Source organism: Nocardia rhamnosiphila NBRC 108938, assembly GCF_000720425.1.
GTDB classification, from domain to species: Bacteria; Actinomycetota; Actinomycetes; order Mycobacteriales; family Mycobacteriaceae; genus Nocardia; species Nocardia rhamnosiphila.
On record NZ_JOAJ01000002.1, the window covers coordinates 284,573 to 342,243 of the forward strand.

At 68.8% G+C, this 57,671-nt stretch carries 49 protein-coding genes (2 of these 49 running past the window's edge); 18 read left to right on the forward strand and 31 right to left on the reverse strand.

The features are described from left to right. A protein-coding gene (locus IG75_RS0110150; protein WP_030520947.1) for an acyl-CoA dehydrogenase family protein crosses the window boundary here: on the reverse strand, positions 1 to 103 show its start. Its footprint begins 1,031 nt before the window's first position; the window shows 103 of its 1,134 coding nt (coding positions 1-103); it begins with the start codon at positions 101 to 103; the stop codon falls past the left edge of the window. A 279-nt stretch (positions 104 to 382) separates the two neighbouring features. Between IG75_RS0110150 and IG75_RS0110155 the strand changes: the two genes are divergently transcribed. Continuing rightward, the gene (locus IG75_RS0110155; RefSeq protein ID WP_030520948.1) at positions 383 to 1,534 is read left to right on the forward strand and encodes a nuclease-related domain-containing protein; all 1,152 of its coding nucleotides are present in this window, start codon (positions 383 to 385) and stop codon (positions 1,532 to 1,534) included. A 142-nt stretch (positions 1,535 to 1,676) separates the two neighbouring features. Here IG75_RS0110155 and IG75_RS0110160 read toward each other — a convergent pair whose 3' ends face one another. Beyond that, the gene (locus tag IG75_RS0110160; protein WP_051714459.1) at positions 1,677 to 2,192 is read right to left on the reverse strand and encodes an MmpS family transport accessory protein; all 516 of its coding nucleotides are present in this window, start codon (positions 2,190 to 2,192) and stop codon (positions 1,677 to 1,679) included. Between the two features lie 266 nt (positions 2,193 to 2,458). On the opposite strand from IG75_RS0110160, the gene IG75_RS0110165 reads away from it, so the two are divergent. Then, positions 2,459 to 4,627 carry an elongation factor G-like protein EF-G2 gene (locus IG75_RS0110165; RefSeq protein WP_030520950.1) on the forward strand — a complete coding sequence of 723 codons (2,169 nt, stop codon included), beginning with the start codon at positions 2,459 to 2,461 and terminating at the stop codon, positions 4,625 to 4,627. 110 nt (positions 4,628 to 4,737) lie between these two features. Here IG75_RS0110165 and IG75_RS0110170 read toward each other — a convergent pair whose 3' ends face one another. The 3 genes from IG75_RS0110170 to IG75_RS0110180 form a co-directional block, all read right to left on the reverse strand. Further along, the gene (locus IG75_RS0110170; protein WP_051714513.1) at positions 4,738 to 5,406 is read right to left on the reverse strand and encodes a lysophospholipid acyltransferase family protein; all 669 of its coding nucleotides are present in this window, start codon (positions 5,404 to 5,406) and stop codon (positions 4,738 to 4,740) included. A gap of 88 nt (positions 5,407 to 5,494) precedes the next feature. Further along, complete coding sequence (locus IG75_RS0110175) at positions 5,495 to 6,790, reverse strand: RNA polymerase sigma factor (RefSeq protein WP_030520952.1); 1,296 nt, start codon at positions 6,788 to 6,790, stop codon at positions 5,495 to 5,497. Between the two features lie 9 nt (positions 6,791 to 6,799). Continuing rightward, positions 6,800 to 7,219 carry a YciI family protein gene (locus IG75_RS0110180; protein ID WP_030520953.1) on the reverse strand — a complete coding sequence of 140 codons (420 nt, stop codon included), beginning with the start codon at positions 7,217 to 7,219 and terminating at the stop codon, positions 6,800 to 6,802. 375 nt (positions 7,220 to 7,594) lie between these two features. Between IG75_RS0110180 and IG75_RS0110185 the strand changes: the two genes are divergently transcribed. After that, on the forward strand, positions 7,595 to 7,945 hold the full coding sequence (locus IG75_RS0110185) for a DUF7144 family membrane protein (protein WP_156058856.1): 351 nt from the start codon (positions 7,595 to 7,597) through the stop codon (positions 7,943 to 7,945). A gap of 90 nt (positions 7,946 to 8,035) precedes the next feature. Continuing rightward, entirely contained in the window at positions 8,036 to 8,962 is a 927-nt protein-coding gene (locus tag IG75_RS0110190) for an LLM class flavin-dependent oxidoreductase (protein WP_030520955.1), read from the forward strand. A gap of 20 nt (positions 8,963 to 8,982) precedes the next feature. On the opposite strand, the gene IG75_RS0110195 is transcribed toward IG75_RS0110190, so the two are convergent. Beyond that, the gene (locus IG75_RS0110195) at positions 8,983 to 9,834 is read right to left on the reverse strand and encodes an alpha/beta fold hydrolase (RefSeq protein WP_030520956.1); all 852 of its coding nucleotides are present in this window, start codon (positions 9,832 to 9,834) and stop codon (positions 8,983 to 8,985) included. A gap of 65 nt (positions 9,835 to 9,899) precedes the next feature. Here IG75_RS0110195 and IG75_RS0110200 point away from each other — a divergent pair, with 65 nt between their 5' ends. Continuing rightward, positions 9,900 to 10,523: a TetR/AcrR family transcriptional regulator gene (locus IG75_RS0110200; RefSeq protein WP_036513446.1), complete on the forward strand. Its 624-nt coding sequence runs from the start codon at positions 9,900 to 9,902 to the stop codon at positions 10,521 to 10,523. Positions 10,524 to 10,574: 51 nt separating this feature from the next. Here IG75_RS0110200 and IG75_RS0110205 read toward each other — a convergent pair whose 3' ends face one another. From IG75_RS0110205 to aztA, 5 genes are all read right to left on the reverse strand, one after another. Then, positions 10,575 to 13,916: an acetyl-CoA carboxylase family protein gene (locus IG75_RS0110205; RefSeq protein WP_030520958.1), complete on the reverse strand. Its 3,342-nt coding sequence runs from the start codon at positions 13,914 to 13,916 to the stop codon at positions 10,575 to 10,577. 96 nt (positions 13,917 to 14,012) lie between these two features. Further along, positions 14,013 to 15,299, reverse strand: a complete 1,287-nt coding sequence (locus IG75_RS0110210; protein WP_030520959.1) for an acyl-CoA dehydrogenase family protein — start codon at positions 15,297 to 15,299, stop codon at positions 14,013 to 14,015. Between the two features lie 8 nt (positions 15,300 to 15,307). Beyond that, entirely contained in the window at positions 15,308 to 16,309 is a 1,002-nt protein-coding gene (locus tag IG75_RS0110215; protein ID WP_030520960.1) for a phosphotransferase family protein, read from the reverse strand. Then, positions 16,306 to 16,602 carry a DUF6285 domain-containing protein gene (locus IG75_RS0110220; RefSeq protein ID WP_030520961.1) on the reverse strand — a complete coding sequence of 99 codons (297 nt, stop codon included), beginning with the start codon at positions 16,600 to 16,602 and terminating at the stop codon, positions 16,306 to 16,308. The genes IG75_RS0110215 and IG75_RS0110220 overlap by 4 nt, the downstream gene beginning before the upstream one ends. 151 nt (positions 16,603 to 16,753) lie before the next feature. After that, the gene (gene aztA, locus IG75_RS0110225; RefSeq protein ID WP_036513273.1) at positions 16,754 to 17,425 is read right to left on the reverse strand and encodes a zinc ABC transporter ATP-binding protein AztA; all 672 of its coding nucleotides are present in this window, start codon (positions 17,423 to 17,425) and stop codon (positions 16,754 to 16,756) included. Between the two features lie 60 nt (positions 17,426 to 17,485). Between aztA and aztB the strand changes: the two genes are divergently transcribed. Genes aztB through aztD form a run of 3 tightly spaced genes read left to right on the forward strand, consistent with a single transcriptional unit; the run spans position 17,486 to position 21,651 of the window. Beyond that, positions 17,486 to 19,525: a zinc ABC transporter permease AztB gene (gene aztB, locus IG75_RS39035; RefSeq protein WP_030520963.1), complete on the forward strand. Its 2,040-nt coding sequence runs from the start codon at positions 17,486 to 17,488 to the stop codon at positions 19,523 to 19,525. Then, positions 19,522 to 20,439 carry a zinc ABC transporter substrate-binding protein AztC gene (gene aztC / locus IG75_RS0110235; protein ID WP_030520964.1) on the forward strand — a complete coding sequence of 306 codons (918 nt, stop codon included), beginning with the start codon at positions 19,522 to 19,524 and terminating at the stop codon, positions 20,437 to 20,439. The genes aztB and aztC overlap by 4 nt, the downstream gene beginning before the upstream one ends. A 57-nt stretch (positions 20,440 to 20,496) precedes the next feature. Next, a complete protein-coding gene (gene aztD, locus IG75_RS0110240; RefSeq protein WP_030520965.1) occupies positions 20,497 to 21,651 on the forward strand; it encodes a zinc metallochaperone AztD in 1,155 nt (384 codons plus the stop codon). Positions 21,652 to 21,750: 99 nt separating this feature from the next. On the opposite strand, the gene IG75_RS0110245 is transcribed toward aztD, so the two are convergent. After that, a complete protein-coding gene (locus IG75_RS0110245; protein ID WP_156060984.1) occupies positions 21,751 to 23,847 on the reverse strand; it encodes a hypothetical protein in 2,097 nt (698 codons plus the stop codon). Positions 23,848 to 24,192: 345 nt separating this feature from the next. Here IG75_RS0110245 and IG75_RS37295 point away from each other — a divergent pair, with 345 nt between their 5' ends. Continuing rightward, positions 24,193 to 25,503 (forward strand): TerD family protein, encoded by a 1,311-nt coding sequence (locus tag IG75_RS37295; RefSeq protein WP_081876777.1) that lies wholly within the window; start codon positions 24,193 to 24,195, stop codon positions 25,501 to 25,503. Positions 25,504 to 25,599: 96 nt separating this feature from the next. Continuing rightward, positions 25,600 to 26,403, forward strand: a complete 804-nt coding sequence (locus IG75_RS0110255) for a FadR/GntR family transcriptional regulator (protein WP_030520968.1) — start codon at positions 25,600 to 25,602, stop codon at positions 26,401 to 26,403. On the opposite strand, the gene IG75_RS0110260 is transcribed toward IG75_RS0110255, so the two are convergent. From IG75_RS0110260 to IG75_RS0110305, 9 genes are all read right to left on the reverse strand, one after another. After that, a complete protein-coding gene (locus IG75_RS0110260; RefSeq protein ID WP_030520969.1) occupies positions 26,404 to 27,309 on the reverse strand; it encodes an acyl-CoA thioesterase in 906 nt (301 codons plus the stop codon). It lies immediately after the preceding gene. After that, on the reverse strand, positions 27,306 to 27,701 hold the full coding sequence (locus IG75_RS0110265) for a DUF427 domain-containing protein (protein ID WP_030520970.1): 396 nt from the start codon (positions 27,699 to 27,701) through the stop codon (positions 27,306 to 27,308). Before IG75_RS0110265 ends, IG75_RS0110260 begins: the two co-directional genes overlap by 4 nt. A 295-nt stretch (positions 27,702 to 27,996) precedes the next feature. Continuing rightward, positions 27,997 to 29,433, reverse strand: coding sequence for an aldehyde dehydrogenase family protein (locus IG75_RS0110275; RefSeq protein ID WP_030520971.1), 1,437 nt, complete (start codon positions 29,431 to 29,433; stop codon positions 27,997 to 27,999). Then, complete coding sequence (locus IG75_RS0110280; protein WP_030520972.1) at positions 29,433 to 31,139, reverse strand: thiamine pyrophosphate-binding protein; 1,707 nt, start codon at positions 31,137 to 31,139, stop codon at positions 29,433 to 29,435. The genes IG75_RS0110275 and IG75_RS0110280 overlap by 1 nt, the downstream gene beginning before the upstream one ends. 2 nt (positions 31,140 to 31,141) lie before the next feature. Next, positions 31,142 to 32,056, reverse strand: coding sequence for an SDR family NAD(P)-dependent oxidoreductase (locus IG75_RS0110285; protein WP_030520973.1), 915 nt, complete (start codon positions 32,054 to 32,056; stop codon positions 31,142 to 31,144). A 29-nt stretch (positions 32,057 to 32,085) separates the two neighbouring features. Continuing rightward, entirely contained in the window at positions 32,086 to 33,909 is a 1,824-nt protein-coding gene (locus IG75_RS0110290) for a flavin-containing monooxygenase (RefSeq protein WP_030520974.1), read from the reverse strand. 42 nt (positions 33,910 to 33,951) lie between these two features. Next, positions 33,952 to 35,361, reverse strand: a complete 1,410-nt coding sequence (locus IG75_RS0110295; protein ID WP_081876778.1) for an aromatic ring-hydroxylating oxygenase subunit alpha — start codon at positions 35,359 to 35,361, stop codon at positions 33,952 to 33,954. Between the two features lie 83 nt (positions 35,362 to 35,444). After that, positions 35,445 to 36,290: an SDR family NAD(P)-dependent oxidoreductase gene (locus IG75_RS0110300; protein ID WP_030520976.1), complete on the reverse strand. Its 846-nt coding sequence runs from the start codon at positions 36,288 to 36,290 to the stop codon at positions 35,445 to 35,447. A 7-nt stretch (positions 36,291 to 36,297) separates the two neighbouring features. Next, on the reverse strand, positions 36,298 to 37,905 hold the full coding sequence (locus IG75_RS0110305) for an SMP-30/gluconolactonase/LRE family protein (RefSeq protein WP_030520977.1): 1,608 nt from the start codon (positions 37,903 to 37,905) through the stop codon (positions 36,298 to 36,300). Between the two features lie 374 nt (positions 37,906 to 38,279). On the opposite strand from IG75_RS0110305, the gene IG75_RS0110310 reads away from it, so the two are divergent. Next, positions 38,280 to 38,924 carry a pentapeptide repeat-containing protein gene (locus IG75_RS0110310; RefSeq protein WP_030520978.1) on the forward strand — a complete coding sequence of 215 codons (645 nt, stop codon included), beginning with the start codon at positions 38,280 to 38,282 and terminating at the stop codon, positions 38,922 to 38,924. An 11-nt stretch (positions 38,925 to 38,935) separates the two neighbouring features. Here IG75_RS0110310 and IG75_RS0110315 read toward each other — a convergent pair whose 3' ends face one another. After that, complete coding sequence (locus tag IG75_RS0110315; protein ID WP_030520979.1) at positions 38,936 to 39,505, reverse strand: TetR/AcrR family transcriptional regulator; 570 nt, start codon at positions 39,503 to 39,505, stop codon at positions 38,936 to 38,938. Positions 39,506 to 39,636: 131 nt separating this feature from the next. Between IG75_RS0110315 and IG75_RS37300 the strand changes: the two genes are divergently transcribed. Continuing rightward, a complete protein-coding gene (locus IG75_RS37300; protein ID WP_162183785.1) occupies positions 39,637 to 42,141 on the forward strand; it encodes a 2Fe-2S iron-sulfur cluster-binding protein in 2,505 nt (834 codons plus the stop codon). A gap of 281 nt (positions 42,142 to 42,422) precedes the next feature. On the opposite strand, the gene IG75_RS0110325 is transcribed toward IG75_RS37300, so the two are convergent. From IG75_RS0110325 to bla, 5 genes are all read right to left on the reverse strand, one after another. After that, complete coding sequence (locus IG75_RS0110325; protein WP_030520981.1) at positions 42,423 to 43,391, reverse strand: ROK family protein; 969 nt, start codon at positions 43,389 to 43,391, stop codon at positions 42,423 to 42,425. Between the two features lie 56 nt (positions 43,392 to 43,447). Beyond that, complete coding sequence (locus tag IG75_RS0110330; RefSeq protein ID WP_081876780.1) at positions 43,448 to 44,818, reverse strand: ROK family transcriptional regulator; 1,371 nt, start codon at positions 44,816 to 44,818, stop codon at positions 43,448 to 43,450. Further along, the gene (locus tag IG75_RS0110335) at positions 44,757 to 45,575 is read right to left on the reverse strand and encodes a hypothetical protein (protein WP_030520983.1); all 819 of its coding nucleotides are present in this window, start codon (positions 45,573 to 45,575) and stop codon (positions 44,757 to 44,759) included. The genes IG75_RS0110330 and IG75_RS0110335 overlap by 62 nt, the downstream gene beginning before the upstream one ends. Positions 45,576 to 45,702: 127 nt before the next feature. Further along, positions 45,703 to 45,957 (reverse strand): hypothetical protein, encoded by a 255-nt coding sequence (locus tag IG75_RS0110340; RefSeq protein WP_030520984.1) that lies wholly within the window; start codon positions 45,955 to 45,957, stop codon positions 45,703 to 45,705. Between the two features lie 735 nt (positions 45,958 to 46,692). Continuing rightward, positions 46,693 to 47,634: a class A beta-lactamase gene (gene bla / locus IG75_RS0110350; protein WP_051714463.1), complete on the reverse strand. Its 942-nt coding sequence runs from the start codon at positions 47,632 to 47,634 to the stop codon at positions 46,693 to 46,695. Positions 47,635 to 47,797: 163 nt separating this feature from the next. Here bla and IG75_RS0110355 point away from each other — a divergent pair, with 163 nt between their 5' ends. Together IG75_RS0110355 and IG75_RS0110360 are read left to right on the forward strand one after the other, a co-directional pair. Next, a complete protein-coding gene (locus IG75_RS0110355; protein WP_030520986.1) occupies positions 47,798 to 48,673 on the forward strand; it encodes a LysR family transcriptional regulator in 876 nt (291 codons plus the stop codon). Further along, on the forward strand, positions 48,670 to 49,566 hold the full coding sequence (locus IG75_RS0110360) for a serine hydrolase (protein ID WP_030520987.1): 897 nt from the start codon (positions 48,670 to 48,672) through the stop codon (positions 49,564 to 49,566). The genes IG75_RS0110355 and IG75_RS0110360 overlap by 4 nt, the downstream gene beginning before the upstream one ends. A gap of 22 nt (positions 49,567 to 49,588) precedes the next feature. Here IG75_RS0110360 and IG75_RS0110365 read toward each other — a convergent pair whose 3' ends face one another. From IG75_RS0110365 to IG75_RS0110375, 3 genes are all read right to left on the reverse strand, one after another. Next, entirely contained in the window at positions 49,589 to 50,017 is a 429-nt protein-coding gene (locus tag IG75_RS0110365) for a hypothetical protein (RefSeq protein ID WP_156058814.1), read from the reverse strand. Between the two features lie 280 nt (positions 50,018 to 50,297). Further along, positions 50,298 to 51,134 carry a mycofactocin-coupled SDR family oxidoreductase gene (locus IG75_RS0110370; RefSeq protein ID WP_030520989.1) on the reverse strand — a complete coding sequence of 279 codons (837 nt, stop codon included), beginning with the start codon at positions 51,132 to 51,134 and terminating at the stop codon, positions 50,298 to 50,300. Between the two features lie 64 nt (positions 51,135 to 51,198). Then, positions 51,199 to 52,467 (reverse strand): cytochrome P450, encoded by a 1,269-nt coding sequence (locus IG75_RS0110375; RefSeq protein WP_030520990.1) that lies wholly within the window; start codon positions 52,465 to 52,467, stop codon positions 51,199 to 51,201. Positions 52,468 to 52,821: 354 nt separating this feature from the next. Between IG75_RS0110375 and IG75_RS0110380 the strand changes: the two genes are divergently transcribed. After that, positions 52,822 to 53,406, forward strand: coding sequence for a TetR/AcrR family transcriptional regulator (locus IG75_RS0110380; protein ID WP_030520991.1), 585 nt, complete (start codon positions 52,822 to 52,824; stop codon positions 53,404 to 53,406). A gap of 19 nt (positions 53,407 to 53,425) precedes the next feature. On the opposite strand, the gene IG75_RS0110385 is transcribed toward IG75_RS0110380, so the two are convergent. Further along, complete coding sequence (locus IG75_RS0110385; protein ID WP_030520992.1) at positions 53,426 to 54,142, reverse strand: enoyl-CoA hydratase/isomerase family protein; 717 nt, start codon at positions 54,140 to 54,142, stop codon at positions 53,426 to 53,428. 90 nt (positions 54,143 to 54,232) lie between these two features. Between IG75_RS0110385 and IG75_RS0110390 the strand changes: the two genes are divergently transcribed. The 3 genes in view from IG75_RS0110390 to IG75_RS0110400 are tightly spaced (at most 35 nt apart) and all read left to right on the forward strand, a layout consistent with a single transcriptional unit that may run on beyond the window. After that, positions 54,233 to 55,870 carry an AMP-binding protein gene (locus IG75_RS0110390; protein ID WP_081876781.1) on the forward strand — a complete coding sequence of 546 codons (1,638 nt, stop codon included), beginning with the start codon at positions 54,233 to 54,235 and terminating at the stop codon, positions 55,868 to 55,870. A gap of 35 nt (positions 55,871 to 55,905) precedes the next feature. After that, positions 55,906 to 57,102 carry an amidohydrolase family protein gene (locus IG75_RS0110395; RefSeq protein ID WP_030520994.1) on the forward strand — a complete coding sequence of 399 codons (1,197 nt, stop codon included), beginning with the start codon at positions 55,906 to 55,908 and terminating at the stop codon, positions 57,100 to 57,102. Further along, on the forward strand, positions 57,099 to 57,671 hold the start of the coding sequence (locus tag IG75_RS0110400) for a FadD3 family acyl-CoA ligase (protein ID WP_030520995.1). It continues 855 nt past the right edge of the window; only the first 573 of its 1,428 coding nucleotides appear in the window; its start codon is at positions 57,099 to 57,101; its stop codon lies beyond the right edge, outside the window. Before IG75_RS0110395 ends, IG75_RS0110400 begins: the two co-directional genes overlap by 4 nt.

Below are 57,671 nucleotides of genomic sequence, written 5' to 3' on the forward strand. Positions count from 1 at the left end.
CGCCGCGGAACCGGCGGAGTTGATCCACCGGTGCCCGGGTGGTCAGGAACTTCGCCGTGGTGGAACGGAAGAACTCCTGTTCAGTGGTTGTTTCGAACAGCATGCGGTCCTCCGTGCGGCCTCGTGCCGGCTGCGGTGCAGCGCGGGCGAACGCCACCACGACGGACGGCCGAATCGGTGCCGCCACCGTCGGCGCTCCCTGAAGTCGAATACCGTACGTCGGGCCGCCCCCGCAATACCCGGCGCTGATGATGCAGGTAGGAGGCCCGGCCGGACGGGTGCACCGGGGATGAAGACTCACTGTGGCAAAGGGTTTCGCGTCCGGGCGGCGCGACTACCGATATCGTGTCCACATCACCGGCGACAGGGAGGGGGATTCGGGATGCTCGTCATCACCGACAAACTCAGATCGGGCGCGGAGAGACGGGTTGTCGGCTGGCTCCGGAAATGGGAAGGGGACTACCGGGTTCCCGGAGTCGCGATCACGAACTGCTTCATCTCCGGACAGGAGGTGGACCTGGTTATCATCACCCCGTACACGACCGTGGTCGGGGAGATCAAAGGTGTCGACCCCGAGGTCACCGGCAGCGTCCTGCAGTGCACCACCAACAGCCGCTGGCGCGTTCCGGGCTCCGCGGGCGACCCGGTCAGCGTGCGGGACAACGACACCACGCCCTACGACCAGGTTCGCGACGGGGTGTTCAAACTGAAGGCCGCCGCCGGGCAGGTGGGCGGGAGCGCCTTCGTCACCGGTCTCGTGGTGGTGCTCCCGCCGCGCGGATCGACCATGCGGCTCGAGAAGAAGTCGGCACCGCCACCGGGTTGCGATGTGCTGCTGTGCAATACCCAGAATCCGCTGCGCGCCTGGTTCCATCGCGCCCATCACCGCAGCGCCGTCGTCTGGACCGCGGAACAGGCCTACGCGGTGATCGAAGCGCTCGAATACGGTGACCGCACCACCATCGCCGAACTGGCCGAGGAGGGTTTCCCGCTGGATTCGGCCCTTCCCGCGATCGAACCGCTTCCGCTTCCGCCTTCCGCACCGGATCCGGTACCGGCCCCTCCCCGTGCCGTCCCGCCGCCGCTGTCCGCGCCGGCCCGCGAAACGGTTCCGCCGCCCGCGGTCGAGGCGGACAGCCCGTCCACGGCGGCCCCGGCCGACCCCGCCCGCCCGCCGGAACCACCGGCTGCCCCACCACCGCCGCCCCTCGAACCGCAACCGCAACCGCAACCGCAGCCCCGGCCGGTGACCGAACCGCTCCCGGAGCCGGAAACCACCGAACGGCGCCGGGCGCACTGGCAGACCGCGGCGGCATTCGCGGTGATCGCCGTTCTCGGTGGCGGCTTGTGGCTGGTGGCCCGCGGCGGTGGCGACGCGCCCGCACCCCGGGAAACCGGGAATCAGCAACAGACCAGCTCCGTCGCGGAGGTCCCGGCTCCCGCGCCGCAGCCCGCGGCGGGGGTCCCGCAACCGCCGCCGCGCCCCGCGCCACCGGCGACGCCGGTCTGCTACCCGTTCCAGCCGCGCTGCTGACCTGTCGATCCGCGCCGGACCCGGGTCGGTCTGTACCCGATCCGCCGTTCGTCGACCGAAAGCACTGTCGCGCAGGCTTCGGAGATGGGGTCCTCGCGGTCCGAGCGCGATGATCGACCGTGCGGCACCGGAGACCCGCGGCCTACTCCCCGCCCGCGGCCCCCGAACACCCCGCCGACGCGTAGGGACCGGTGGAGGTCTGTTCGGAGACGAGCCGGCCGCCGATGAGGATCCGGCAGGTCACTTCCCCGCCGTCGCCGTCGTTGACCGCGATCAGCGAGACCATCGTGCCGAAACTCTCGATGAGCACATCCCGCCGCCACGGCAGTCCGGCCGCTGTTTCCCGGGCCATGCCGAGGTCGTGACCGAGGTAGGTGATCGAGACCTCGCCGGCCGTGCCCTCGACCTCGTAGCTCACCGCGACCTCGCGGTCGGCGTCCTCGCCGCCCTCGTTCGCGATCCCCGCCACCACCGCGACACACCCTCCGACCAGACAGAGGGCCGTCAGGACGAGCCCCGCGACGACCCACGGCCATCGAGAGCGCCCGTGCCGGGACCGGCGACCGGCAGGCGCGGGGCCGGCGTACGGATCCTGCCGGTACGCGGGGGCCGGGGGTTTCCCGGAGCGGCGCCGGTGCTCGCCGGGCGGTTCGATCAATGTGAACTCCTCGGGTCGGGGGACGGCCGGCGCACCACTAGGAGGTGGATCACATTTGGACAAATTGATGTTACATAGCTATTTATGCTGCTCAAAATCCTATTTTAGGGCCGTTGCGGGCGGGCTGTCGCAGCCCCCTGCCGACCTCCCCGGGGTTCGTGCGGGCACCGCGGGAGGGGAGCCGGTCGGAAGAGACCGTGGACCACGGGCAGCACCGGTGGGAAGCTCATAGATGACCGCATGCCGATTGCCGAGGACGGTGAGTCATGGGTGTCAGAGCGAACGGGGTGACGAGCCCGGAGAACATACGGAACGTGGCGCTCGTCGGAAGTAGCGGATCGGGTAAAACCACTCTGGTGGAGGCGCTGGCGCTGGCCACCGGCGCGGTGAACCGGGCGGGCCGGGTCGAGGACGGGACCTCGCTGTCGGACTACGACGAGATCGAGCAGCGAAAACACCGGTCCGTGCAGTTGTCGGTGGTGCCGGTCCGGTGGAACGGAGTGAAGATCAATCTTCTCGACACGCCGGGCTACGCGGATTTCGTCGGCGAACTGCGCGCCGGACTGCGGGCGGCCGACGCCGCACTGTTCGTGGTGTCGGCGGCCGACGGCGTAGAAGGCGTCGGCGGGGCGACCCGGGCTCTGTGGGAGGAATGCGCGAGCGTCGGAATGCCACGGGCGATCGTGCTGACCCATCTGGACACCGCGCGCGCGGATTTCGAGGAACTGCGCCGCACCTGCCAAGCGCTGCTCGGCGGCAGGTCGGCGGACAACGTACTGGCACTCCATCTGCCCGTGTACGGACCGGCGGGCGCGGACGGGCACCGCCCGGCCACCGGCCTGATGGAACTTCTCGAACAGCGGGTGGCCGACTACTCGGGTGGCGAGCGGACCTGGGTCGATCCGGCGCCCGCCGATCGGGCCCTCACCGAACAGGCCCGGGAGCGACTCATCGAGGGCATCATCGCCGAGAGCGAGGACGAGACCCTCATGGACCGCTATCTGGGCGGGGAGCCGATCGAGCTGGCCACCCTGGTCACGGACCTGGAGCGCGCGGTGGCACGGGGTGGCTTCCATCCGGTGCTGTTCGCGGCGCCGGCCGCCGCCGATGGACGGCACGGCCTGGGCACCCTCGAACTGCTCGACCTGATCACCGCGGGGTTTCCCGGCCCGGCCGAGCACGCGGTACCGGCCCGGCGGCTCGCCGACGGGTCCACAGCGATCACCCTGCGCTGTGATCCCACGGCCGATCTGGCCGCCGAAGTGGTCCGGACCTCGTCGGACCCGTATGTCGGCCGGGTCTCGATGGTCCGCGTTTTCTCCGGCACGCTGCGCGCCGACGACACCGTCCACATCTGCGGGCACGGCTCGGGCGCCGAGCACGACGACGACGAACGGATCGGCGGACTCACTGCCCCGTTCGGCCGGGAACAGCGGCCGATGAACGAGGCAGTGGCCGGTGATATCGCCTACGTGACCAAACTCGGCCACGCCCGGACCGGCGATACTCTCTCCGCTACCGGCGACCCGCTGCTCATCGATCCCTGGCCGATGCCGGAACCACTCCTGCCCACGGCGATCCGGGCCCACGGTAAGACCGACGAGGACAAGCTGCCGCAGGGGCTGGCGCGGCTGGTCGCCGAGGATCCCGCCCTGCGGGTGGAGAACAACGAACGGACGCATCAGCTGGTGCTGTGGTCGCTGGGGGAAGCACAACGCGATGTCGCACTGGAACGGTTACGCAGCCGATTCGGCGTCGACGTCGACGTCGAGGAGACCCGCGTCCCGCTGCGAGAAACATTCGCGGAGCAGGCCGAGGGGCGCGGGCGACATGTGAAACAGTCCGGCGGGCACGGCCAGTACGCGGTCTGTGAGATCCGGGTGGAACCGCTCACCGAGGGATCCGGGATCGAGTTCGTGGACAAGGTCATCGGCGGCGCCGTGCCGCGGCAGTTCATCACCTCGGTGGAGAAGGGCGTGCGCGCCCAGGCCGAACGCGGGGTGAGCAGCGATAGGCCGCTGGTCGATGTGCGGGTCACCCTGCTCGACGGTAAAGCGCATTCGGTCGACTCCTCCGACGCCGCCTTCCAGACCGCCGGAGCCCTGGCCCTGCGGGACGCGGCGGCGGGCAGCCGGATGGCGCTGCTCGAACCCATCGCGCTGGTGGAGGTCCGGGTTCCCGACGAGCACCTGGGCGCGGCCCTGACCGATCTGTCGGTGCGCCGCGCCCGGATACTGGGCACCGAACCGGCCGATCGGGGTCGCACGCTGATCCGCGCCCAGGTACCGGAATCCGAGCTCGTCCGCTACGCCACCGAACTGCGCTCGCTCACCCACGGGGTCGCCCAGTTCACCCGCGAATATCTCCGGCACGACCCGATGCCCGCTCAGCTGGCGGAGAAGGTCCGCGACCGGTCACCCGCGGCCCGCGCCTGAACCCGGCCGGTCCCCCGCCGGGCCTTGACGCGCTGCCCGGCCACTCGACCGGGAGCCGCCGCTGCTGTGCCCGCACCTGTCACGGCCCCCACGCGACAACGCCGACACCCTTACGCCGGTGCCGCGCGCAACTCCTCGATCCGCTGCCGCAGCTGTTCGAGGAACTGCTCCGGGTCCGTGAATCCCGCGGGATCGAGTGGGGTGCCGAAACGGACTGTCACCCGGCGCCGCCGGTCGAAGGCCGGACGGTCACCGCGCAACCGCCGCATGGGCATGACCTCATCCGTGCCGGCGGTCCCCACCGGCACGACCGGAACTCCGGTCGCCAGAGCCAATTTCGCCACTCCCGGCTTGTACGGTTCCACCTCGTCGGGCGCGACCAGCCGGCCCTCCGGGTAGATGAGGAGAACTCCCCCGTGGCGCAGGATCTGCTCACCCTGGGCCAGCGCGGACTGTCCGGACGCGCTGTCGCGGCGCACCACCGGAATCTGCCCCAGTCGCCGTACCAGCCACCCCACGACCGGCCACGACCAGAGTTCGGCCATGGCGATGGCCACCGCCCGCCGGCGCAGCGCGCCCCACAGGAAGACCGCGTCCAGCATGGAGATGTGGTTGCTCGCCACGATCACCGGACCGGTGCGAGGTACCAGTTCCCGTCCGATCACGGTGACGTGCACGAACTTCGACCACGCCAGTGCCCGCAGGACCCGCCGGACCAGTTGCGTGGTCACCCACGCCCGCTTACCGAGACCGCTGGGCCGCCCGGCTCTCTTCTCCATATCCACCCCGTCGCTCGCTGCCGCCGCGCCCCGCGCACCGGTCGGGGTCCATCATCGTCGCGCAGTGCGGGGCAGCGGAACCGGGAAACTACTCACCGCATCGGTCGAGCGACTCGATCTTGCGTTCCAGCACGATGCGTTCGCCCGCATTGGCGCAGCGCGCCACCGCCCGCTCCAGTTCCGCGCGCGCCTCGGTGTTCCGGCCCAGCCGGATGAGCAATTCGCCGCGCACGCTGGGCAGCAGATGGGTGTTCACGAGTTCGCCCGCCGCCTCCAACTCGTCCACGATCGGGAGGGCGGCCGCCGGCCCACGCGCCATGGCGACCGCCACCGCGCGGTTCACCGCGACGATCGGCGAAGGCGCCAGGCGGCCCAGTGCTTCGTAGAGCAGGACGATCCGATCCCAATCGGTGTCCCCGACCGACAGCGCCACCGCGTGGCACTCGGCGATCGCGGCCTGCAACCCGTAGAAGCCCAGCCCGCGCCGGGCCCGTTCGGCGCGGGCCAGGGCGGCCCGCCCGCGGCGGATCGCCGACCGGTCCCAGCGCAGGCGATCCTGATCCTCCAGCAGGACAGGCTCCCCGCCCGGGCCGGTGCGCGCCGGGAAACGGGCCGCGGTCAGCTCCAGCAGCGCCAGCAGGCTGTGCGCCTCGGGCTCGTCCGGGACCAACCGGCTCAGCACGCGGGCCAGCCGCTGGGCCTCGGCGGCCAGGTCGAACCGGATGAGATCGGTACCGGAACTGGCCGACGACCCCTCGGTGAAAATCACATAGATCACCCGCAGCACCGAGGCCAGGCGGGCCGAGCGGTCCGCGGCCGGCGGAATCTCGAACGGGACCCGCGCCGCGGACAGGGTTTTCTTGGCCCGGGTGATCCGCGCCTGGACCGTGGCCGTCGGGACCAGGAAGGCGCGGGCGATCTCGTCGCTGGTGAGACCACCGATCACCCGGAGGGTGAGCGCCACCCGCGCCTCCGGGGAGAGCACCGGATGGCAGGCGACGAACATCAGGGCGAGCACATCGTCGTCGATGCGGTCCGGATCCCACAGGATCTGCTCACCTCGCGCCGGGTCCGCGGGATCGCTGCCCGCGGCGACGCCGCCCTCACCCAGGTCCCGGGCGAGAGCGGCGTACCGATCGTCGAGGGCGGCGCGCCGCCGGAATCCGTCGACCGCGCGCCGGCGGCCGACGGTGAGGAGCCAGCCCGCGGGATTGCGGGGCACCCCGTCACGTGGCCAGGTCACCAGGGCCTCGGCCAGGGCTTCCTGGGCGAGATCCTCGGCGAGGCCGAAATCCCCGGTGTAGCGGGCGAGCGCACCGACGATCCGCGCCGATTCGATCCGCCACACCGCGGCCACCGCGGCCCGGCCCTCGTGCACTGTCACGACCGCCGGTCAGAGCTGGCCGGTGGCTTCGCGCCAGGCCCGCTCCTTCTGGATCCAGATATTGTCCTGGGGAAATTCGTCGATGGTGGGGACCCGGCGGATCTCGGTCTTGAAACCCGCGCCCGTCATCGGCATCCGTTTGGCCCATTCCACGGCCTCTTCCTTGGACGCGACGTTCAGGATGTAGTACCCGTTGAACAGTTCCTTGGTCTCCCCGTACGGCCCGTCGGTCACCACCGGATCCGCCGACGAATAGTCGACGACGACCCCCTCGGCGGCGTCTTCGAGGCCCTCCGCGGCGAGCAGCACCCCGGCCCGGATCAGTTCGTCGTTGAACTTGCCGATCGTCTCCAGCATGTCGGTGAAGTCGATATCGCCCATCGCGGCGAAGGCTTCGTCGGTGGCGCGCATGATCAGCATGTATTTCACGGTTCGGTCTCCTTGTCTCGGGGTCCCTCCTGGACCCTTTCACCCATAGGTCGAACGGGGTGGCCGGCGGATCGACAACCCGCGGGATATTTTTCGCCGAAAGTCGCGACTCGGTTCCGTTTCGTCGTCGAACGGGTTCGAACGCACCGGCCGGTGGCATACTTTTCGATCAGGACAAAGGAATCGAAGTGTGGCGTATGAGGGCGTCACCGGCGATCAGTTCTCGAGGTCCGGTGTGGCCCCTCCCATCCGAAGGGAGTTGTTGTGACCACCGACCCCGCAGCACCGACGTCCGGAAGGCCCGGCACCACCGGGGCACATGCGGCATCGACCGCCGATAATTCCACCAAACAGGCCGTCGCGACCGGCACCTCCATCGCGGCGGCGGCGCTGCTGCTCGTCGCCGGGTTCATCACCCTGTTCCAGGGCATCTCGGCGGCCGCCAACGACGACGTATTCGTCGCCGGGCCGAACTATGTCTACGAACTGGACCTGACCAGCTGGGGTTGGATCCATATCGTCTTCGGCATCCTGTTGATCCTGGCGGGCCTGGCGCTGATGACCGGGGCGCTGTGGGCGCGGATCGTCGGGATCGGCCTGGCTGCTCTGTCCATCATCGTCAACTTCCTGTGGATCCCCTGGTATCCGCTGTGGTCGATCCTGATCATCGCCATCGATATCGTGATCATCTGGGCCATCGCCACGTGGCGGCCCGAACGGGTCTGAACCGATACCGTCCGGACCGGCGTCGCAGCGCGCCGGTCCGGATGGCACGAACCTCCACCGAGCGGGTGGCCGGGCTGTTAGCTTCGGTGCGTGGAGTTCGGCATCTATGTACCGCAGATCGTGTCGGAATTCTCGCCCCTGCTCGATATCGCGCGGACCGCGGAACGCACCGGATTCGACAACCTGTGGTTGTACGACCACCTGTGGTCGCCGGGACTTCCCGAGCACCCTTCCCTGGAAGCCTGGACCACCGCGACCGCGCTGCTCACGGCGACATCCACCCTGCGGGTGGGCGCGCTGGTGCTCTGCAACAATTTCCGGCATCCGGTGCTGCTGGGGCGGATGGCCACCACGCTCGACATCGTGTCCGGGGGCCGCCTCGAATTCGGGCTCGGTAGTGGTTCGATCGGCGCGGAACATACGCGGGCCGGGCTGGCCTGGGGTCCGGCGGCCGAGCGCGCCGGGCGGCTGGCCGAAGCGCTGGAGATCATCACCTCGATGTTCGCGCGGGAGCGCACCACTTTCGCGGGCGAGCACTACCGGGTCGACGATGTTCCCAATGTGCCGGGCCCGGTGCAGCGGCCGCGCCCTCCCGTGCATATCGGCGGCACCGGGCCGGAGTACACCTTGCCGCTGGTCGCCCGCTACGCCGATGTCTGGAACATTCCCACCTACGGTCTGCCGGACCGGCGGCGGCTGTCCGGGCTGCTGGACGCCGAATGCGAGCGGATCGACCGGGACCCGGCCACGATCCGCCGTTCCCATCAGGCCGTCCTGGCCCTGGCCGCGGATGCCGGCGAGCTACCCGAGGTGACGGCCCGGGCCCGGCGCCATTTCGGGGCGGAGGCATTCGCGCTCGACGAGGGGTACGTCGGTACCCCGTCGATGGTGGCCGACCGGCTCGCCGAACGTGCCGCGCAGGGTTTCGACGCGGTGGTCTTCATGGTCGGCGCGAAACAGGCCGCGGCGACGATGGAACTGTTCGCCGCCGAGGTCGCACCGCGGATCCCGGGCTGAGCGGTGCCGGCCGGCACCGGTCACCGCTCGCTGCCCGCCCGGGCAGTGGTGAGGAAGTCGGTCATGGCCGCCGCGACGGCCTCGGGCCGGTCCAGCATGGACAGCACGTAGGCGTCGGAGATCTCGACCAGCCGGGCGCGGGGGATCAGTTCCGCGAGGCGGCGGCCGTGCTCGCGGGGCATGACCTTGCCGGCCGACGACCAGAGGATCAAGGCGTCGCCGGTGAACCGGCGCAGCGCCTCGGTGTCGGCGATCAGTTCGCGGGCGTGGAAACCGGACCGCGTATAGGCGAGCAGGTCCCGGCGGATGCGACGGTCCCGCAGGCCCGGCTCGGTCCAGCCACGCACGAGTTCGTCCGGCAGCGGGTCACGAGCCATCCAGCCGAAGAGCAGCGGCAGACTACGCAGCCGGCGGATCCGCAGCTGCCGTAGGGCGAGAACGACACCACCGGGCAGACGAGTCGCGACCGTCGCCGTCTTGCCCGGCAGACCGGGCGGGAAATTGTCGAACGCTTCGCAGGGCAGCACGATCAGCCGGCCGACCCGGTCGTCCAGACCGTAGGCGGTGAGGAACAGGGCCCCGCCCCAGTCGCTGTGCACCAAGACCACGTCGTGGAGGTCCAGTGCCGCGAGGAAATCGGCGACGAGCCGGTTCAGCCCGCGCAGGCTCAGGTCGGTCCCCGGTTCGAGCGGGATCGGATGCGCGCCCAGCGGTAGGTCGGGCCGGATGTACCGGAACCCGGTAGGGAGCAGCTCGAGCACTGCGTCCCACACGGTGTGGTTCATCAGCAGGCCGTGCAGGAGCACCACCGGCGGCCCCGACCCCTGTTCCACATAGTGCACCCGACCTGCGGGAATCTGTACCGTCGGCATCCGCTGACCCCTTTCGAGCGATCGCTCTAGAGTGATTGCTCTAGTCTGGAACGGTGACCGAGAAGATGTCAACCAGCACGCGGGACCGGTTGATCACCGCGACCGCCGAACTGCTGCGGACCCGCGGCTACAGCGGCACCGGCGTCAAACAGATCACTGTGTCGGCGGGTGTGCCGATGGGATCGCTCTACCACCATTTCCCCGGCGGTAAGCCCGAACTCGCCGCCGCCGCGCTGCGGGCGGCCGGCACCGCCTACGGCGAATTGATCCCGCTGCTGCTCACCCCCTACCCGGATCTGCGTGACGCCCTCCCGGCGGCTTTCGCCGCGGCGGCCGAGCAGATCGAGCAGACCCGGTGGATCAATATGTGCCCGGTGGGGACGGTCGCCGGGGAGATCGCCGACGCCGAGCCCGCGCTCCGGGAGGTCCTCGCCGAGATCATCGGCGACTGGATCACCGGCGGCACCGAGTATTTCGCCGAGCGCGGACTGCCGCCGGATACCGCACGCGAGCTGATCCTCGGTATCGTCACCGCACTCGAAGGGGCTTTCGTCCTGAGCCGCACCCTGCGCTCCACCGAACCGCTGCTGGCCGCGGGCCGTGCCATGAGCGCGCGACTCGCGGAACTGCTCTCCGGCCCGGCGCGCACCGGAGCCGTCGGCACCGCGCCGGGACCCGTCCCGGGGTAGCAGTGATGAGGGGGGATACGAGCTCCGTGGGCCCTGCTCCGGGCGCACCGTTCACCAGGTGTCGATACCCGTACTGCGCCTGCTGTTACGCCAGCCGTCGCGCGGCGGACCGGGCTGCGCGAGCAGCGCCGCAGCCAGAACGGCACGCGTATCGGCCGGGTCGATGACATCGTCGATCTCCAGATGTGCGGCGGTGTTCACCGCGCTGCCCTGCGCATAGGCCAGGGCGACCAGTTCGTCGAACCGGCGGGCCCGTTCGTCCGGATCGGCGATGGCGGCCAGCGCATCGCGGGACGCCAGATGCACCGCCCCCTCCAATCCCATGCCGCCGAATTCGCCGGTGGGCCAGGCGACGATCATATCGGTGTTGTGGAAGCCGCCGCCCGCCATCGCCAGGGCGCCGAGACCGTACCCCTTACGCAGGACGACCGTCACCAGCGGCACGCTCAGATGCCCGCCGAGTACGAACAGACGCGGGAAATGCCGTACCGCGGCCTGGCGTTCCGACTCCGGTCCGACCATGAAACCCGGTGTGTCGCACAGTGATACGACCGGCAACCCGTAGGTGTCACACAACTGGAGAAAACGCGCCAGTTTATCGGCGCCGGCCGCGTCGACGGCACCGCCCAGCACCGCGGGGTTGTTGGCCATGACGGCGACCGGGACACCGTCGATCCGGGCGAGTGCGGTGATCACGGTCGGCGCGAAATCGCGGCGCAGTTCCAGTACGGAGCCGATATCGAAAAGGGTGTCGATCACCGTCCGGATGTCGTAGACGCGTTTACGGTCCTCCGGCACCAGCTGCCGCAGCCGCCGCTGGTCGGCGACCTCGTATCCGGGCACCTTCCCCTGGAAGTACGCGAGGTAGCGGCGGGCGACCTCGGTGGCCTGCGCTTCGTCGGCGACGACGATATCCACCACACCGTTGGCCCGCTGAACCTCGATCGGGCCGACCTCCTCCGGCGCGTACACGCCCAGTCCGCCGCCCTCGATCATCGCCGGACCCGCCATACCGATGGTCGAATTCTCGGTGGCGATCACGACATCGCAGGTGCCCAGCAGGGCCGCGTTACCGGCGAAGCAACGACCGGCGGCGATCCCGATGGTCGGCACCACCCCGCTTAGCGCGCCCATGGTGACGAAGGTCGGATAGTGCAGACCCGCCACCATCGGCGGATCGCTGTCCCCCGGCCGGCCCCCGCCGCCCTCGGCGAACAGGACGACCGGATAGCGCCGGGTCCGGGCGAGGTCGAGCAGCCGGTCGGTCTTCTGGTGGCTGAAATAGCCCTGGGTTCCCGCCAGCACGGTGTAGTCGTAGGCGAGCACCGCGCAAGTGCTGCGCTCGGCATCGAACAGATCACCGTTGATCCGCCCGAGGCCGGTGACGATACCGTCCGCAGGGGTGCGGGCCTCCAGGTCGGCGAGGTCGCGCCGGGCCCGCTGGGCGGCGACGGCGAAACCGCCGTACTCGACGAGCAGCCCGTCGTCGGTGAGCGCGGCGATGTTCTCCCGGGCGGTGCGCATGCCGAGCCCATGGCGTGTGGCGACCGCTTCGGCACGCGCGTCGTCGGACAGGCGGGCGCGGCGCTCGCGCAGTGCGGCGAGATCGCTGCGGATACGGTCCGGGTCGAGCCCGGCTTCGGTGGTCGCCGTGCTCGTTTCGTCGCCCGCGACCGGGCTCAGCAGCACCAGAGCCGCGCCCTCGGCGAGGTGGTCACCGACCCGCACGGCAATCGCTTCGACCGTCCCAGCCCACTCGGAGCGGACCGGATAGTGCATTTTCATCGCCTCGACCACGGCCACCGTGGTCCCGGCCGCGACGACCTGTCCCGCTTCGGCCTCGATCGAGACGACCACCCCGGCGGTACCGGCGCGGACCACGTTGCCTGTCCGGCCCGCGAACCCGCGCGGTCCGGCGGGATCGGTGGCACGTTCGCCGCCGGTGTATCCGGCGAACGAGCTTCGCGCGGCGCCGGACCGGGCGGGCGGCTCGTCGGCGATGCCGGGCGCCGGTTCCCGGGCGTGCGCGAGCAGCCGTTCGAGCTCACGGTCGACCCGGGTGGTGTCGTAGTCACCGGCGGCGAACGCGGGATCGGTGAGCAGCGCGCGCTGGAACGCCAGATTCGTCGGCACACCGGTGATCGTGGTTTCGGCCAGGGCCCGCAGCGCCAACCGGTGCGCGGCGGAGAAACCGTCGCGGTGGTGCACCACGATCTTCGCCAGCAGCGTGTCGAAACGTGGATCCACCGGCGCGCCCGGGCGCCCGGCCGTATCCACCCGGACCCCGGCGCCGGTGGGCATCTCGAATCCGGAGACGGTACCCGCGGCGGGGATCGGAGTGCCGTCGTCACGCTGGGTTTCCGCGTTCACCCGGATCTGGATCGCCGTGCCGAGCGGTTCGGTGATCCGGTCGAGGCCGAGGTCGGCGAGCGTGGCGCCGGTCGCCAGGCGCAACTGGGTGAGTACCAGATCCACCCCGGTGACCTGTTCGGTGACGGTGTGTTCCACCTGCAGGCGCGGGTTGGCCTCCAGGAAGTAGAACGTCCCGCCGGGCAGCGCGAGGAATTCCACTGTCGCCACTCCGCGCAGCCCGGCGGCGCGGCCCAGCCGGACCGCCGCGGCCAGCATGCGCGCGCGGGCGTCGGCGGGGAGCGCCGCGCTCGGCGCGAATTCCACGAGTTTCTGGTGGCGGCGTTGCACGGTGCAGTCCCGGTCCCAGAGATGGCAGACCGCCCCCGTACCGTCGCCCACCAGCTGGACTTCCAGGTGCCGGGCACCGGTGAGCAGCCGCTCGGCGTACAGGTCGCCGATGCCGAACGCGGCCTGCGCCTCGGCCCGGCAGCGCGCGAACGCGTCCGGCAGTTCCGCGGCCGACCGGACCACCCGGGTGCCGCGTCCGCCACCGCCCGCGAGGGCCTTCACCATGATCGGCGCGTTCTGGGTGGCGAGGAAATCGGTCATCTGCGCCGGCGTGGTCGGCCCGCTGGTGCCGGGCAGGACCGGCACCTCCTGTTCCGCGGCCAGCTGCCGCGACCGGCCCTTGTCGCCGAACAGTTCCAGGGTCGCGGCGCCGGGGCCGACGAAGGTGACCTCCGCGGCCGCGCAGGCACGCGCGAAATCGGCGCGCTCGGAGAGGAATCCGTAGCCGGGGTGGATCGCGGTGGCATCGGTCGAGGCGGCCGCGGCGAGGATCGCGTCGATATCCAGATACGCTGCCGGGCCGGCACCGGGCAGCACGACGAGTTCGTCGCACCGGGTCGCGTGCGGGGCGCCGTCCTCGTCGCGCGCCCGCAGTCCCACCGTCTCGACGCCCAGCGCCTGCGCGGCCCGGAAGACCCGCACCGCGATCTCACCGCGATTGGCGACCAGGACCTTCTTCGGCTGCGCGCTCATCGGTGCTCCTACCTCCACTCCGGCCCGGCTCCCACGCGGGCCGGGGACGACGCTACGTCGCCGCCCCGCCGCGTCCGCGGTGCGGTCCCCGCCCCGTCATCCTCGTTCGGACCGCCCGGATCCGACGCCCTTCACCACGGCACGATCCATGAAACCGAACAGGTAGCCCGCCACCCGCCGCATCTGGATCTCCTCCGCGCCCTCGGTGATGCGGTACCGGCGATGATGACGGTAGATGTGCTCGAACGGGGTGTAGCGCGAATACCCGAGTCCGCCGTGCACCTGCATGGCGCGGTCGGCGGCCTCACAGCACAGCCGGTTCGCCCAGTAGTTGCACATCGACACCTGCTCCGACACCGCGAACGTCCCGTAGGTGTCCATGGACCAGGCGGTCTTGTGCACCAGCGCCCGCAGCATCTCGCACTGGGTGTGCAGTTCCACCAGCTGGAACTGGATGGCCTGATTCGACGACAGCGGTTTGCCGAACGGTTTGCGCTCATTGGCGTAGGCCACCGCGCGATCCACGCAGTACTGGGCGGCACCGAGACTGGACGCGGCCTGCCGGATACGGTTCTCGTTGAAGAAGTGCTGGACCACGGCCAGCCCGCGGCCCTCCCGCCCGAAGACCGCCGAATCCGGGACGCGCACATCGGTGAGCGAGACGCGGGCATGGTCGGTGGGCATATTGAAGGTCCACAGGTACTCCTCCACCCGGAATCCCGCGGTCTCGGTGGGTACCAGGAACGCCGTGATGCCCCGGCCGTCGCCCGCGGCGCCGGAGGTGCGCGCGAAGATGAGGTCGGCGTCGGCGAGGTGCACGCCGGTGTTCCAGGTCTTGGTGCCGTTGATGACCCAGTCGTCACCGTCGCGGACGGCGGTCGTCTCCATATGGGTGGCGTCGGAGCCGTGTTCGGGTTCGGTGATACCGAAGGCGAAGAACCGGGTGCCGGCGGCCAGACCGTCCACCCACTGCGCCTTCTGCTCCGCGGTGCCGTACTCCAGCATCAGCAGCAGGCCGACATTGTTCGCGACAATCGCGTGCTCGTTCTGCAGATCGCAGTGCAGGCCGAGACCGCGGCGGGCCAGATGTTCCCGGATGACCGCCATGCCGAGATTGGTACCGTCGCGGCCGCCGAACTCCTTCGGGAAGGCGTAGCGGTAATGGCCGGCGGCGTCGGCGCGGCGGCGGGATTCGGCCAGCAGCGCCTCCCAGTCCTCGGTGGGCAGGCCGTCGCGTTCCCAATCGGTGCGGGCGTCCTCGCGGCGATGGTCGAAGAACCGGATGTTGTCGTCGGCCTGTTCGAGGGGCCGGATCTCGCGTTCGATGAACTCGTCGAGTTCGGTGAGATAGGCCGACAGGTCGGCGGGCAACTCGAAATCCACGGTCTCTCCTATGCTTTCACGCGGGGGCGGATCTGCATGAGCAGATCCCATTCGATCTCCGATACGCGCCGCCCGCTGGCGGCCATCACGATGTCGCGGACGGTGCCGTCGAGGTGGGCGGCCGCCTGCTGGGCCAGCCCCACCCCCCAGTACAGCGTGCCCATGACCTTCCACCAGCGGTACCGGTCGAGATCGAAGGTTCCGCCCGCCTCCTCGTAGGCACCCACGAAGGTGTCGCGGTCGGCGAAACCGCCGAACTCCCGCGCGTCCTCCCGGAAACGCCACATCCGCAGCGCGGGCCAGGCGACGTCCCGCATGGGGTCGCCGAACCGCTGGGTGCCCTCCCAGTCCAGGACCGCGCGCAATCCGTCGGCATCGACGATCAGGTTGCCGTTGCGCATATCGGTGTGGACGAGCGCGGGCGCCGGCGGCGGTCCGGGCAATCGCTTCTCCAGCCAGCGCAGGGCCAGGGAGAAGACGGGACGGTCGGCGAGCAGCGCGCGGGCGGCGCCCTCGACCTCGGCCAAGTGCTCGGCGGCCGGGTCGGCGCCGGCGGCCGGTACCGACTCCGGGGCGGCGGCCGGGTCGATACTGTGCAACCGGGCCATGGCCGCGCCCCACTGGCGGGCGGTCCGCGCCGCGTTGCCGGACGCGGCGAGCGTTCGTAACACTTTGCGCGGCACCGTTTCTCCATCGATGTGCTCGGAGACGACGAACGGTTCGCCGACGTAGCGGGTATCGGTGCAGACCGCGACCACCGCCGGTACCGGTACACCGTGCGCGCGGGCCAGTTCGCGGACCCCGGCCTCGCCGTCGACCGGCATCAGTTCGACGGTGGGCGGCACGATGGTCGCCACCAGCCGCCGCGGCGTCCGCCCGACGGTGGCGGTGAAGGCGATATTGCGGCGGCGTGCTCCGGCGGAGAGGAACTGGAAATCGGTGATCGTGACCGGACCGCCGAGCGCGCCGGTCAGATAGTCGGTCAGGCCCCCGACCGGATCGGCGGTCATTCGCCCTCCCAGCTGTCGTAGCCGGGTTTGGCTATGGCGAGGTCGGCGCGGACCACCTCGGTGAGCGCCCGCCACAGCGCGTCGTCGTCACCGACCGGGACCGCCGCGAGCAGTTCCTGTTCCCGAGCCGCCGCCGCGGGCCCGAGTTCGGCCTCGCGGCCGAGGATGCGGGCCAGATTCGCGCCGACCCGCGCACGGTGCTGCAGGTCGGGCGGGAGGGCCGGCAGCAGCGTGTCCTCCAGCAGTTCGGCGAGTGATTCCAGCAGCTCGGCTGCCGTCGGGCGGTTCTGCACTACGGCTCCCCTCGGTCGGTTGCGGCTCGGCGGGACAGGGCCGGCGGCGGCGCGGACGGCTGATGAGCGACCACGATCCGACCTCCTTGTCGTCGCTACGGGCGAGCGGTGAGACAAACAGTAGAGGATGTTCTCATCGTCGCACCAGGGCTCAGGCGGCTGCGGCCAGGACTGCCATGGGCTCCCCTTCCTCCACCACGCGTCCGTCCCGCAGCAGCACGCAGTGATCGGCGTCCCGGGCCGCGGCCGGATCGTGCGTGGCGTGCACCACCGTGACCCCGTCGTCGGCGGCTTCCCGGATCGCCGCGCCGATCGCCGCCCGCGCGGCGGCGTCCAACCCGGTACCGGGTTCGTCCAGCAGCAGCAGCCCGGACTGCTGCGCCAGCGCGCGGGCGAGCAGTACACGCTGCCGCTGCCCGCCGGACAGGGTGTCCAGACGACGCCCGGCCAGATCGGCGATATCCATCCTGGCCAGGCAGTCCGCCACGATCGCCCGATCGGCCCGGGTGATCCGGCGCCACAGACCCCGGTGCGCCCAGCGACCCATGGCGACCGTTTCACCGACTGTGATGGGCAGCGTGGCCGGGACCGCCTGCTGCTGGACGACCAGCGCCGGACGGGATCCACCGATCCCGGCGACCGCGCCGGCGGTCGGCGCGACGATACCGCCGAGCACACCGAGCAGGGTGGATTTTCCGGAGCCGTTGGGGCCCAGCAGCGCGGTGACCTGCCCACCCGGCACTACCGCCGTGACCTCGTGCAATACCCGGTTTCCCTGGTAGCCCGCGGATAAGCCGGTGATCTCGATTCCCGCCGTGCGCATTCTGTGACTCCCGCCAACAAGCTTGTAATGACAATCGTTATCAGTTTAATGTCTTTGTCCATGGATTGGCTGATCGCCCCGTTCGAAGTCACCTTCGTACAACGAGCTCTATGGGGCGGACTGCTGGTGTCCTGCCTGTGCGCGCTGGCCGGAACCTGGGTTGTGGTGCGCGGCATGGCTTTTCTCGGTGAGGCCATGGCCCACGGCATGCTGCCGGGAGTCGCCGTCGCGGCCCTGCTCGGCGGTAACCTCCTGCTGGGCGCGGTGGTGAGCGCCTCCGCCATGGCGGCCGGCGTCTCGGTCCTGAGCCGGAACCGGCGGCTGTCCACCGATACCGGCATCGGACTGCTGTTCGTGGGCATGCTCGCGATCGGGGTCATCCTGATATCGCGATCCCAATCCTTCGCGGTGGACCTGACCGGATTCCTCTTCGGCGATGTGCTCGCGACCCGTCCCCGTGATCTGCTCTTCCTGCTGACGGCGCTGGGCGCGGCCCTGGCGATCACGATCCTCGGGCACCGGGCCTTCCTCGCCCTCGCCTTCGATCCGCGTACCGCGCAGACCCTCGGATTGCATCCCCGCCGGGCGCAGATCGCACTACTCGCCCTGCTGACCCTGGCGATCGCCGCGTCGTTCCACGTGGTGGGGACCCTGCTGGTCTTCGGACTCCTGGTCGCACCACCCGCGGCCGCCACCTACTGCACCCACCGCATCCCGCGGATCATGCTGCTGGCAGCCGGTTTCGGCGCCCTGGCGACCATCGCGGGCCTGGTCATCTCCTGGCACGCGGGTACCGCGGCCGGCGCGACCATCGCCGCGACGGCGGTGGGTATCTTCTTCGCGGTGGCGACCGGCGCCCGGCTACGCGCCGCGCTGCGCGACAGGTCCTCCGGCGGGCCGCGCGCCGGACGCGCTTCCCGCTGGATGAGCACCACCGGGAACCAGGCCGGCCGGACAGCCGGAGTGATCTCCGCGGCACTGCTGCTCATTCCGGTCGCAGCGTGCGGTGGCGAAACCGGCGAAGCCCCTGCCGAATCGGTGCCGCACGGCTATATCGCGGGCGCCGAAGAGAGCGCGAGCGCCCAGCCGCGACTGGTGCTCGCCGACCGGTCCGCGGGCGCGGTGCGCATCCTCGACCTGGTGACCGAGGAAGTCCTCACCCAGGACCCGGTGCCGGGTATCACCCATCTCGCCGACGACGGCCGCTACGCATACCTGGCAACGGCCGGCGAGACCACCCTCCTCGACAGCGGCAGCTGGGTGGTCGATCACGGCGATCATGTGCACTACTACCGGGCGCAGCCGCGCCGGACGGGCGCACTGCCGGGATCGGTCCGGTCCGCGCACAGCGATCCCGTCGTCGCCGCAGCGGTGCGGCAGGACGGTTCGACCGTCCTGGTGGACCGTGCGGCACTCGACGAAGGCACTCTCGCGCCCGGTCCGGTGCTCGACAGGGCCGCCCTCCCCTACGGCGGTCACCTCCTCGTCCCGGACACCGGGCGCATCCAGGTGCGCGACCGGGAGAACAGGCCCGCCCAGACCCTGGAACCGCGCTGCGAACAGCCGGGCGGGCAGACGGTGACCCGCCGCGGCGCCGTGTTCTCCTGCGCCGACGGTGCGCTGGTGATCACCGAACGCGACGACCGGTTCACCGCGGAGAAGCTGCCGTACCCGCCGGGTACGACCGGCAGTGCGGCGCAGTTCTTCCACCGCCGGGGCAGCGATGTGCTGGTGGTCGTGCGGGATTCGCGGGCCCTCGTCCTCGATATCGCCCACCGCGCCTGGCGGCCGATCGGCCCCGGACCCGTCGTCGCGGCGACCACGGCGGGTGCGGGCACCGATGTCCTGACCCTGGACGCCGGTGGGGTCCTGCATTCCTACGACCCGGAAACCGGGGCAGAGACCGGGCATCGCACGCTCCCGTCGGGGCCCGTGGACCCCGCGACACCACCGGTCCTGCTGGTCGACGCGGAACGCGCCTACGTCAACGACCCGGCCGGCCGGCGAATCCACGAGATCGATTACGCCGACGGACTGCGAATCGCCCGCACCTTCGATCTCGACATCACCCCCGACCTGATGGTGGAGACCGGCCGATGAACATCGCACGCCGAATCTGGGTAACCCTGCTCGTCGCGCTACTGCCCGTCGCCGGATGCGGCGTCACCGACTCCGGTGGCGGCGGAATCGTCGTCACCACCGATATTCTCGGCGACATCACCCGGACGGTGGTCGGTGACGCGGCAGCGGTCACGGTCCTGATGCCGCCGAATTCCGACCCGCACTCCTTTGCCCTCTCGGCGCAGGAGGCCGCCGTTCTCGACGACGCCGACCTCATCGTCGAGAACGGCCTGGGCCTGGAAGAGGGATTGGCCCGTCATGTGGCGACAGCCGCGGACGCCGGGGTCGCGACCCTGCCGGTGGGCGCCGAGATCGATCCCCTCCCCTATCGCGGCGGGGACGCCGCGGGGCAACCCGACCCGCATTTCTGGACCGACCCGCAGCGGGTGCACCGCGCCGTCGAGGTGATCCGCGACCGGGTGATCGACACGGTTCCCGGGATCGACGCCGAGACCGTGCGCGCCAACGCGGACCGCTACCTCACCGAACTCGACCGGTTGCAGCAGTGGATGTCGGACCGGTTCGCCGGTATCGCGCCCGAGCGCCGCAAACTGGTCACCAATCATCACGTGTTCGGTTATCTCGCCGCCCGGTTCGACTTCGAGGTGGTGGGCGCCGTCATCCCCGGCGGGACCACCCTCGCCTCGCCGAGCGCCGCCGATCTCGCGGAGCTGGCCGCGGCCGTGCGCACCACCGGCGTACCGGCGATCTTCGTGGATTCCGCCCGGCCGGACCGGCTGGCCCGTGCCCTCGCCGAACAGGCGGGTGTGCAGGTGCGCATCGTCGGTCTGCACTCGGAATCACTGACCGCGCCCGGTGCCGGCGCGGCCACCTACCTGGAAATGATGCGCGCCAACACGACCGCGATGGTCGAGGGTCTGGCCTCCGCGTAACCGGGAACGCTGCGATATCTCGCTGCCGCAGCCAGCAGAAAAGAATGAGGGAGCGTTATGCACATTCGGACCGGCCCGATCCGGGCCGCGGCCCTGACCGGCCTGCTCACCGCGGTCGTCGCCGCGAGCGGCTGCGGTACCGACACCACCGACGAGACGGCGATCGCCGATCCGCTGGCCGTGACCTATGACGGTGGTATCCATCTCCTGGACGGCAACACACTGGTACGCGGCGGCGGAGTCGAACTCGCGGGATTCAACCGGGTCAATCCGGCCGGCGACGACCGGCACATTATCGTGTCGACCTCCGCGGGCTTCCGGGTGTTCGACGCCGTCGGCGGACAGTTCACCGATATCGAGTTCCCCGGCCCGAAACCGGGACACGTGGTGCGGCACGCCGGTCGCACGGTGCTGTTCGCCGACGGTACCGGCACCGTGACCTCGTTCGACCCGGCCGAACTCGCCAAGGGCGCCCCGAAGACCAGCGAATACCGTGCCGCGGAGGCCCATCACGGGGTGGCGGTGGAACTGGAGAGCGGCGAACTGGCCGTCACCCTCGGTACCGAGGAGGAGCGGGTCGGGCTGGCGATCCTGGATGCCGATCGCCAGGAGATCACCCGCAGCGAGCAGTGCCCGGGAGTGCACGGCGAGGCCACCGCGGCCGGCGATACGCTGGTCGTCGGCTGCCAGAACGGGGTCCTGGTCTACCGCGACGGCAAACTCACCAAGGTCACCAGCCCGGACTCCTACGGGCGGATCGGCAACCAGGCCGGTAGCGACGAGTCGCCGATCGTGCTCGGTGACTACAAGAAGGACGAGCACGCGGAACTGGAACGTCCCGAACAGATCTCGCTGATCGATACCGAAACCGGCACCATCCGTCTGGTCGATATCGGCACCAGCTACACCTTCCGGTCGCTGGCACGCGGGCCCGAGGGCGAGGCGCTCGTCCTCGGCACCGACGGCGGGCTGCGGGTGATCGACCCGGAGACGGGCAAGGTCGTCCGGACGATCGATGTCCTCGACCCGTGGCAGGAACCCATCGACTGGCAGCAGCCGCGTCCGGCGCTGTTCGTCCGGGACGGTATCGCCTATGTCAGCGATACGGCGACCAAGCAGATCCACCGCATCGATCTGGCGTCCGGCACGGTGACCGCGTCGGTGACCCTTGCGGAGACCCCCAACGAGATCAGCGGCGTCGTCGCCTCCTGATCGGGGCGCGGAGGTCCGCCCGGCACGGCGTGAGGGGCCGGGCGGGCCTCCCTGTCGCGGGCGCCCGGGATCGGGACCACCCGCGACCAGGGGGTGTGGTCACGGATGCCACGGATCGAGCCCTTCCGCGGGAATCAGGTGATCCAGGTTGGCGACCCGCATGGCCGAACGCAGCAGCCGAGCGCGGTTGGCCTCCGTCGGATCGTCGTAGTAGGCCTGTGCCACACCGAGATGTTCCGCCGACAGCCGGCTACCGATCGACCAGCGGGTATCGCGCCCCGCGGTATTCCATTCGCCGGGTGAGATCGCGGCGCGCAACGCGCGACCGGAATCCCGGTTCCGCTCGACCCGGCGGAGGAAATCCCGGTCCGGAACGGCCGTTGCGGCGGGTGCGTTGCTGTGCCGGGCGAAACCCTCCGCCGCGACCACCGCCTGCGCCGCGAACGCCCGCGCGCCCGGTTCTCCCGCCCGGTTGTATGCCGCGTACGCGGCGGCCACGGCCTTCTGCAGGGGCAGGAATCCGTACGGTCCCTGCGATCTGGTCGTCTCCTGCACCGAGAACGCCGCCAGCGCACCGGTGACCAGCTGATCGGGTACGCCGATCGCCCGCAGTACCGGGACCAGCTGGGAGTCGGGGATCCGATTGTCACGCATCATCTTCAGTGTCCGCGCCACCCCCATCTCACTGCCGGTGCCACCGAAGCGCTCCGCTTCCCGCAACGCCACCAGGCGCCAGTTGTGCCGGGCCAGATGACTCCACCGGAAGGATTCCTCCATGCTCGGGCCGGAGGCGACAGCTGCCCGCTGCGCCTTTGCGCGGCCACGGGCCAGGGGGTCGAACGGACGCACGGTGCCGGCCGCCGCCCACGCCACGAGGGGCGACTCGTCGAGGGTGTTCAGGTCCCCGAGCGCCCTGATGATCCCGGGCTGCGATACACCGGATCGCCCGCCCGCACCACCGGCCGACCCCGGTGTGGCGCGACCTCCGAGCGCCACACCGATCCGCTCGATCACCCCGGCCGAGCCCTGGGAGAGTCCGCGACGGAGCCGGGACAGTTGCGAGATCGCCACAACCTCGACGAGTGCCGCGAGCACGAGCACCGGAATCACCTGCCCTGGGGCCCGGCGGAAAAGGTTGCCCAGGAGGAGCAGGTAGAGGCCGAGGAACACCGTGAACGCACACATCCGGACCGCCGCGAAACCACAGGTGACGAGGTTGCGGACGAGGAAGGTCTGGGTGGGCCCGTAGATGTAGCCGCCGGCGGCGAATCCGAAGATCGCCAGGAACCCGTGGTAGATCGCGTCCAGCGCGCACCGCAGTACGAGCCCGGCCAGCAGGGCGGCGAACACCAGCAGCACGGTGGCACCGACGAGCAGCAGCAGACCCGCGCCGAACTGACCCATCGTCGGCCGCGCGATCCGTTCCGCGGCGGCGGGATCGCCGCATCCCGCGATACCGGATTGCAGGGCGTCGATATCTCCGGCGGTGACGCCGGCGCTCCACACCGCGCCGCACCGGTCGTCGAGCACATGCCCGAAATTCCAGACCTGTACCGGATGCCGGGCGAAATCGTCGGACATACTCGCCGACAACGTCTCGACGAGCCGATCGGGCTCGGTGCGCGCACCGTTCAGGCCCGCCACGATCGACATCCCCACATCCCGACCGCGGGCCGGCAATCCGTCCGCGGACAACAGGTCCGCCCCCGGACCGAACACCAGCAGCCCGCCCAGCCCGGCGACCGCCACCATCGTCACGGTTTGCCGGGCCGCCCTGCCCGGACTTCCGCGAATTATCAACCACGCCACTATAAATGCGCCCAGCGTTGCCGCGGTGAGCGATATCACCGGATCGGCGAGCTGCCGGGAAAGCGCTTCGGCGACACCATGTAATGCCGCCGAAAAAAGGTCCAGCCAACGGAAACTCAACGAATATCCGATGAACCATATCGCCGTCGTCACGATAACCATGTAGCCGACGAATTCCAGGCCGATCAGCGTCCACAAGACGGTGGCGCCCGGGTTCGACAGTCCGCCGCGGTCGACCAGGAACGGGTAGTCGGCCAGGGCGACGCCGTCCGAGTCCACCACCCCTGTCCAGGCAAGACCATCCATACGGGAGAGCGCCGGGCCGGGTTCCGCGGCCGTCGCCACGGCGCCGACGCCGCCCGGAAGAATCAGAATTGCGTAAAGCAATGCAGCGCAATACTTCCCACGCCGCCACCATGCATTCGCCGCAGATATCCGCCCGCGAAACGACGGAGATTTCGGACCCACTCGGGTCAACGCTCGAACAGAACTGACACGATATAAGAGCTCTTTTCCACAATCGACCCCCGTTTCGGCGTACCGAAGGATTATCCATTTCGATTCCGGCTCGGCAATCAATGAATTCTCGGTGGTGGAAATTGTTGCCGGATGGGCCGGTGCGTACGCACACCGCGATGAGCGCCCGCGGGCCCGGTGCCGGGAAGCCCGCACCGGGGCGAGCGCCGGGACCTAGGCTGGATAGGACAACCGAGTCGAGCGACCGGAGTACAGATGTCCCGAGTGATCAGCAAAGGCGGCAACGTCGCCGTCGCGGGCGGCCCGTTGCGGATCACCGCGGCGCCGGCCGGTATCGACCTGACCGTGCTCTGCCTGCGCGCGGACGGCAAGGTCGGCAGCGACGACGATTTCGTCTTCTACAACCAGCCGGCCTCCCCGGACGGCGCCGTCCGGCTGGCCGGTGCCGCGATCGAGATCGACCTGCCGCGGGTCGCCGCGAGTACGGACCGGCTCGTGGTCGCCGCCTCGGTCGACACCGGATCCTTCGGCGGTATCGCGGTGCGCGTGGCGATCACCGAGCGCGACGGCGAGACCTACGATCTGCCCATCACCGGGCTCGACACCGAGACGACGGTCGTCCTGGCCGAGGTGTACCGGCGGGCCGGCGCCTGGAAACTCCGCAATGTGGGTCAGGGATACGCCAGCGGCCTGGCCGGTCTGGCCACCGATTTCGGTATCACCGTGGACGACGACGCACCGGCCCCGGCTCCCGCACAGGTCGCCGCAGCGCCACCGGTGGCACCTCGCACCGCCCCGGCATCCGGATACCCGTCGCCACCCGTACCGCCCCCGCCGTCCGCACCTTCGGCACAGCCCACGGTCCCGCCCGCGGCACAATTCGCCCCACCGGCCCCGAGTACCGCCCCGTATCCCCCGCCCACCACCCCGCCGGCGCCGGGGGTGAACTTCTCCAAGGGCGCCGTCACTCTCACCAAGGGCGCGCCGCCGGTGCTCCTGGAGAAGGCGCCGCTGGTCCGGCTGCGGGTGGCCTGGGCCAGCGGGACCGACTACGAGGCCTACGCGCTGGTCGTCCTGGCCGACGGGAACATCGTGCATGTCGCGACGTTCCCGGCTGCCGGCATTCCGGCGAATCCCCGGTACGGCGATCTGGTGCGCCATCTCGGGGACCGCGGCCGCGGTGACATCCAGCGCGGCGGCGGCCACACGGAGGAGATCATCGAGGTGCGGCTCGCTCCCGAGATCGTGGCGGTGATCCCGGTGGCGTATTCGGCGATCAACAACGGCACCGGATCGTTCCACAAGTACCGGGTGACCCTGGCGATCGAGAACGGCGCCGACAGTGTGTCGATTCCCGCCGATCAGGCCAAGAAATCCAGCTGGATCTTCACCTGTGTGCCGGGCATCGTCTACAACCGTCCGGAGGGTGTGCTGATCGAGCGGCTCGAGCTCTACAGCCGGCGGTTCTCCGAGCACCGGCCCGCCGCCGTCCTGCAACCGGACGGGCGGGTGGAGGTACGGATGGACAAGGGCCCGGTGAACCAGTTCAAGGCGGACAGTACCTGAGCTCCCATTTTTACAAGGATTGCAATCTTTTAAGAGCTAATAGGTTCACTGATAAACTCGCGCCATGGTGCATCTTCGCGACCGGCAGCGGTCCTCGTGACGGCCCCACGGCGGGGACGGGTCACCCAGCATCGGGTGGCCCAGACCGTGGCGGCCGAACTGCGGACCCGCATCCTCAACGGCACCGACGACTACCGGTTGCCGACCCAGGATCAACTGGTCCAGGAGTTCGGTGTCTCCTATCCCTCGATCCGGGAGGCCATCCGCATCCTGGAAACCGAGGGTCTGGTCACCGTGCGGCGTGGAAACGTCGGCGGCGCGGAAGTCCACCGGCCCGACGAGACCTCGGCCGCCTACCATCTCGGGCTGGCCCTGCAGGGCGGCCGGGTGACGCTGCGCGATCTGGCCACCGGCCTGCAGATGCTCGAACCCATGTGTGCCGCGGAATGCGCGCGCCGCCAGGATCGGCTCGAGGTGGTGGTTCCGGCGCTCACCGCGAATATCGAGAAATCCGCGGAAGTGATCGACGACGGGGTGGCCTTCACCCAGACCGCCCGCGAATTCCACGATCTCGTGGTGTCCTTCACCCCGAACGCGACGGTGCGATACGTGGTGAGCAGTCTGGTCGCCCTGTGGTCGGCGCAGGAGGAGGCCTGGGCCGAGGCCCTGACCGGCCGGGGCGAGTATCCGTCGCCGGAGCAGGCCCGGGCCGCGGTACGCACCCACCAGAAAATCGTCGACGATATCGCCGCCGGGCAGCCGTCGGCGGCCGAGCACATGGCCTGCGCGCATCTGGCCGCCACCCAGGCACTGCTGCTGCAGCGGTTCGACGACGGCATCGTCAACGCGTCGTCGACGCTGGCCCAGCAGGCGATCCGGTCCGGTTCGGGCCGGCGCTGACTACAGCCGGGCCGCGCTGGGGATCTCGCGTACCGACCCGGTGTCGAACGCGCGAATCATGGCGTCCTGCGTGAACGACCCGATCAGCGATCCGGCGCGGGTGCTGATCTGACCTCGGATATGCGCCGTGCCCGCCCCGACGAAGGTCGCTTCGTGGTGGTAGCGCAACCAGCCGTCCCAGCGCACCGGGTCGTGGAAGGTGATCCCGATCCCGAGGGGCGCGGTCGACAGGGTGTGATGCGCCTGCGCCGTACCCAGCCCCGGATACGGCCGCAACGCGGTGGAGATTCCGAGATGACCGGTGAAATGGGCGAGCATCGCGCGACGGAGTTCGTCGGATTCGGGCACCTCGTCGTAGCGTAACCAGGCGTCGACCACGGGCGGACCCACCTCGTCCGGATCGTTGATATCGGCACAGCCGATGATGCGCACCTCGCGGCCCGGCAATGCCAGACTCGCCTCCGGACCGGCGGTCTCGGGGCCGGCGGCCTGCGGTCCGGCGGGCGTATCCCGCCGGACCAGATCCGGTTGCGGAGCGTCCAGCAGGACGGTGCAGTGGGTCCGGATCTTCGCCCCCTGCCACACGCCGACCGTGGCACTCGCGACACTCCGGCCCGCCCTGATCGGGGTGACGGTGAACTCCAGCGGCACATCGGGGTCGGCCGCCGAGACGAACAGCGCGTGCGCGGTGCGCACCGTCCGGCCGGGCAGGGTCCTGGACGCGGCGACGATGCTCTGCCCGAGTATCTGGCTGCCGTCCACCACGCTTCTGGAGCCGCCGTCGCTGTCCCCGCGGAAACGCACCGGATCGGCGGGATCGGCTCGTATATCGAAGATCTCGATCATCCGCGCCATCGACGACTCCCGCGCGTCCGTACCGGCCGATCCGGCCGGGTCCGCGCTCACGACCGGACCCCTGTATAGCGCCCGGCTCCGATCGTCACCGCGACGGCATTCTGGTCGAACGCGATATAACCGGCCAGCCGGGCGACCGGTAGATGCGGCTGCGGATAGGTCCAGGCGATCCAGGGACGATCGCTGCCCGGCAGAGCCCAGTAGGACGCCTCGCCCTTGTACGGGCACAGGGTGTGCAGATCGATGGGTTCGAGCCGGGTCGTATCCACCGCCTCGGGCGGGAAGTACACGACCAGGCCGTGATCCTGCTCGTCCACCAGCAGACAGGCGTCACTGGACGCCAGTTGCCGCGCACCGACGGTCGCGGTGAAGGTGTTGGTGCGGGCCAGCAGGTCCACTCGATAGTCGGGACGCTGTCGATAGCCCGACGGTACTTCGCTCATTGCTGCTCCGAATCCTCGCTACTCCGAATATCCGCTGTCCGGGGCCACCGGGCCCGTTCCGTGGGGGGCGCGGCGATACGCACGTGGTACCGGAAGGCCCGGCCCGAGGCGTGCCCGAAGGAAGGCACGGCCATGGCACCGCGTGGGCGCCCACGGGGAAGCCTATGGCCATCGGCTACGCAGGATCGAACGATGCGGCGAGTATCTGCCGGCTGTCGTCGCCGATCACGCCGGTGCGCGGCGGCTCACCGGCGAGTCGACCGGGTCTCGAGCGGCTGTTCACCGTGACTATTGCCTATGCCCGGGCCGCTTCGGGCGCGTATCCGAGAATGCCCTTGACCTCCAGGTACTCCTCGAAACCGGCTTCGCCCCATTCGCGGCCGTTTCCGCTCTTCTTGTAGCCGCCGAAGGGAGCGGCGAAATCGAATCCGCCGTTGATACCGATCGAACCCGCCCGGAGCCGGCGCGCCACGGCGCGTGCCTGTTCCAGATCGCGGCCCGCGACGAATCCGGCCAGGCCGTACTCGGTGTCGTTGGCGATGGCGATGGCGTCGTCGACATCCCGGTAGCCGATGATCACCAGAACCGGACCGAAAATCTCCTCACGGGCGACGGTCATCGTGTTGGTCACCCCCGCGAACACCGTCGGTTTGACGAAGAAGCCCTTCTCCAGGCCATCGGGCCGGCCGGGACCACCGGCGACGACGGTGGCTCCCTCCTCGATCCCCTTCTGGATCAATGCCTGGATCCGGTCCCACTGGGACCCCGCGACCACCGGGCCGAGCGCGACCTCGCCGGTGGGATCGCCGACCGTGATGCCCTCGGTGGCGGCCCGCGCAGCGGCCACGGCTTCTTCCATCCGGGCCGCCGGGACCAGCATTCGCGACGGCGCGCTACAGGTCTGACCGGAGTTGCCCATCATATTCGCCACGCCCTGGCCGACATTGATGGCGAGATCCTCGTCGTCGAGGATGATGTTGGGGCCCTTGCCGCCGAGTTCCTGGGTCACCCGCTTCACGGTGGTCGCCGCGTTGCGGGCGATATCTATCCCCGCGCGGGTGGACCCGGTGAAGGAGACCATATCGACCTCCGGATGCGACGAGAGCGGGACGCCCACACTCGGCCCGTCGCCCTGCACCAGGTTGAACACACCCGCCGGTACACCGGCGGCGGCCAGCACCTCGGCGAAGATCTGCCCGGTGAACGGGGACCGTTCGGAGGGCTTGAGGACCATGGTGCAGCCGGTGGCCAGAGCGGGGAAGACCTTCACCGCGATCTGGTTCATCGGCCAGTTCCACGGGGTGATGAGACCGCAGACACCGATGGGTTCCTTGACGAAAAGGGTCGCCCCGCGTTGCTCCTCGAAGCGGTAGTTCCGCAGTATCTCGGTCGCGGTCTGTAGATGTCCGGCGGCGAGATCGACCTGGAATCCGTTGGCCAGCCCCGACGGAGCGCCCATCTCCTCGGTGAGCGCCGCCGCCAGATCACCGGCGCGCTTCTGGTACTCCGCGCCGATGGCATCGAACAGGTCCAGCCGCTCGCCGACAGTACTCGCGGCCCACCCGTCGAACGCGGCGCGGGCCGCGGCGACGGCGGCGTCCACATCCGCGGCCGAGCCGAGCGCGACGGTCCCGCACACCTCTTCGGTGGCGGGATTGATCACCTCGAAGGTCTGATCGCCCGCGGGGTCGGCCCAGCGGCCGTCGATATAGAACTTCAGGTATTCGCGCATCACTGCATCCCTTCCGCGTACCAGGTGCGGAACTCGTCGTAGCTGGGCATTTCCTCGGAGTTCGCCTTCGGATCCACGGCGACATGGATCACGCCCGGCCGACCGCTGGCGAAAGCCCGTTTGATGGCGGGCGCGATCTCGGTATCGGTGTCGACGTATTCGCCGTAGCAGCCGAAACCCTCGGCGACCTTGTCCAGCCGGGTGTCCTTGCTCCAGTGCACCGCGGTCTCCCGGGAGCCGTGACCGAAGGTGCGCTTGTATACCCCGACCTCGAGTCCCCACGCGTAGTCGACGGCGACCACGCAGACCAGCGGAAGGTTCAGCCGCGCCGCGGTTTCCAGCTCGGCGATCTGGAACTGGAAAGAGGAGTCGCCGGTGATCATCAGCACCGGGCGCTTCCCGCCATCGGCGACCGAGGCGCCCACCGCGTAGGGCAGACCGGTGCCGAGGTGGCCGAAGTTCTGGTTCCAGATCACATCGTGCGGTTTGCACTGGGTGTAGGTCCAGCCGAAGATCGTGGTGGCGCCGCCGTCGCGGACCAGGATCCCGTCGGCCGGGAAATCCTTGGTGGCCTCCACGACCAGGCGGGCGGGATGGACCGGCGTACCACCCGACGGCGCGCTCTCGGCGAGTCCCGCGAGCCTGGAGGCATCCTGTTCGATCCACTGCGCGAGTTCGGGAGTGGCGGTGCGCGGAGTGTGCTTCAGGGCTTCGGTGAGCTGCGGGACGACCGCGCGCAGATCGCCGACCAGGGGTACGTCGATCGGCCGGTTGACTCCGATGGCGGTGGGATCCTGTTCGATGAGGATCCATTTGCGTTCGTCTTCCCCGGCGACCCAGTGCCGGCCGCGCCCGTAGTGCACGGGTTCGCCGAGTTCGGTGCCGATGGCCAGGCACAGATCGGATTTCACGACGGCGTCCACCGCCGAGGGTGAGAAGCCGTAGGGGAAGGTGCGGTCCTCCAGTCCTTCGATGAACGAGGTGCCGCCCGAGGTCTGGATGACGGGGCAGGCCAGGAGATCGGCCAGCGCCTTCACCGAAGCACCGGCCCGGGCGGTGTGCACACCGTGCCCGGCCAGCAGGATCGGCTGCTTCGCCTGCCGGATGAGTTCGGCGGCCGCGTCCACCTTGTCCTGCCCGGCGGTTTGGCCCACCAGCCGGTACCGGTGCGGCGGTAGCGGTGCGGCGACGTCGAGTTCCTCCTGGATCACATGGGAGGGATATTCGATGTAGACCGGTCCCGGGGTTCCGGAGAGCGCCTTGCGCAGACCTTCCCGGATGACCTCGTCGGTCTGGTCCGCGTATTCGATACTGGCGGCGTATTTCACCGAGGGCTCGAACAGCCCGGACTGTTTCACGAACTGGATCCGGCCGCGGCGTACCCGCTGCTCGGTGATCCGGGCACGCTGTCCGCCCAGGAAGATCACCGGCGAATTCTCCACCTTGGCGCACATCATGGCGCCCGCGAGGTTGGCGACGCCGGGGCCGAGGGTGCCGATGCACAGCGCGGCTCTTCCGGTCATCCGGGAGACGGCCTCGGCCATGAACCCCGCCGATTCCTCATGATGCGGGGACACCACGTTCCAGCCCCGCTCGTCGGCGAGATGGAACAGGTGCACGAAATTCGGGTCCGGGATGCCGAAGACGGTGTCGATACCTTCGGCTTCGAAGAGATCCAGAATCCGTTCGTAGACTTTGACCGCCATACTCACTTACCTCCCATGGCCATTGCGAAACTCCGGCCGATATGGTCGCTGTGGGCCGACGGAACGACCGGCAGCAACCATGAATCCTTGATGTCACGTATGTCGTCGATACGGGCCCCGACGTCCTCGATGGACCACTCCGGCTGATAGACGCCGGGAGTTTCCGCGATATAGGCCCGCGCCACCCGGCCCGCCAGCGCCACCAGCATTTCCCCACTGACCGAGCAGGATTCGTGTGCCAGCCAGCCCACCGCGGGAGCCACCAGCCCGGGTTCCATCGGCGGATACTTCGAGGTATCGATACCGTCGGCGAGCCGGGTGACCGCCGCGGGCACGATCACATTGGATTTCACCCCGGATTCGGCGCCCTCGAGCGCCACCACATTCGACAGCCCGATCACGCCCGCCTTGGCGACGGCGTAATTGGCGACATTCCTATTTCCGTAGAGACCGCCGATGGAGGAGGTCAGTACGACCCGCCCGTACCCGGCCTCCCGCATCACCGGGAATGCCGCGCGTACGACGTGGAACGCACCGCGTAGATGGACATCGAGGACGGAATCGAAATCCTCGTAACTCATTTCGGTGAGCGGGGCATAGCGCACGTTGCCCGCATTGTGGACGAGCACATCGATCCGGCCGTAGGTGTCCAGGGCGGCGTTCACGATCGCCCGGCCACCGTCCGGGGTGGCGACGGAATCGGCATTCGCGACCGCCTGCCCACCGGCGGCCACGATTTCGTCGGCCACCGCACCGGCGACCTCGATATCGCTGTCACCGCCCGGGATACCGCCGCCCACATCGTTCACCACGACCCGGGCGCCCCGAGCGGCCAGCAGCAGGGCGTAGGCCCGGCCGAGGCCGCGACCGGCGCCGGTGACCACCGCGACCCGTTCGTCGAACCGCATCTCGGACAACGCTTCTCCTAACCCTTCGCCGCGGCGTGTCATTCGCCGAGCGCCAAACCCTCCAGGCGGCCGGTCGCGCGCCAGCTCTGGAGGATGTCCTCGAGGGCGTAGAAGCCCGGCCAGTACGGTTCGCCGAGATGCGAGCGGATGTTCCGCTCGCCCTCGTTGTTGTAGTAACCGGGGGTGCATTCGCGCTGGAAGTTGCTGTTGTCCACCGCGGTTTCCCGGATGGTGGCGCACCAGCCGTCCACGGCCTCGGTGGTCGGTTCCACCGTCCGGGCGCCCCGGTTCAGCGCTTCGCCGATGATGTAGGCGGCGTGGGTGGCCTGCTGATCGAACATATCGGTGGTGCTCGCGGTGACACCGCCCTGGATGAAGCCGGTGAAGAACAGGTTCGGGAATCCGTTGCTGGTGAGGCCGTGCAGGGTGCGGTAGCCGTCCGCCCAGTGTTCGTAGAGCGAGAGCCCGTCGCGGCCGGCGAACGGATGGATACCGTAGCGGCGGTCGAGCTCGGTGGTGATCTCGAATCCGCTGGCGAAGACGATGCAGTCGACCTCGTGCTCCACCCCGCCCGCGATGATCCCTTTCGCGGTGATCCGTTCGACGCCCTTGGTGGCGGACACATCGACCAGGGTCACATTGTCGCGGTTGTAGGTCGGCAGATATTCATCGTTGAAACAGGGGCGCTTGCACAGGAACCGGTAATACGGTTTGAGCGCCGCGGCGGTCTCCGGATCCGTGACGATCGCGTCGACCCGCTGCCGCACTCGTTCCATCGCCCGGTAGTCCTGGTTCTCCCGGATTTCCATGAACTTCTCGGGCGTGACCTCGGCCCAGAGATTGTTCTCGTCGAGATAGGACTGCACATTGCGGCTGACCTCGGTCCAGCCGTCACACACCAGATCCGGCTGCCCGGGCGCGAACGCCTCGAAGGCGGCGGTGTGGAAATTGCGGCGGCGCTGCAACTGCCAGCCCGGTTGTAGCGATTTCACCCATTCCGGATCGGTGGGCACGTTACCGCGCTCGTTGATGTAGGACGGGGTGCGCTGGAAGACATACAGGTGCTCGGCCGACCGGGCGATATGCGGGATCACCTGGATACCGCTGGCGCCGGTACCGATCACCGCGACCTTCTTGTCCTCGAGACCGGTGAGACCGCCCCGCATATCGCCGCCGGTGTAGTCGTAGTCCCAGCGAGCGGAATGGAATGTATGGCCGGTGAAATCGTTCAGCCCCGGGATACCGGGCAGCTTCGGCTTGTTGAACGGCCCCTGCGCCATCACCACGAACCGGGCGCGGATATCGTCGCCACGATTGGTGCCGATCCGCCACCGTTCGATGGAATCGTCCCATTCCAGGGACTTCACCATCGTGGAGAAGATGGCCTTCTCGTACAGCCCGAAATGTTTGCCGATCCGCTGGGCGTGCTCGAAACATTCGTCGCCGTAAGCGTATTTCTGGGTCGGGATGTACCCGGTTTCCTCGAGCAGCGGCAGGTAACAGTAGGCATCGGAATCGCATTGGATGCCCGGATACCGGTTCCAGTACCAGGCGCCGCCGAAATCGCCGGCGAGTTCGATGACCCGGAAATCCTCGACCCCGGCCTGGGTCAGCCGCGCGCCCGCGGTGAGTCCGGCCCAGCCACCGCCGAGGACCGCGACGTCGATCTCCTCCGTCAGCGGCTCCCGGGGCGTTACCGGAGTGTAGGGGTCGCCTTCGAAGAAGTCGGTGAATCCGTCCTCGGACGCCACGTACTGCTTCTGCCCCTCGGGCCGCAGCCGCTTATCGCGTTCGGCCAGATATCTGGCCCGGAGCGCGGCATGGTCGATCTCGGGGGTCTGCGTGGGTGCGCAGTTGTTCATTCGAATTCCTCGGTGGGATGGATCGGGCCGGCGACGCCGGAGTCAGGCGAGGTCACGCGGTGCGCCGGTGCCCATGTACTTCGCGAGGTTGTGGTGCAGGTTCACGACACTGCGCTCGCGATACGGATTCGGTTTCGGACCGGAGAAGCCCAGGGTCTTCATGCCCTGCTGGACCGCGGCCATATTGTCGAAGTCCTGCGGCAGGACCGTCCGCCAGGCCGGGTCGCCCTCCGGAGTATGGATCCACTCCGTTTCGGGTGCCTCACCCTCGGGGAACAGCTCGTAGACCGCCGCCTCGAAAATGCATTTATCGGGGTCGTAGCCGTAGGGGCGCGCGCTGTAGCAGAGCATATTGTTCACCGCGTGGCCGATCTGGAAGTTCGGGAAGATCTGCCAGGCGGTACCGGCGGCCGCGACATCGGCCGGGGTGACCGTCGGCCAGACGACCCCGCGCTTCTCGTCGTCGGCGCGGGCGGAGGCCAGCCAGTGCGCCATCACCTCCGGGCCCGGAGTGCCCTCGGGCAGTTCGTCGACGAGCCGGCGCGCCGCCTCCACCATGGTCCAGGTGGTGTTGGTGTTGGCGTTCTCCCAGGTGAAGTTCTGTAACTCGATGGTGGATTTGCGGGCGTCGGGACCGTGGCCGAGGCGAATCTTGCCCTGGCTCTCCTCCTGGCCCTTCGGTGCGTCGTAGCCGATATTGCTGTGTTTGCCCTGCGCCCGCGCCCAGCCCAGGAACATGCCGAAATTCATGAACTCCGGATGGGTGTAGGGCACGTGGTAGGTCTCCATGAAGGCCTCCAGCGCGACCTTCCAATTGCAGTCGAACACCAGCCAGCGCCGCCACCGATAGCGCATGTTCTCCAGCCGGAACGGCGCGAGCAGGGTGGCCGCGGGTTCCAGGTATTCGCGCAGGGTTTCCGACGGATTCGGGTCCAGGTTGACGAAGATCCAGCCGCCCCAGGTGTCGACGTGCACATCGACGAGTCCGTCTCTGCCCTCGGTGAGACCGCAGGGCCAGTCCTCTCGTTCCGGGACGAAAGTGTTGCGGCCCTCGAGGTCGTAGCGCCAGCCGTGGAACCCGCAGACGAACTGCTTCTTCCGGCCGTGGGCGTTGCGTTCCCCGGGCGGGGTGTCGACCAGGCGCCGGCCGCGATGCGCGCACACATTGTGGTAGGCCCGGATCTTGTCCGGTGCCGTGCGCACGATGATCAGTGAATCGTCGAGGATCTCGTAGGTGAGATAGTCACCCACCCGCGGGATCTCCTCGATGCGCCCCACCTGCTGCCACACCTTGCGCCACAGCTTGTCGCGTTCGGCCTGCACATACTCGGGACTGAGGTAGGCCTCAACCCCGATCGTCATCGGCGCGGACAGCGGTTCGGTGTTCGTGGCGATATCGTCGGCGGTCTCGGCTGTGTCGATTGATCGCTCGCTACGCTCGGCTGTGTCCATTGATCGCTCGCTACGCTCGCTCATGGCGTTCTCCCACCCCGGGTCCGGGGACAGTCGGTGTCGGTGCAGTGCATATCGGTGGTTCAGCTGGTGATCGCGGCGCGGAATCCCTCGTCCTTCAGGAACAGGGAGGTGTTGTCGGCGCCCAGATGGGTCCATTTCAGGTTCAGGCCGCCGTCCACCAGCAGCGTCTGACCGGTGATATAGGACGACAGCTGTGAGAGCAGGAACAGCACCGCGCCGGCCTGCTCCTCGGGCCGGCCGCGACGGCCCATGGCGATGGCGGTCCGGTCGCGTCCGGGGTCCTCGTCCACGTAGGTTCCCGAGGCCGGGGTCTCGGTGACGCCGGGCGCGATCGCGTTCACCCGGATATCGCAGAGCGCCAGTTCGACCGCCAGCGTCCGGGTCGCCGCCACCAGGGCGGCTTTCGCGGTGCCGTAGGCGATATGGAACGGGGCGGTGTTCAATCCGCTGATGGACGACAGCGAGACGATCGACCCCGGCCGGCCCTCTCTCCGGATCTCCGCGGCCACGGCCTGGCTCATGAAGAACATGGACTCGAGGTTCTGGTGGAACAGCGCCCGCCAGTCCTCCCGCGTCACCCGGGTGGCGGGCATCCAGGTGGCGGGCGCGGCGCCCCCGGCAATGTTCACCAGGCCGTAGAGCTCCCCTTCGGCCCGCCGGGCCGCTTCCAGAACGGTGGCGACTCCTTCGTCGGTGGCGGCGTCGGCCTGCACCGGAATCACCCTCAGGCCTTCCCCAGCCAGGGGTTCCACGTGCTTCGCGAGATTCTCGGCGCCCCGGCTCACCCCCAGCACCGTGGCTCCGGTCCGGGCGACCAGCCTGGTCACCGCGGTACCGATACCGCCGCCGCCCGCGCCGGACACGATCACCACGCGTCCGTCGAGCCCGAAGAAGTCGTTCGTCATGGTTTCCTCACCCGTCCTTCCGGAACGCGAGCACACTGCCCTCGGCATCGGCGGCGATGTAGACGGTGCCGTCGGCGGCGGCCGTGATACCGGCGAACGGACCCTGTGGCCCGGAGAACGGCGGCATACCGAGCAGCGGTTTCGGGGTCACTCCCGGCGGCGCGCCGACCGGCAGGTTCCAGGCCAGGACCTCGCGCGCCTTCGTCTCCAGGTCGACGGAGACCAGACTCTTGGCCCCGGAGTCGACGACCAGCAGTTGCGAGCCGCGCACCAGAATGCCCTGCGGGGTGTCGAGGCCGTCGACGACCGTGTCCACCCCCGCCGGGGTGACCGAGACGACGCGGCCCGCAGCGGATTCGGCCACCAGCAGGGTGCCGCCGGCGGTGAACGCGACGCCGAGCGGCTTCCGCAGCCCCGACGCGAGCACATCGACGCTGCCCCCACTGTTCACCCCCAGGACCCGCCCGGTACCGAACTCGGTGGTCACGATGACCCCGCCGGGACCGACCTCGACACCGTAGAGCTGATCGAACGGAGTTTCCGCACCCGCCAGGAACTCGCACTCCCCGGTACCCGGCCGCCAGCGGGCGATCTGCCCACCGGCGGTGGCGACGACGAATTCCCCCGGCCCGGTGGCGGTCACTCCACGCGTGAAGCCGGGGTACCCCGGGCTGAACAGCATGCCCTGGGTTTCCAGTCCGTCCGCGCCGACAGCATAGAAATAGGTGCCGTCGGCGACGAAGAGGGTGCCGTCGGGGCCCACCGTCAGATCCAGCGGCCAGTTCAGCCCGCCGGGCAGCGTGGTCCTGGTTTCCCCACCGGCGAGGATCTCGGTGATCTCACCGGTGAAATTGGAGACGAACAGGCGCCCATTCACCAGGGTGCAATTGTCCAGACCGGGGCTGAGCTGGGCCAGCACGGTTTTCTCCCCGTTGCGCGGGTTGATCCGCAGGACCTGTCCCGACGCCACCTGGGTGGAGACGATGAAACCGTCGGGGTCGAACTTCACCGAGTCGGGTACCCCGAGATCGCCCGCGACGCGTTCGGGTGCACCGCCGTCGGGATGGATGCGCCAGATCTCGTTGGTGCCCATCACCGGGTAATAGAGCAACCCGTCGGGGCCGACCTCCATCGCATTGGGCTGCTCGATGTTCTCCAGCAGGATGCGCGGGGCGCCGCCGTCGAGCGGGAGTTCCATCAACCGGCCACCCGGCCGGCATTCGTTGATGAACAATCTGCCCTGATGGACGGTGATGCCGTTGGCACTGGGCAGATCTGCGCGCAGCAGCCGGGTGGTGCCGTCGGTGTGCCGGGCGCTGACCCGGCCGTCCATCACCTCGGTGGCGTAGAGGGTGCCGTCCGGATGGAAGGCGCAGTCGTCGGGCGCGACGATATCGCCGCCTTTGGCGCTGATGGTTTCGATTGCGCCGGTATCGATATCGAGCGCGCTGATCTGACTACCGGTGACCTGCGCGATATAGATCCGGCCGTCGGGACCGGTGCGCAGGCCGTTGGCTCCGAACAGCCGGCTCGGCGCCGTGACACGCCACTGCTGCCATCCCGCCGCGAGCCCGATCGACCGGCCGCCCTGAAAGCGAGCCTCTTGCTGCAACATTCCGACTGACTCCCAACCGACCCGGCCGATAGCGCTGTTCCGCCTCGATGTCGAGGACTTGTAAGGAATCTAACGCCCCATCCGGGCAAGCGCAATAAGTATTGCAATCTTTATAAGGATGGAAACGAACGGTCGAGGACAGGGTCGGCCGGCCCTTCCTCGTACCCGCATCCGCAGCCGAGAGCTCAGCCCCTCACATGGGAGAATACCATTCTCCAATAAGGAAATGGGGACCACACTGCGCGGCCAATTCGCCTCGCCACGACCCGATCACGCGCCGGCGGTGACCGCGGCACGGCGCTGAGGGCGGCGCCCGCAGGTGTAGCGTCTCGGAGGTCCACCGCGTTCGTTTATTACGATCTCGTGAGGGTGCTATGCCGCGGAAACTGACCGACCTGCCGTTCGCGAACCTGCTGGAACCGGCCGGTGCGATAGCGAGGGAGGGTGAGTACGACTGTCTCCGCTTCGACGACGCCGTGCTGACCGCGCCGGACGCCGCGCACACCGTGTTCGACCAGTGCACCTTCCGGTCGGTGCAGGTGGACGGAGGTTCGCTGCGCGGTGCACGGTTCACCGAGGCCTGGTTGCACGGAATGCGGATCACCGGCACCGATCTGGCGGACGCGGCCTGGATGGGCGCGGAGATCGTGGAGGGCGCCTGGTCCGGCGTCGAGGCGAGCGGCACCGAACTGCGCCGGGTGGAGTTCCACAACTGCAAACTCGATTCGGTCAATTTCCGGGGCGCGGCCCTGACGAAGGTCCGGTTCGTCGACTGTGTGCTGCGGCATGTCGATTTCGGCGGCGCGACGCTGAACGAGGTCGATTTCGCGGGTTCGGAGATCTCGGCCCTGGCGGTCCGTGACGCGCGGTTGACGAAAGTGGATTTCCGCGGGGCGCAGGCACTGCGGGTCGCCGAGGGGGTCACCGCCCTGCGCGGTGCGATCGTCACCCCGGACCAATTGCTCGACCTCGCTCCGGCATTCGCCGCGTCCGTCGGACTCCTTGTCCAACCGGAGTAGGACGGCGATCGTCAGCGCGGCGCGCGGGTGACGGCACGGGTCACGGTCGCGGCGATCTCCGCGTCGGTGAGACCGCTGTCCTGGATGAGCGCGTGCGAGAGCACGGTCCGGACCACGACTTCGGCCGCCAGGCGCGGCGGTAGTGCCAGGCGCCCGTCGTCGCGGCCGGCGATCAGCGGTTCGGCGACCGCGGCCACGGATTCGACCAGGTTCAGCTGCGCACTGCCGTGTTCGATGGCCACGGTGAGCAACCAGGCGGGTTCGTGTACGCGCAGATAGTTGAAGGCGCGGTGTTCCCGGAGGTAGCGCAACGCGAACAGCGTGGCGGCGCGGGCTATCTCGCCGACGCCGGTATCGAGTTCGAGCTCGGTGAACGCGGCGGCGACCATTTTCGCCACCTCGTGTCGCCCGACCGCGGAGACGAGCCCGTCCTTGTCCCCGAATTCCCGGTAGGCGGTGGCCCGGGAGACACCGGCCCGGGCGGCGACCGCGGCGTGGGTGAGGCCGTCGAGACCGCTCTCGCCGATCAGCTCGACCGCGGCGTCCAGCAACGCGTCCGATGACCGGGTGGAGGAAGTCATGGACCTTTCTACCCCGCGGCGGCACCGGGTTGCCACACTGCCGTTGCTGAGACTAATTTGGTGATTAGTCTCAGCAACGGGGCCGAGTCCGGAGGTATCGAGACCGCTGGACAACGATGTCGGAGGCGAATATGACCGGATACACGGCAGCTCGGCCGCCTGCGCGTGGACGGGCCGTAGTGCTGGGCGCCAGTATGGGCGGCCTGCTCGCCGCCCGGGTGCTCAGTGAGAGCTTCGCCGAGGTACTGGTCATCGAGCGCGACGATCTGTCTGCCCCGGGAGACCGGCGGGGAGTCCCCCAGGGCAGACACGTCCACGCGCTGCTGGCCCGCGGGCGGCAGATTCTCGAGGACCTGTTCCCAGGCCTCACCGCGCAACTGCTCGCCGACGGCGCGGTCGAATGCCGGTCCCTCACCGAGATGCGGATGACCGTCGCCGGACATACGCTGCGGCAATCCGATTCCGGGTATTCGCTGCTCCAGGCCAGTCGCCCGTTTCTCGAATGGCGGGTGCGGGAGCGAGTCCGCGCCTTACCCGGTGTCCGGCTGCTCGACAACACCGCCGCGGAGCACCTGCTCACCGATGCGACGCGCGACCGGGTCACCGGCGTACGGGTCACCGGCCGCGATATCCACGCGGATCTGGTGGTGAGCAGTACCGGACGCCACGGCCCGGTGAACGATTGGCTGGCCGGCCTGGGTTACGAGCGCCCGGCGGAAGAGGGCGTACGGATCGATATGAAGTACGCGAGCCGCTCGCTGCGACTGCCCGCCGGCTCCGCGCCCGCGGACAAGGAGATCGTGATCGCGAACCAGAACCCGGCCCGGGGCCTGGCGCTGTTCGCGGTGGAGGACGGGCAGCACATCCTCACGCTCATCGGTTACGGAAAAGACCATCCGCCGACCGATCCGGACGGCTTCTGGCGATTCGCGTCCTCGGTCGCACCCGCCGACCTGCGGCCGGCGCTGCTCGACGCCGAACCCCTCACCGGGATCGCGACCTATCGCTACCCCGCCAATCAACGCCGCCGTTACGAACGGCTCGACCGGTTCCCGGCGGGGCTGCTCGTGTTCGGTGATGCCGTCTGCAGTTTCAGCCCGGCCTTCGGCCAGGGTATGACGGTCTCGGCCCTGCAGGCGCTGCGACTGCGCGCGATACTCGCCGGCGGTGACCACGACCTGCCGCGGCGCTGGTTCCGGGCCGTGGCGGCCGCCATCGACGACGCCTGGGCGATCACCGCCCTGTTCGATCTGGCCATGCCGCATGTGGATGCCGCCGGACGGCCCGCGCTGCGCGCACTCGGCCCGGTGGCCGGACTCGCCCTGGCGGCCGGCGAACGCGACGCGGCCATCGGCCGCCAGATCTCCCGCATCGCCGGCCTGCTGGACCCACCCACCGCGCTGCTGCGCCCGGAGCTGCTGGCCCGGATTGCGCTCACCCTGGGCGGTATCGGTCTGCGGAACCTTCCCGGACCGGGCGCGTCCCCGACCGCGCTCACCCTCGGCGGTCTCGGTTCGTCCCGGCCGGGACCGCGCCGCGCCGCGCCGGATCCGGCCGCGCGGTTCGATCCGCTGCCGCACGGCCCGGCGCGCGGATTCCACCGGCTCACCGTGCGCTCGGTGGTCCACGACACTCCCGGTAGCGCAATCGTCGAATTCGAGGTGCCCGCCCGGCTGCGGTCCCGGTTCGAATTCGCCGCGGGCCAGCACGTGGTCATCCGCGGCACCCACGACGGCGAGCCGGTCCGCCGCAGCTATTCGCTATGCGACGAGGCGGGGTCCGACCGGGTGCGGATCGCGCTGCGGCGCCGGGACCGCGGCGTGTTCAGCTCCCATGTGTTCGAGCACCGGATCACCGGTACCGCGCTCTATGTCTCCGAGCCGGCCGGGACCTTCACCCCCGAGCTGGATCCCACGGCCCGGCACCGGTACGCGGCCGTCGCGGCGGGCAGCGGTATCACCCCGATCGTTTCGATCGTCGCCACCGTGCTCGCGGCCGAGCCGGACAGCACCGTCACCCTGCACTACGGCAGCCGCGACCATGCGCACATCATGCTCGCCGCGCGGATACGGGAGCTGATCTGCCGCTATCCCGGGCGCCTGCACGTCGTCCACCATCTGTCCCGGCAGCGCACCGGACTACGGCCGGATCCACAGGGCCCGGCCCGCCGGTACCGCCGGATCGATCCGGTCGAGATCGCCCGTACCGACGCCGACCGGTGGTTCCTCTGCGGGCCGAAAGCTTTGGTGGCCGCCACGGTTACGGCCTTACGCGCCCGCGGCGTCGACCGGTCGCGGATCCGCACGGAGCTGTTCGAGACCCGGGCACCCCGGACACTTCGGACGAGTGGGGCGTCCAGCCGGGTCACGCTCACCGGATACGGTGAGCCGCTGGAATTCGCGATGCCACGCGAGCATACGATCCTGGACGCGGCCCTCACCCGGCGCGAGGACCTGCCCTACTCCTGCCTCGGCGGCTCCTGTGGCACCTGCCTCGCCACGCTCGAGCGCGGAGAGGTCGAGATGGACACCGAGCCGCTGTCGGCGCTGACCGCCACGGACCGCACCGCCGGCCGGATACTCCCGTGCCTGGCCCGGCCGGTCACCCCGGAGGTCGCCCTGCGCTTCGGTGAATAACCCCGGCCACCGGGGCGGTCGCGTCGGCGATGCGCATCCGGAACGCCCATGCGGCGCCCGATATCCGCGTGCCCGGATATCGGGCGCCGAGCTCACTGCGACACGACGGGGCAGGTCGGGACCGGGTGCCGCGGATCCGCCGCGCCTACGCGCCTACGTGCCGGCCGCAGGGGACGACCATCCGGTCCGGGAGCCGACGCCTTCGGCGACCTGGAAAACCCGACGCCTCACTCGCGCCGATCAGCGGCTGATGCCCTCGCCCAACCAATTGCCGAGCGGTACTAGGCGGCAAGAGCGGGTTGGCGTTCCATGGCCAGCAGGGCGGCCCCGACCAGCCCGGCATCCTCGCCCAGCCGGGCGGGGATGATCGGGGGAAGGGTGCGGTGCGGACCGGCGAAGACGTGTGTGCGGAAGCTGTTGTGGGTGGGCGGGTAGAGGTAGTCGCCGGCGGCGACCAGACCGCCGCCGATAATGACGACCTGCGGGTCGAATACGTTGACCAGGCCGGCCAGGCCGGCGCCGAGCCAGTAGCCGAGTTCGTCGAACAGGCCGCGTGCTGTGGAGTCTCCTTGCCGGGCCGCCGCGAACACGGTTTCTCCGGTGACGCGGTCGGCTCCGCCGGCGAGGGTGGCGAGTTGCCCGGCGGGATCGGTGGCCGCTACCTCCCGGCCCCGACGACCCAGTGCGGTTCCCGAGGCGTGGGCCTCGAGGCAGCCCACCGAACCGCACCCGCACCGGACATTTCCGCCGGGATCGACGACCAGATGGCCGATCTCGGCACCGAAACCACTCTGTCCCCGGAAAAGGGCACCGTCCAGGATCAGTCCGCCGCCCACGCCGGTGCCCACGGTTACCGCTACCACATTGCGGTAGCCGGCGCCGCCGCCCAGCCGGGCCTCGGCCCAGGCGGCTGCGTTTGCGTCGTTCTCCACCACCGCGGGCAGACCGGTGTGCTCACCGAGCAGGTCCTGAAGGGGCAGGTCGCGGTAGGCGTTGTTGGGCGCGGTGAGAATACGGCCCGAAGGCCAGGTGATCATCCCGGCCGCGCCGACCCCGATGGAAGCGACCTCGGGATGCCGTGTCCGCATACGGTCGACCAGTTCGAGGAGGGCAGCCAGCGTGGTGTCGGTGCCCTTATCGGCCGGGCTGGGGATCTGAATGCGGTGCAGGATTCGGCCATCGGCGTCGATGACGCCTCCCGCGATCTTCGTTCCCCCCACGTCCAAGCCGATGGCGCATGTGGTGGTCATGTGGTCGGAATCTTCCTTTCGTCGTGTCGGCCCGATCGGCCGACGGGTTCGGGTGGTCACAGGCCCAGATGGCCGGTGATCATGTCGTGTACGACCAGGCATGCCGCGCCGCGGGCACCGTTCCATTCGCCGGTTTCTTCGATCACCTCGACATTGCCGGGATCGATGCCCCTGCCGTAGACGTGTTCCTGGAGCGCCTCGCGCATGGCGCGGTCGTAGTGCTTGTCGAAGACGACCGGGGAGGACCCGTCGGCCCGGGTGATGGCCGGGCCGGTCAGGACGATGCGGGAGGTGTCGAGCAGGTCGACCAGAACCGACAGGCCGGTGCCGAGGTACGTGCCGGCCTGGGTGAAGGCCCGGATGGCCTGGTCATTGCTCTCGTCGGCGAGCTTGCGGGCCTCCTCCAGACTGCCGGCCTTGGCGACGGCGAGGATGGCGTCGCGGGTCGACATGGCCTCCAGGCACCCGTTGTCGCCGCAACGACACGGATAGCCATCGGGTTTGGCCAGAGTGTTGCCCAGCTCCAGGCTCTTGCCGGTGGCCCCGCGGTAGATTTCCTGGTCGATGAAATGCGTAGCACCGATACCCTTTTCGGTAACCAGCACGACGGTGAACGGCGCGTCGTTGAAGTAGGCGCCACCACCGTAGAGTTGGTAGGCGGCGGCGCGCCCGTTGGCGTCGTTGTCCACCACGATGTCGCTCTTGTCGACACCGGTCACATCCCTGATCCGCTGGCGCAGATGTACGGAGGGGCCCCATTCTTCTTTCTGGTTCCCGGTGGCGCCCCATCGCAGGTCGGGCGAGAACAGCACCTCGCCGGTGTGGCGGTTGATGTGGCCGCCCAGGGATACTCCGATCCCGACCACGGGATTCGGTCCTTGATCCAGCGCGTCGGGGTACTGGTCGCGAATGCGTCCGAGCAGCCGTGCTTCGAGCGAGTTGAACAGATTTCGAATGGTGTCCACGACCTTGTCCTCGTCCACCCACTCCTTATCCGTCCGCGCCTCAGGCCCCAGGTCGGCGACCTGATGCAGAACGGCCTGGCCGGCCAGGTTCATGACCACTCCCACCACCTTGTCGGCGGAGATCTCGAACCCGAGGGTGTGACGGGTGCGGTGGTCGACGACCACGGGCTTGGGCCGCCTTCCCTGGGAGGCGGCGCGGCCGGCGGAGATGCGCACCAACTGGCGCTCCTCCAGATCCTTCACCAGCGCGCTGACCGTGCCGGCGGATAGGTCCAAGAGCGCGGCGATGTCCCGAGTGGAGGGACCGTCCACCGTGACGATGGTGGAGAAGACACGTTCCAGGTTGCGGGTGGCCACACCTTTCTTCCGCACGGAGGGCCGGTAACCCAGATGCCGGGCCTTACTGATCTGGTCGCGGGCCTGCTGCACCGTGAGGCGCGGCCCGTACTGGTCGGCTGACATGCCGGAGTCCTTTCGCACGAGTTGATCGCTGGGTCGGGGTGAGTCCGATGCCGGAGAGATGAGAATGCGTGGGGGGCGGGTCACGGCTCACCAGGAAAGCGACGGGGACCTGCGAGGGGAAACGCCGCATGGGGATGTAGGTGATCGCGTCGCCGGGGCGAAGACACGCACACTTCCCCTCCGATCGCTCTCCGACGGGGTGGTGGTAGTGGTGGTCGCGGCAGTGGGTGTAGCTGCGGGCATCGCGGGGGGTCAGTTCCAACTCCACCGGCTCGGCGGCGCTTCCGTTCTCCCCGCGCACGATGCCGGGCTTGGCCTCGTGCGGCATATGCACGACCACACCGGATCTGCGCTCAGGGCCTTGCAGGGCATCGGCGGGCTCCCAACGATGGAACAGGTCCCCTTCCTCGGCAAGACCGGCGCAGGCCAGGACGTCCTCGTTCAGCGCGGCGACCAGGTGGCGACGAAATATCACCACTCGCCACCGAGCCCTACGCAGAAGAGCTACCCGCGGGATCGATTCGGGGGCCAAGAGCACGTACCGGTTCCTTTTGACCGTGAGCGCCCATACCGCGTGGACTGCCTCGGTGTATGCCTGCACGGCGAGGAAACGCAGCTCGTTGGCCAGGACGGTCGCATGCAGGTCCCGGCCGATGGAATCGAGATCGGCGGGGATGATTCCGTCGAAATCCCGAACGATATCGTGAATGCTTTTGAGTCCTCTATCTACAATCTTTGCGCTGTCATGGTTTCCCATACACATGAGTTGAGCTCACTCCCTTGTGAACAAACCGTGGACATGGAAGCCGTGAGAGCTTCGATGACCGACGGCCGGGATCCGTTCTCTCGCAAGCCCGGTCATCGGTGTCCACCGGTCCCGCCGATCAGGCGGGGGTGGGATCGGGGTAGTCCTGGAGGTGACCCGGGGCAGGCGGCGGACCACCCCGCACCGCCGTCATCAGCAGCAGCAGCGTCGTGTAGACGGTAATGACGGCAACGTTGTGCTCACCGGGATCGAAATGCTGATAAGCGAGCCCCAGGGGAGCCACGTGGAGGGCGGTGAGAACCGCGCGTGCACGGACCACCCCGGGTGCGCGCCACAGCAGCGTGACGCCCTGCACCAAGTGGATGATTGCCACAACTGTGCGGGGGCTGTCTTCGGGCGGGATCGACATGAGCGGGCCCCTTCGTAGGCACGGATCTGGACGAACACGATGCCCACTGAAAGAAACCAGCGATGGCCCGAACGTGCGTTGAGCTATCGGCCCCGAAATAACAGGGCGCTCTTATAGTTTCGTAGAGTACGTAGAAGCAATCGCTGAAGCAAGGGTCTCGAGGCGGAGAAAACGTTCACCTCCCGAACACAAGACCCTCGCGAGTACACGGGTCAATTGTCCGGAACCCTTCCAGGGAAGAGCATAGGCCGAGAAGGCTCGATGTTTTCGCAGTTCAGCGCCATAGTCGCGTCGTCGCCGACCTTCGTCACCGGACGGATGCCAGGGGGTTTCGCGCACTGGTCACTGTGGTCGCCTGCGGGACAGCGCGCGTCACCGGCCCTGGACAGCGAAGGACAGACGCCGCCGATGTGTGTGGGTTCGCGCCGCTCGGCAGAGGTGTGTCCGATGGGCCTTCCGTCCGCAGACGGGCGACCCGACGAGCACTCGATACGGTCCGAGCCGATTACCGCGCCGGCAGTGCACCGATGATGGCCTGCCAGGCTGAAGGTTCATTTCTCGTCGGCTTCGATTCGTTGCGACCGCCGGTTCGGCAACAGCCGCTGGTCGGTCCGGATCGATATCGCGCCCACCGACCGCGGGCGGCGACCGGCGAGCCGTTCGGCGCCGATCCGCGCACCCGGAAATCGGGTGCCGAGCTCACTGCGTCATGGTGCCCAGCACCGCCGCCGTCGCGTCGGCGACCGCGGCATCGGCGCCCGCGGCCATCGGATACCCCGTGGTGGAGCGGCTGAAGACGACCAGCACCAGCGAGCTGCCGGTGGGACTCCACACCACACCGGCGTCGTTGGCGGTGCCGTAGGCGCCGCTGCCGGTCTTGTCCGCCGCCACCCAGCCGACCGGAAGACCCGCGCGCAGGCGCTGGCGTGAGGTGACGCTCGACCGCATCCAGCTGGTGAGCATGCGCCGATACTCGGTACTCAGGCCGTCACCGAGGATCAGCTTGCGGTAGCCGGCGGCGAGCGCGGACGCGGTACCGGTGTCGCGGGGATCGCCGGCGCGCGCCTCGTTGAGCTCCGGCTCCCATCGATCCAACCGGGTCTGCGAATCGTTGATCGACCGCGCGAATTCGGTGACGGCACCGGGCCCGCCGAGCCGGCGCAGCAGCAGATTCGCCGCCGTATTGTCGCTGCGTACCAGCGCGGCCCGGCTCAGCTCGTAATAGCTCATGAGCTCGCCGACGTGATCGCTGACCACCGGCGAGCTCATCACGATGTCCTGCCGGGTTATCGGCACCTTGTCGTTCAGATCCAGCTGCTTACGCTCGGCGAGCCGCAGAATCGCGGCCACCGCGTACACCTTGAAGGTGGAGCACAGCGCGAATCGATCGTCGGCGTTCCACTCGAAGGTCCGCCCACCCCGGGTATCGACCGCGGCGATCCCGAAGAGCACATTGTATTTCGCCTGCAGCGTCATCAGCGTATTGCTCAGGTCCACGGTCTTCTGCTCGACCGTGGGGGGCGCGGCCGGTGTGCCGGTATCGGCACCCCCGCAGGCAGCGGACAGTGCGACCGCGGTCAGGACGAGGGCCAGTGATCGCCGACTCGCCGGGACGCGGTGTGCGGATCGGTTCGGTTTCACCCCCGCAGCAGACACCGGCCGCTCGGCGGCCGCCAATATCCGACACTCCCGCATACCAGTCGCATTTGATATGCATGCAGGTAGATGCTAATTTCCTTGCTCGAAACGGCCCAGGAATCCGCAGTTCGGAAGCCGCTCTCCGGGTCGCTGGTTCAATATCGCTATGGACCTGATCCGACACCTCGGCTATTTCGTCGCGATCGCCGACGAAGGCCATTTCGGGCGGGCCGCCACCGTACTGGATATGACGCAGCCGCCGCTCTCCCAGGGCTTGCGGCGGCTGGAGAGCCGGTTGGGCGTCGAGCTGGTGCACCGCACCCGGCAGGGCGCGGTGCTCACGGCGGCCGGCCGGCAATTGCTGCCCCGGGCCCGGTTGCTGGTCGACGACGCGGAAAGGCTGCTCGCCGAAGCACAGCGGATAGCCCGCACCCGCGGCACGGTGCACTGGGGTGCCACCTGCGCTCTACCCGACCGGATCGTCACCGCCTGCGTCACCGCGCTGCGGACCGGAAACACCTCCGGCGAAGCGGTTTCCACCGATACGGGTACGACGGTGGATCTGGTGGCGGCCGTCCGGTCCGGGCTGTGCGATCTGGCGGTGATCGAGCATCCCGCACTGGTGGACGGGGTGGAGGCCCGGTCGGTGGTGAAACTCCCACGCTGGATCGTCGTACCGGCCGATCATCGCAGCGCGGCCACCGAACGACCCACCTTCCCCATGCTGGCCGATCTGACACACGCCGCGTATCCACGTGCCGCGAATCCCCCGGCCTCCGACACGGTCCGCGATCTGCTGCGTGAACGCGGCCTGGACGCGCAGACGGTCACCGTCCACGACGACCGCGCGGTGCTCGCCGCGGTCGCCGCGGGCGCGAGTTTCGGACTGACCACCACACCGCCCTCCGATATCCCGGGTGTCGCCTGGCTGCGGATGGCCCCGCAGGCGGTGGCGTTACGCTGCCGGGTGATCCACCGGGCCGGTGCGGAGGACCAGGCGAACGCGGTCGACCGGGTGCTCTACCGGGAGCGCCTGCGATGACCACGGCCGAGCGGATTCGGGCCGTGTTCGCCGATGCCGGCTGCACCGGACGGCTGCACGCCCGCCGCTGCGACGGCAGCGCCGCGGAGATCTCCATCGGCGGGACCGATCGGGTGGTCACCGCGTCCGTGTACAAGCTCCCGCTGCTACTCGCGTACTGCCGCGCCGTGGACGCCGGTCGCCTGGACCCGCTGGCGCGGCTCACGCTGACTCCCTCGGAATGCACACCCGGCCCCACCGGGATCTCCGCCCTGCACGATCCGGTCACGATGAGCCGACGTGATCTCGCGACCTCCATGATGACCGTCTCCGACAACGCGGCCGCGGATCTGCTGCTCGGCGAGATCGGGCTGGCCGCGATACACGAGCTGCTGGAATCGCTGGGATTGGCGCTGACCCGGCTGGTCGGCGGTACCGCCGATATCCAGCGCAGCCTGGTGCGCGATACCGACACCCACGGTACGGCCGAGGCGTTCAGCGCCCTGGCCGACAACGACGAGGCCTGGACGGTCTCCGCCTACGATCCCGCGTATACGAGCGCGACCACGCCGGAGGAGATGACCCGGTTGCTGACCGCGCTCTGGCGCGGGGAGGTGTTGTCGGGCGAGCAAACCGATTTCGCCCGTGCGGTCATGCGCCGCCAGGTCTGGCCGCACCGGATCGCGGCCGGATTCCCGCATCGCGGGGTGGCGGTGGCCGGGAAGACGGGCACGATCGGCATCATCCGCAACGAGGTCGCCGTGGTGGAGTTCCCCGGCGAACACCCGGTCGCGGTGGCCGTTTTCACCCGGGCCGCCCGCGCCGACCCCGCCCTCCCGGCCGTGGACGCCGCGATCGCCGAGGCCGCGCGGATCGCGGTGACCGAGTTACGCCGGGCGCTGCCCACCGAGTGAACGCGTAACGAATCTCCGCGGGTCATTCCCCGGTGACCAGCAGATCCGCCCGATACTCCCCGCTGGGAACCGGCCCGCTCGCCTGCGGCGACGGCCGGAGCGCGACCAGTTCGATCCGGTACCGGCCCACGGTCACCCCGGTGGCGAACTGCTGATTCGTATGGAGTTCGTGCCGGTAACGCTGCGCCCCGACGGTCACTTCGGTGACCACCGTCGCGTCGCCTTCCCATACACACGCCGTCCCCGCCGGACACCGGCCGTCGGCGGACACCTTTTCGAAGGCCACCGTCAGCCGGTCGTCGTCCGGCCGGGCCGTTTCGCCAGGTGCCAGCGTGAACTCGGTACCGAGTTGCGGGGAGGCAGGAGGCGGCTCGGCCGACGCACCGCATCCCGCCGCGGCCGCCAGTACCCCGGTCACTACTGCCCATCGGCCGATTCGCTTGGCGCGCATGGCAGCCGATCATCGCACATCGCCGGGCCGAGGTCCGGCATACCGGAACCACCCGAGAGAGCTCCGGATCACTCCGGAACCGCCGGAACGACCGCCGGCCGGACCCTCCTCGCTTCGCGCAGTCGAAGCCAGAGCGGGTCGGCCGTAAATGTCGGCCCGAAGTGAGCACCCAGCCGGTTGAGCGCGTCCGGATCCCCGAATACGACTCAGGGCGCGGACTCAGGCGGCGGCGCGGCCCGGACAGTGGCACGTCCGGACCGCGACCGCGCGAACCTCTCGGCTACTTGAGCATCGACCCGCAGTCCACGGGCAGTGTCACGCCGGTGAGATAGCGGGCTTCGTCGGAGGACAGGTACAGCACCGCGTTGCTGATATCGATCGGATCCACCCACGGCACCGGCAGGGTGTGGAACAGCTGGCAGATCGGCGCCATATCGTCGGCGGTCGGGTTCTCCAGATCCGGGCGGAACATCTTGAAGGTTTTCTCGTTCATGATCATCGCGGTGCTCACGTGCGTCGGGTGCACCGAGTTGACCCGGATATTGTGCTGTCCGAGTTCCACCGCGAAAGCCCGCATCAGGCCGACCACACCATGTTTGGCGGAGACGTAGTGACCGGTCTGCGGGTAGGCCTTGAGACCACCGACCGAGCTGGTGAGCACGATCGAACCGCCGCGGCCGCCCTCCAGGATATGCGGGACACCGGCCTTCACCGATTTCCACACACCGCTGAGGTTGACGTCGATCATGTCCTGCCAGACCTCTTCGTCGGTCTCGGCGAGTGTATCGCCGCCGCTGGCGATACCGGCGTTGGCGACGATGATGTCGAGCCGGCCCAGCGTGCCGACCGCCTCGGCGAGCGCGGCCTTCAGGGCGGCCGAATCACGCACGTCGACCTCGGCGGTGACGACCCTGCGACCGGTGGCCTTGACCAGTTCCTCGGTTTCGACGAGATCGTCCGGTGTGGCCAGCGGGATCTCCACAGTGTCGATCGGTTTACAGATATCGATGGCGATGATGTCGGCGCCCTCTTCGGCCAGCCGCACCGCGTGGCTGCGGCCCTGGCCGCGGGCCGCACCGGTGATGAAGGCGACCTTGCCCTCGACCCGTCCGGTCATGACTTCCTCTTTTCGTCGTTCCGGCCGCGGTGACCGGCCGGATTCTGTTGCCGATGTGTCTATTTCAGCGCTTCGGGGTGTAGGTGATGTGCAGGTCGGTCAGGCCGCGCAGGATGAATGTCGGCTCGAAGTTGAAGGTCGGATTCTCCAGTGAGCCGTGCTTTTCCGGGTCGATCCGGATATCGAGCATCCGGTCCAGGATCCGTTCCAGCGACACCCGGCCCTCGACGCGGGCCAGCGGACTGCCCGGGCAGGTGTGCACGCCCCGGCCGAAAGCCATGTGCTCCCGGAAATTCGGGCGGTCGAGATCGAATTCGTGCGGGTTGGTGAACCGCCGCGGGTCGCGATTGGCCGCGCCCGGGCAGACCATCACCAGCGAACCCGCTTCCAGCGGCACGTCGCCGATCTCCACCGGTTTCTTCGCCAGCCGGAAACCGCTCTTCACCGGTGCCTGCATCCGCAACGTCTCCTCGATGAACACCGGGATTCGGCTGCGGTCGGCGCGCAGTGCGTCCTGCAGGTCGGGGCGGGTGGCCATGAACTGCATGGCGCTGCCGAGTAATTTCGCGGTGGTTTCCTGGCCGGCGCCGAAGAGGAAGGTCGCGGTACGTACCACCTCGATCACCTCCGGCGTCGACCCGTCGGGATACTTCGCCTGGGCCAGCGAGGTCAGCACATCGTCCTGCGGGTTCGAGCGCCGGTCGGAGATGAGTTCACTGAACAGGTTGTCCAGCCATTCCAGCGGATTGACCGGCACGATCTCCTTGTCGATCGAACCCACCGTCGGCCCGCCGGCCAGGTTGATGCGCAGTTCCTCGTGATATTCCTCCGGTACCCCCAGCAGGTCGGCGATCACGAGCAGTGTGAAGACCTTGGCGTAGGCGGAGAGGAATTCGCAGCTGCCGTCGTCTATGAACTCGTCGAGCTGTTTGTCGGCGAGTTTCCACATGAACTCCTCGTTCTCCTTCAGCCGGGAGGGCACGAGCAGTTTGTTGAGCAGCGAGCGGGCGGCGGTGTGATCGGGCGGATCCATGGTGACCATGTGCTCGTGCATCGGGAGTTGTTCGCGATGCGCGGCGATCTGGCCGGTGATGTCGTCGCCCTCGGGGGTGAAGGGCAGCGGCGGGAAGGGACCACCGACGGCGATGCACGAGGAGAAGGTGTCGGAATCGCGGAGGACGTCGATGGCTTCCTCGTAGCCGGTGACCGCCCAGACACCGTAGTTGGGTTCCCGGGTCACCGGGCATTTGGCGCGCAGATGGTCGTAGTACGGATGCGGGTCGGGTACCAGCGCGGGATCGGTGAAGTAGTCGACCGTATCGAAATCGGTCACGGGAACCTCCTGATATCAACAGACTCTTGTCGCCAACCGTGGATCACCGGTTGATACGGCTCGGTTGCTCCGCGGCCCTCTCGGACTGTCGCCGCCGGAAGCCGTCCTTCGGCGCGCGCTGCTGCTCCGGTCGCCCACAGCCGCCTCCTCGCGCCGTCACACACTCCATCCGAGGCCGCGGCCGTACCCCGGTACCGGGCCGGGACGACTGCTGAGCGATCGCTCAGATGTGATGCTGAGCACATGCTTAGCATGGGCGGAGGGAGCGCGTCAACAGTCGTCACCCGCGGGATACGATCGCCGGTGATCTCGCGACCGGCGTGGTAATACGGAAAGCCCAGAGGAGGCCTGAACATGTCATCACCCCGCCGGCTCGGCGCACCCGAGGCCAAGAACCGCGGCGTCCTGATGGACGCGGCGGAGCAGCTGATGCTGGAACAGGGCTGGGCCGCGGTGACCTCGCGACGACTCGCCGAACACGCCGGTCTCAAGCCCCAATTGGTGCACTACTACTTCCGGTCGATGGACGACCTGTTCCTTGCGGTGTTCCGGCGCCGCGCCGAACAGGGCCTGGAGACCCTCGCGCAAGTACTGAAATCCGACCGGCCACTGCACGCGCTGTGGGAGTTCAGTACCGATACCACCGCCGCCCGGTTCACCATGGAGTTCGTCGGCCTGGCCAATCACAAACCGGCGATCCGCGCCGAGGTGGTGCGCTATTCCGAGCGGTTCCGCGCGGCGCAGACCGAGGCGCTGGCCCGGCTGCTCAACGGCTACGGCGTGGACACCGGCCGATTTCCCGCCGATGTGCTCTCGGTGCTGATGACGAGCGCGGCGCGGATGGTCGTGCTGGAACAGGCTCTCGGAATGACGGCGGGACACGCCGAAACCTTCGCGTTCGCCGAACGCGAGATCGGTCTTCTCGAGGACGGGGCGTAGCCGGCGGCTCATCCGGGCCTCATTTCCCGCGGTTCATCACCCGGTCGGCCGCCGCCCAGTGCGCGTCGGCCACCCAGAGTTCGGCGAAGGCCGCCACTGCCTCCTGCGGGCTCGCGCCGTCGACGACTCGTTTGATCGCACCGGCGGAGGGGTTGGCCAGAGCCCGGGCCAGAGCGCGCCAGCCCGCGTCGAAGTCCGCGCGCGGCAGCACCCGGTCGACCAGGCCGAGACGTTCGGCGTCGGGGGCCGACAGGATCTCACCCGAGCCCGCCAGTAGTAGCGCGCGGCTGCGGCCGATCAGCCGCGACAATCGTTCCGCGCCGCCCCAGGCCGGCATGATCGCCAGTGCCACCTGGTTGAAACCGATCTTGATATCGTCCGCGGCGATCCGGATATCGGCCGCGACGGCGACTTCGGCGCCGCCACCCAGCGCATGACCGTTCAGCGCCGCGATCACCGGCCCCGGGAACCGCTCGAGCTTGTCGCAGACCTCCCGCATCCGGTTCGCCATGGCGGTCGCCTGCGCCACGGTGCGCAGCGCGGCCAGCTCCTTCAGATCTCCGCCGGAAACGAACGCCCGGTCCCCGGCCCCGGTGATCACCAGAGCCCGGGCGCCGGCCGCACCGTCGATCGCCTTGCCGAGTTCGTCCATCGTGTCCAGGGCGATGGCGTTGCGCGCGTGCGGCCGGTTGATGGTGACGACGGCCAGACCGTCCGCCAGTTCGAGCTCGATCACGACTTGTTCTCCTCGACGGAAATATGATTCTCTTACTTAGAGAACCATATACTTTCCGGTGGTTTCCGGCGGTCGGATCGGGAGTTCGCGATGCAGCATCCACGGCGCACGAGCGAGAGCCCTACGGGGTCGCGCTCCACTACCACCCCCGGGCCCGGATCGCCCCTCCGCAGGGTTCCCCCCGATCTCGCCCGTCGCTATCGCGAGGCGGGCTGGTGGACCGACGAGACCCTCGGCGAGATCCTGGCCCGCGGCCTGGCGGCGGCACCCGGCGTGACCTTCCGGGTGCACTCCCGCATCCGGCCCTGGTCGGGAACCTTCGCCGAGGTCGAACGGATCGCACGACGCCTCGCCGCCGGACTGCGCCGCCGTGGCGTGGGCCCCGGAGATATCGTCGCGTTCCAGTTGCCGAACTGGATGGAGGCGGCCGCCACCTACTGGGCTTCGGCCCTGCTCGGCACCACCGTGGTGCCGATCGCGCACTTCTACGGACGCCGGGAACTCGGCTACATCCTGGGGGCGGTATCCCCGAAGGTGTTCATCACCTGCGCACGATTCGGTCACCAGGAATTCGACCCCGACCTGTGCGCCGCGGTGCCGGTGGTGGGCGTGGTGGACCGGGATTTCGACGAACTGCTCGAACCCGAACCGATGGACGGCGTGCTGCGCGCCGACCCGGACGGTCCCGCGTGTATCGCCTTCACCTCGGGTACCACCCGGGCCCCGAAGGGAGTCGTGCACAGCCACAACACCCTGGGTTACGAAGTCCGGCAGCTGGCCGGGATGTACCCGGCCGATCGCGGCGACCAGCTCACCTCGGCACCGGTCGGGCATTTCATCGGCATGCTCAATGCCCTGCTCATCCCGGTTCTCGACGGCGCACCCGTCCACCTGCTCGACCTCTGGGACCCGGGCTGGGTACTCGAACTGATGGCGAGCGAGAACATCTGCGTCGGTGGCGGTGTGAGCTATTTCGTCACGAGCCTGCTCGACCATCCCGGCTACCGGCCCGCCCATCTCGCGCAGTTGCGCTACGCCGGTCTCGGCGGCGCGGCCGTACCCGCGGCGGTGAGCACTCGGCTCGAACAACTCGGTATCACCGTGTTCCGCTCCTACGGCAGTACCGAGCATCCGTCGATCACCGGCTCCCTGACCACCGCGCCCGCGGACAAACGCCTGTTCACCGACGGCAACGCGCTCCCGGGCGTGGAGTTCCGGCTCGGCGACGACGGCGAGATCATCAGCCGCGGACCCGATCTGTGCCTGGGCTACACCGATCCCGAACTCACCGCCCGCGCCTTCGACGCCGACGGCTGGTACCACACCGGCGATATCGGCACCGTGGATACCGACGGCTACCTCACCATCACCGATCGCCTGTCCGACATCATCATCCGCGGTGGCGAGAACGTGAGCGCGCTCGAGGTCGAAGAGGTGCTGCTCACGCTGCCGGGCGTGGCCGAAGGTGTGGCGGTGGCCGTACCCGATCCGCGTCTGGGCGAACGCACCGCCGCGGTGGTGCGCTGCCTGCCCGACCACCGGCCACCCGATATCGAGGCGCTGCGCGCGCATTTCGCCCGCGCCGGGCTGGCCAAGCAGAAGTGGCCCGAGGAACTGCATATCGTCGCCGACTTCCCGCGGACCCCCAGCGGAAAGATCCAGAAATTCGTCATCCGGCGGGAGCTGACCGCAGCGCGCGACGAGGCCGTTGCGACCGAACCATTATGAGAATACGATTCTCGTAAATAGCCAAGGAGGATTCCATGAGCAAAGTCGAGCTGCCGTACCAGCTCTTCGACGCGGACAACCATCTCTACGAGACCAAGGAAGCGCTCACCCGGCATCTCCCCAAGGAGTACGCGGGCGCCATCCAGTACGTCGAGATCAACGGCCGCACCAAGATCGCGGTCCTCGGCCAGATCAGCGAGTACATCCCCAACCCCACCTTCGAGGTCGTGGCACGCCCCGGCGCCATGGAGGAGTACTTCAAACACGGCAACCCCGAGGGCAAGAGCCGGCGCGAGATCTTCGGCAAGTCGATGAAGGCGATCGACGCCTTCCGCAATCCGGAAGCCCGGCTGAAGGTCATGGACGATCTGCAGCTGCAGCGCGCCCTGATGTTCCCGACCCTGGCCAGCCTGGTCGAGGAACGCATGCGCCACCACCCCGAACTCATCCACGCGGTAATCGAATCGCTGAACCGCTGGATGCTCGACGACTGGGGCCAGGACGGCAACTTCGTGCACTCCGGCCGGATCTTCACCGTCCCGGTGATCACGCTGCCGATCGTCGAACGCGCCATCGCCGAACTGAACTGGGCCGTCGTCGAACACGGTGCCAAGGCCATCCTGGTGCGGCCGGCGCCGGTCCCCGGATTCAAGGGGATGCGCTCTTTCGCACTGCCGGAGTTCGATCCGTTCTGGAAACGGGTCGTCGAACTCGATGTGCTGGTCACCATGCACTCCTCGGACAGCGGCTACTCCCGCTTCGACGCCGAATGGGACGGCAACAGCCTGGAGATGCTGCCGTTCCAGACCAACACCTTCGCAATGACCAATCAGTGGCGGCCGGTCACCGACGCGGTCGCGTCCTGGGTGTGCCACGGTGCGCTGAACCGCTTCCCCGACCTGAAGATCGCGGTGATCGAGAACGGTTCGGCCTGGCTCGAGCCGCTGCTGCAGCAGCTGTCCGACGTCTACAAGAAGGCGCCGGAGGGTTTCGGGTTCCGGGATCCGATCGAGGCCATCAAACAGAGCCTCTATGTGAGCCCGTTCTGGGAAGAGGATCTGGAGCGGCTGTCGCAGGTCATGGGCGCCGACCATGTGCTGTTCGGTTCCGACTGGCCGCATCCGGAGGGCCTGGCGGAGCCGGCGCGCTACATCCACGAGATCAAGGACATGCCGCTGGAGAACCAGGCCAAGATCATGGGCGGCAATCTGGCGCGGCTGCTCAAGGTATGAGTTGGGAGACCATCCCGCAGCTCGCCCTGTCGGCGGCGGACCGTTTCGGCGATACCGAAGCGGTCGTCGACGGGGACCTGCGGTGGAGTTACCGCGAACTGGTGGACCGGATCCGCCGGGCCGCGGGATCGTTCGCCGAATCCGGGATCGGCAAGGGCGACCGGGTGGCCGTCTGGGCACCCAATTCGGCGGAATGGATCGTCGCCGCCCTCGGCCTGATGACCGCGGGCGGTGTCCTGGTCCCGGTCAACACCCGGTTCAAGGCCGAGGAAGCCGCCGATGTCATCCGCCGCAGCGGCGCCCGGGCGCTGCTGGTGCAGAAGGGCTTTCTCGGCGCGGACTATCCGGCACCGCCGGGCGTACCGGTCTACGACCTGAAGTCCGATTTCCTCACCGGCGGCGCACCTTTCGAGCGAGCGGTCGCGGGCACCGATATCGCCGACATCATCTACACCTCGGGGACCACCGGGCGCCCCAAGGGCGTGATGATGAACCACCGGCAGACACTGCGGTTGTACTCGGAATGGTGCGATCTGGCCGATCTGCGCCGCGGCGACCGCTATCTGATG

Coding starts and splice junctions, on each gene's coding strand:
- IG75_RS0110165 (WP_030520950.1), top strand. CDS start 2,459: ATGGGTGTCAGAGCGAACGGGGTGACGAGCCCGGAGAACATACGGAAC.
- IG75_RS0110395 (WP_030520994.1), top strand. CDS start 55,906: ATGAGCAAAGTCGAGCTGCCGTACCAGCTCTTCGACGCGGACAACCAT.
- IG75_RS0110265 (WP_030520970.1), bottom strand. CDS start 27,701: ATGAGCGAAGTACCGTCGGGCTATCGACAGCGTCCCGACTATCGAGTG.
- IG75_RS37295 (WP_081876777.1), top strand. CDS start 24,193: ATGTCCCGAGTGATCAGCAAAGGCGGCAACGTCGCCGTCGCGGGCGGC.
- IG75_RS0110300 (WP_030520976.1), bottom strand. CDS start 36,290: ATGACGAACGACTTCTTCGGGCTCGACGGACGCGTGGTGATCGTGTCC.
- IG75_RS0110390 (WP_081876781.1), top strand. CDS start 54,233: ATGCAGCATCCACGGCGCACGAGCGAGAGCCCTACGGGGTCGCGCTCC.
- IG75_RS0110275 (WP_030520971.1), bottom strand. CDS start 29,433: ATGCGCGAATACCTGAAGTTCTATATCGACGGCCGCTGGGCCGACCCC.
- IG75_RS0110365 (WP_156058814.1), bottom strand. CDS start 50,017: ATGCGCGCCAAGCGAATCGGCCGATGGGCAGTAGTGACCGGGGTACTG.
- aztC (WP_030520964.1), top strand. CDS start 19,522: ATGAACATCGCACGCCGAATCTGGGTAACCCTGCTCGTCGCGCTACTG.
- IG75_RS0110280 (WP_030520972.1), bottom strand. CDS start 31,139: ATGGCGGTCAAAGTCTACGAACGGATTCTGGATCTCTTCGAAGCCGAA.
- IG75_RS0110195 (WP_030520956.1), bottom strand. CDS start 9,834: ATGCCGACGGTACAGATTCCCGCAGGTCGGGTGCACTATGTGGAACAG.
- IG75_RS0110315 (WP_030520979.1), bottom strand. CDS start 39,505: ATGACTTCCTCCACCCGGTCATCGGACGCGTTGCTGGACGCCGCGGTC.
- IG75_RS0110325 (WP_030520981.1), bottom strand. CDS start 43,391: ATGACCACCACATGCGCCATCGGCTTGGACGTGGGGGGAACGAAGATC.
- IG75_RS0110360 (WP_030520987.1), top strand. CDS start 48,670: ATGACCACGGCCGAGCGGATTCGGGCCGTGTTCGCCGATGCCGGCTGC.
- IG75_RS0110295 (WP_081876778.1), bottom strand. CDS start 35,361: ATGGACACAGCCGAGCGTAGCGAGCGATCAATCGACACAGCCGAGACC.
- IG75_RS0110215 (WP_030520960.1), bottom strand. CDS start 16,309: ATGACCGCCGATCCGGTCGGGGGCCTGACCGACTATCTGACCGGCGCG.
- IG75_RS0110370 (WP_030520989.1), bottom strand. CDS start 51,134: ATGACCGGACGGGTCGAGGGCAAGGTCGCCTTCATCACCGGTGCGGCC.
- aztB (WP_030520963.1), top strand. CDS start 17,486: ATGGATTGGCTGATCGCCCCGTTCGAAGTCACCTTCGTACAACGAGCT.
- IG75_RS0110170 (WP_051714513.1), bottom strand. CDS start 5,406: ATGGAGAAGAGAGCCGGGCGGCCCAGCGGTCTCGGTAAGCGGGCGTGG.
- IG75_RS0110200 (WP_036513446.1), top strand. CDS start 9,900: ATGTCAACCAGCACGCGGGACCGGTTGATCACCGCGACCGCCGAACTG.
- IG75_RS37300 (WP_162183785.1), top strand. CDS start 39,637: ATGACCGGATACACGGCAGCTCGGCCGCCTGCGCGTGGACGGGCCGTA.
- aztA (WP_036513273.1), bottom strand. CDS start 17,425: ATGCGCACGGCGGGAATCGAGATCACCGGCTTATCCGCGGGCTACCAG.
- IG75_RS0110205 (WP_030520958.1), bottom strand. CDS start 13,916: ATGAGCGCGCAGCCGAAGAAGGTCCTGGTCGCCAATCGCGGTGAGATC.
- IG75_RS0110310 (WP_030520978.1), top strand. CDS start 38,280: ATGCCGCGGAAACTGACCGACCTGCCGTTCGCGAACCTGCTGGAACCG.
- IG75_RS0110335 (WP_030520983.1), bottom strand. CDS start 45,575: ATGGGAAACCATGACAGCGCAAAGATTGTAGATAGAGGACTCAAAAGC.
- IG75_RS0110155 (WP_030520948.1), top strand. CDS start 383: ATGCTCGTCATCACCGACAAACTCAGATCGGGCGCGGAGAGACGGGTT.
- IG75_RS0110290 (WP_030520974.1), bottom strand. CDS start 33,909: ATGAACAACTGCGCACCCACGCAGACCCCCGAGATCGACCATGCCGCG.
- IG75_RS0110380 (WP_030520991.1), top strand. CDS start 52,822: ATGTCATCACCCCGCCGGCTCGGCGCACCCGAGGCCAAGAACCGCGGC.
- IG75_RS0110330 (WP_081876780.1), bottom strand. CDS start 44,818: ATGTCAGCCGACCAGTACGGGCCGCGCCTCACGGTGCAGCAGGCCCGC.
- IG75_RS0110305 (WP_030520977.1), bottom strand. CDS start 37,905: ATGTTGCAGCAAGAGGCTCGCTTTCAGGGCGGCCGGTCGATCGGGCTC.
- aztD (WP_030520965.1), top strand. CDS start 20,497: ATGCACATTCGGACCGGCCCGATCCGGGCCGCGGCCCTGACCGGCCTG.
- IG75_RS0110355 (WP_030520986.1), top strand. CDS start 47,798: ATGGACCTGATCCGACACCTCGGCTATTTCGTCGCGATCGCCGACGAA.